Below are 51,289 nucleotides of genomic sequence, written 5' to 3'. Positions count from 1 at the left end.
TTGGGTAATATAACGAAATTGAAAACAAGCTAATGAGCAGTAAATGAACCATTAAGCAATATTAAGAAATAAAAAGTAAGTAGTGTACAATGTATATACATAATAGCCGAAATAGCAGTAAATTCATGGGTTGTAGCCCGCTTCAGCTTTCTTGCATTTTGACAGTAAAGTGTCACGCAGTCGGCTACTATTCTAATACTCAACGTTGGCAGCAAGCAAAAGAAAGAACCAAGCATCATAAAGTAGAATAATATGAAAGAAAATTTTATCACAAAAATTGATATAAAAGAATCAAGAAACCTTAAAGATTATAATGTTGAACTATCAACTGAGAATAGGAAACATCTGATTCTTACTGGAAAAAATGGCAGTGGAAAGACAAGCTTGTTGCTGGATTTGAATCAATTTCTTTCAAATATTGATAACGGAAACTTTCAACACATTCAAAACCAGAAGAATAATATTCAGAATTATGAAAGAAGTCTACAAAGGCCTAATATATCTCAGCAAGATAAAGTTAATTTAGAAAGAGGTTTACAGGATACAAAGAATTGGTTTAAACGATTTGGAGGTACTAGTATAGATTTTTCTAACTCAGAACATATTATTTTTGATAAGTGTCAAAAAGGAGATTTTCTTCTCGCATTCTTCGATTCTAAAAGGCAGACTAACTTGCAAGTTCCAACTGGGATAAAGAAGATAAACTTGAAAAAGAAGTACAGTATTCAAGAAAAAGCTAACACCAATTTCATTCAATATATTGTAAACTTAAAAGCTGACAGGTCTTTTGCTCGTGATGATAATGAAATGGATGTAGTCAATAAAATTGATGATTGGTTTGAACAATTCAGAAAAAGATTACAAGAAATATTTGATGTAGATTCTTTGGAATTAAAATTTGATAGAAGAGCATATAATTTTGAGATTATAATTAATGGATATAAACCATTTAATTTTAACACTTTATCAGATGGTTATTCTGCAATAATAAGTATTGTTACAGAGTTACTCCTAAGAATGGAGTCTCATAATGTGAAGTCATATGATTTAGAAGGTATCGTGTTAATTGATGAGATTGAAACTCATCTCCACGTTGATTTGCAAAAAAAAGTACTACCATTTCTAACTGACTTTTTTCCAAAAATTCAGTTTATTATTTCAACTCATTCGCCGTTTGTATTAAACTCAATTGAAAATACGATAATTTTTGACCTAGAAAAAAAGATTGTTACGACTGACCTTTCGGGTTATTCATATGACACTTTGATAGAAAGTTATTTTGATTCAAACAAATATTCAAATGAGTTAATAAGTAAAGTAAATGAATTCGAGAACCTTTTAAATAAAAAGGAGAAGTCAGAAGAAGAAATTCAACGCTATGCATTTCTAAAGTCATACCTAAATGAAATACCAAAATTTATTTCTGATGAATTAGCTGTAAAGCTTCAGCAACTTAAATTGAAATCTATTAAAGGCAATAAATAATGGTATACTTAGAGAAATCACAGCCAGCTCCAGATTGCCTTGAGATAGAGAAAGAAAAAGCAAATGGGAGTTATAATTGTAATGGTGTATTGGAACGTTTAAAAAATGATTTTAAAAATAAATGTTATGTTTGCGAATCGAAAGAACCTCATACAATTAATACAGAGCATTTTTTACCACATAAAGGTGATAAGGACTTAAAGTTTTCATGGGATAATCTCTTCTACTGTTGTGGACATTGTAATAATACAAAACTGGCCAAAGAAAAATATGATGACATATTAAATTGTACTGTCGAACAAGATGCAGTTGACTCTAAAATCAAGTATCAAATTAACCCTTTTCCAAAAGAGAAAGTTGTTGTTGTACCAAATGAAAATACTGAAAGAGTATTAAATACTGTAGACTTATTATTAAGTGTGTATAATGGTACAACTGAACTTAAAACAATTGAATCTGCAAATATTAGAAATAAGTTACTTAAAGAGATTCGTGAATTTCAAAATCTATTGTTCGAGTTCTTCGATGACAGTTATGAACCTGATGAGAAAGCTGTAATAAAAAATGCCATCATCAGAAAACTTCGACCTTCAACACCATATACAGCTTTTAAAATATGGATAATAAGAGATAATCAAGCACTAATGGATGAATTTGGAGAACATATATAAATGCCAGCTGCCAATCGAGTAGCCAGCCCCACTAGCAAACGCTAGCAGGGAGAAGCTCTCACACCACGACTTTTTACTTTATAAAAAGTACGTACGCGATCTTCGCTCCTTCCTATCATTTAAAAAGTCCACTGGACTTTCCAAACGATGGAACATATACGGCGGTTCTCTACATTAAGGGGAGCAGCGAATTGTTGTAATAAAACAAATACTTAGTCATTAGTCGAAACATATAAGATAAACTAACACCTTTCCTCAATTCTCTTTTGCAGGAGAGGAAGCACAAGTCATAAAAAAGATACTATTCTATATTGGAGATAATTGCCTTAATATAGCCACCTTTGAGGTGATGTAGTTTAGGAGTGTTAATTCACAATAATTTTTTGAGAAACAAACTCATCATCAAAAGATACCCTTAACAAATAAATACCTCTTTGAAAAGCTGAGGTATTTATTTGAATCTGCCCTTTTGCCTGACTGTGCGCCGAGGTATAAACCAACTGGCCACTAATACTATACAAATCCGTTTTTAACTGTTTCAATACTTTCTGAGGTTGAATAACAATATGGTCTTCGTTTGGATCTGTGATAATAAGTACATCAGCCTTCTCTCCTGCTTTTTTGATATTAACAGAAGTAGGAAAATCACTTTCATCCAGACTACGATTATAGATGGTTACATTATCAAAATACCCTCTGAAATAAGGATCGTTGGAATAAAATGATTTACCCAGATAAGCTAACAGGTTACTTCCTAAATCACTTATTGATCTTGTAAAATCGTTCTGATCAACCAATACATCATTGATATATAACTTAGTTGTGGCACCTGCTTTAATAAGCTTAACATTCATCCATTGATTGTAGAAACTACCGTTAGTAATTACATCCTGTTCTTTACTATACGATTCTGTGGTAGTAGCAAAACGTACTTCCGATGAACGAATACGTAAAAATCCATACTTGTAATTATCCTGTCCAATACCCAATACAAAATGATAGTTTTCGGTAGAATAAGGTTTAACATCCATTGATATGGTTATGCTGTCCATTGCATCCAACAAACCTTGTGGCATTGCCATATAGGTATTGCTCGACCCATCGAGATAAAGCACTTTTCCTTTTTCGGCATCATCAACCACTGTAGCATTCCCAAATAAGGTTGCATCATTGACATTATCAGAATCATCTTCAATGGATGATCCACTTGTATAACTATCGAAGGTATATTGTGCAATGGGTCCTTCTTCTGCAGTTGGATATTCGGCCTGTACGCCCCATTTTTCCATCAAATCATCATATTCAGTTTGTGTTATAGGAATTACAGTACCGTGCTTGGCTCCTGTTGGCATCAGGTAAGTACCATCATCAGCCAGCTCCAAACTATTATCTGCACTTATATCAGACGATAAAAACGGGATATAACCTCGTCGGCTACCGGTATATTCATCAATTAATACACACCATTTTTCTTCATCTATAAATTTAAACATGGTAGCACCTTCGTACCCTCCGGTATAACTCTCCATTTCATCGTTTGGAATGCGAACAAAAGAATTACCCAAACCGGTGGTATTATTATAATCCAATAAAGCGTCACTCACATATAACGACACCGAAAGCACTTCCTCATTTTTAACAAGTAAATAATATTGACCTTTGGTTTTTAAGATAGATGCATCAATATTACTATTTGATGATTCGAAGAATATCTGAGGTTCGGTGAAATGGATAAAATCTCTGGTTTTAGATAGCCAGATACGTTGTTTGGAGTAATTATCATCGGCTATCAAACTCGACCAATAAACCAAGTGCTCACCAGTTACTTCATCATAAATACTTTCAGGCGCCCATGCATTACCCGCATCTATTGAGCTGGCAACATCAACCATACGCTGCTCTGTCCAGTTTACCAAGTCATCCGATTCCCATACCATCAGAGCCGTACTGCCCTGTGTGGCCATCAGCCCCCAATTGTTATTGTACTTGCTATCGTAAATATTTAAATCGGTAGCTATCAAATAAAAATGATCACCTTCAGGAGAGCGAATAATATATGGATCGCGCACTCCTTCATCGCCTAAAACAGATACCAACACCGGGTTATTCTCATTTAAATCGCGCCAGGTAATGCCATCATCACTAATAGCAAAATGAATTTGCTGAACTTCATTCTTACCCGCCACCGAACTAAAATAAGCATATAAATAACCAACATAATTATTGGATTCCGGATTGGCCAAAACAGTCAATTCAAAATCCTTTGTATCTGTTTCGGAGCCATCTGTTGCAGTAACCGTTAAAGTTATTATTTCATTATTATTGGTACGTTGTACAAATCCGGGTGGAGTTGTAATTTCATTATTATATCCATCCTGATGATCAGCATTTATAATAGCAGAATTACTTGACGACCAGCTGAAGGATACATTTCCATCGTCACTCGATTCTGACAAGTACAAATGACTTTTTACAGTGGTTGGCAATATCAGGTTATCTAAAGCTGTTTGAACATTGGTTTGCCCAAATGAGATGGTACTTATCCAACAAAGAAGAATTAAGATAGGTAGAGATTTTTTTCGATTCATAAAAACTAGATTTAATGACCTAAAGATACCTATTAACAAATTGACTAATATGCTCATTTTTCGGCAAAGAATAAGAAGAATTAAAACATCGCTACGGTATAGCGCAAAAAATATTATAAATTGAAAACTAGTTTAAACAACATAAATAAAAATTATAACCGGAGGTACCTGTTTTATGAAGAGTGAACTAATTAAATCCTTAAAACTAAAAATGCAGCCAGTTGCAATATTACTTACTAATAACAAGCCCGATGATGGTCTTCATTTTAAAGAAGGAAGCAGAACCGGTTGTGTGGCTTCGATGTTAGTGACAGCAAGTAAGAAAAATCGTCAGGCTTATTTCGATCGGAACTCATTTGGTTGTCCAGGCGGCGGAACTGGTTTGGGTTTCGGTGACTGTTATGGTAGATTTCCAATTGACAGTCTGCTATCCACAGGAAATAAGGAGATGGCAAAACAAATGGGACGTGAAGGATCCTTTATGGAACACGGAGAACGTTTTTACAAAACTCCGGAACTGGCCAAAAAATGGGTCGATTCGCTTCCAATGAGAGATGTATCTGAGAAATATATTGTATTTAAACCCTGGGAACAACTTACTGAGAATGATACCCCCGAATTAATTGTCTTTTTTACCAATGCCGATCAATTATCAGCTTTGGTTGTAATGGCGGACTATAATCGAGGAACCAATCAAAGTATAACCGCCCCTTTTGGAGCTGCCTGTCAATCGATATTATTTGGATATGCTGAAGCCAAGAAAGAAAGTCCCAAGGCTGTTTTAGGCTTTTTTGATATTTCACAGCGTCATGCGGTAGATAAAGATATTCTAACGCTAACAGTTCCTTTCAGCTTGTTTAAAGAGATGGAAGCCGGAGTTGAAAGTAGTTTTCTAAGATTACATGCCTGGAAAAAATTAGAAGATCGACAGTAATGAATCAATCATACCATAACCAAACAATGCCTGATAAATCAGAGGAAATTTAGCCTTATAAAACTTGTCATTTCAATTTTTTATATCAAGCTTGCAAGCCCAATTAATACTAAAAAACAGTTAATACAATCATGTCAAGAAAACTATTGATAGTAATATGCTTTTGCATACCAATACTATCCTTTTCACAAAAAACAGATAATACGGAAAACAACCTGGAAGAACCTTTATTCAAACCTTTTATCGAAAGGTATATACTTGATGAAATAAAGAGTTTACGTGAAGAAAACCAACGCTTAAAAGCGCAGGTAACCGAACAAATTGCGGAGGCCAAGCTCGAATCATCAGACAGAGCCATACAATACACAACCAGCACCATTAATAACATTTTCTATATTATTACTGCTGCTGCTTCTTTACTGGTTCTGTTAGGCTGGCGATCGCTCAACGATATTAAAAAGAGCATTAAAATTGATACTGCTAAGAAAATACAAACCTTAACGGGTGATTACGAAAGCAGATTACAACAGATTGAGAAGAAAATGATGGAGCGTTCAAAAATTATTATTGAAACGCAGCAAGAAATAACAAATACCAATTCGATCCACTCATTATGGATGAGGGCTGGTCTGGAAAAAAGTGAGGAAGAAAAAATTTCTATTTATGATGAGATATTAGAGATTAAACCAAACGATATTGAAGCCATGACTTATAAGGCTGATGCTTTACTGGAAATTGGTGAGGTAAGATGGGCATTGAATTTAACCAATACAGCTATTGAGCACGATAATGAATATTCACTCGCCTATTGGCAAAGAGCATGTGCTTACTCGCAGCTTGATAAACAAGTAGATGCCATTAAGGATATAGAAAAAGCACTTGAATTATCTGAAACACTTAAGGATGAAATTCAGCATGAAAAACATTTTGACAACCTCAGAAATAACAAGCATTTTAAATCTTTAATTAAAGAATAAAACGTAGAGACAAAAAGCATTCTCTCTAATAGAATATAAATGCATTGTAACGTATTATTATTCTCAATAATTAACTAGCTCATTATTATTAATGGGCTTTTTGTTTTAAATTTAATTCTTCTATACCGTAGTAATAGTTTTTGGGTAATTTAAATACTTTATTTTGAAACCGATAAAACTAGTTATAATCATAGAGTCTGTAACTGATCATACCATTATCGGTTTAGCATGCTATTGCTCCTGTCGGGTTAATTTCAAGTATTCTCTTAGAAATAAAGAATTCCACTTTAAACATAAAAACGATCTCACCAATATCATTCAAAAATCCCTTTTTCAGTTTAAAAAAGTTATACTCTCAGCATCAAAACGAAACTTGATGGTAGGCCAGGAAATCAACTGTGTTTTTATCGAAGATTTTAATTTTCTGGAAGATTCTGCCTACAATTCTTTTATACGTTTAGACAGACGAAAAGAAGATTTAATTATTTCTACCAGTAACAGCGAAACTAAAAAAATACACAAGGTTTATACCGACGGTTCGTATGCTTCCCAAACAATGACATCGGGCTATGGAGGCATAATTGAAAGTACTGATGGAAGTAAAGAAATATTTTGCGAATCCTTTTTAGGAGGAGGAAGTAACAAAATGGAATTATTGGCAGTATTAGATGGTTTAAAACGTTTACAAACGATAGATAAAATACAAGTTATCACCGATAGCCGTTATGTGATTAGAGGAATGATTCAATGGATGCATTTTTGGAAGCATAATAATTGGCAAACAGCCTACGGTACAAAAGTTAAATTTGCTGATTACTGGCAACAAATAGATGAAATAAGCAATGGAAAGCTAATTGAATTCAATTGGATAAAAGGTCATTCGGGACACACAGAACAGGATTTATGTCATCGGCTGGCCAAAAATTCGGCTAAATTAATGTAGTTATTCTTAATGTATATATTACACATACTCTAACACTTACCTTCTTTTTTATTCAAATCCAACACTCTAGGATGTTCATAATATATTTTTAACCCTTTTATTCATTTCGTGCGTAACCTAATAACGTTAGCAGCGTATCACACTACTTATTTTATATTTCTATAGGGGAGTTTATTTTTTAAGTATGAAGGGGAAAAATTATTTAGTATTACTAATGCTAACTGTAGGTGTATTTTGTGCAAAGGCGCAAGAAACTCCAAAAAAAGAAAAGTTTGATTGGTTAAACATTTCAGGTTTCATAAGCCATTCGGTTAAATATGATTCCAGACAAACGGTTAACGCACGAGAAGGAGAATTTCTGTTGTATCCTAAACCGGTTGTGAAAGATGAATTGGGAAATGACGTGAATGCATTTGGCAAGTTGCAAATGTTCAACTTACATTCGAGAATGCGTTTTTCGATGACTGGGTTTAAATTCAATGGTTTTCAAACCAGCGGAGTATTAGAATTTGACTTTTTTGGCACAACAGATGCCAATAGTTCTACGGCAAGGCTTAGACATGCTTTTATTCAGCTAAAAAACGACAAAATTGGATTTCTTTTAGGACAGGCCTGGCATCCAACTTTTATTACCAGTTGTTTCCCTGGGATTATAGCATGGGGAGCAGCTGTACCTATTCAACCCTTTAGCAGGGCACCACAATTTCGATTTACTTATACACCTTCATCAAAAGTTGAGTTGTCTCTTTCAGCTTTGAGCCAGCGCGATTTCTCTGACAGGGGTCCCAACGGTGCTTCGGGTGAGTATTTGCGAAATGCGGGCATTCCGGAGTTTCAGGCAAGACTTATAACCTCTTTCGAAAATGGGATAATGGCCGGTGTTGTTGGTGGTTACAAAACCATTGCTCCACGCCTTAAAACGGATACTGGTCTTGCTCACAAAGAAACAGCATCATCCTATAATATCGGTGGATTTGCCAAATACAGCAATAATCGATTCTTGTTTAAGTGTTACGGAACTTATGGTGAAAACTTAACCAACCTACTTTTAATTGGAGGTTATGGTGTTAAAAGTATAGATCCTGAAACTGATTACCGCACTTATGAAAACTCTGAAACACTGGCTTTATGGAGTGAAGTAGAATACAAAATAAATGAATGGTCAGCAGGATTCTTTGTTGGTCATGTTGCAGCACCTGATCATGAGAATAAACCCGATGTTTACTACGGCTTTGCTAATGACCTCACATCTTTAACCAGATGGTCGCCTCGCATAGCTTATAGTAAGAATAAATTAAAATTGGGGGTTGAATTAGCCACCACTACTGTTAATTATGCTGACATGCAACAAAACGATCAATTCATTGCCAGCCATAATATTACCAATTACCGTTATTTATTTACCACCATCTATAAATTCTAAGCATCATGATAAAGCTTAATATAACCAATAAGATTGTATTGCTTGCAATAAGTGCTGCATTATTCTTAGGACTGATAATTTCGAGCATTTTTGTTTATGTCATAAACCGCGATCAGAAACGTGAACTATCACAGTTGGAAGAATTACTTAGAAGCGATTACGACAATAAAATAAAGGAGCATTCTCAAATTATTTTGTCGATGCTTAATCAAATAGAGAAGGTAGGCAATGAATTTGGCCTATCTAAAGATTCAACTGAGAAATTTGCCGCCAACATCATACGTGAAGCGAAGTACGGAGAAGTTGGATATTTCTGGGCTGATAAATCAAATGGGCAAAACGTTTTTATTAAAGGTTCCGGAACAGAAGGTACTGACCGTTGGGATATTAAAGATGCCAAGGGTAATATGCTGGTTCAGGATATTATTAATGCCGCTATAGAGGGTGACGGATTCTCGGAATATTGGTGGCCTAAAGCCAATTCTGACGAACCTTTACCCAAGAGAAGTTATAGTGCTCATTTTAAACCGTATGATTGGGTGATTGGTACAGGTAACTACACTGATGAAATTGATAATGAAATATTATTACACACAGAGGAAAGTAATAAGGCCATGAGGGATACACTCATTCTATTGCTCATTATTTTTACTGTGGTTACAGCTTTAATTATAACAACCAGCATTATTATTGGAAGACGTGTTTCAATGCCAATTGTTAGTCTGGTATCGGATGTTGAAGAAGTAGGAAAAGGAAACATTGATAAGATTATAAAAACCAAGGCCAAAGATGAAATTGGCCAATTGGTATCTGCATTAAACTCTATGTTAGCAAACCTGCGAAATGTGGTTGAAGCAATCATTAATGGTTCGGATGAAATAAGTAATGCAAGTTATCAATTAAGCAGCGCTTCTGAACAACTATCACAAGGGGCCAGCGAACAGGCCAGTTCCATCGAAGAGGTTTCGTCAACGATGGAAGAAATGTCTTCAAACATTGAACAAAACAGCGAAAATGCTAATGTAACAGATAAAGTTTCTTCTGAAGCCAGTATAAGTATTACTGAAGTAGCTAAGCAAGCTCAAAAGGTGGAAGAAACAAATAAAAAAATTGCTGAAAAAATCACCGTCATCAACGATATTGCTTTTCAAACCAATATACTAGCATTAAATGCTGCTGTTGAAGCTGCACGAGCAGGAGAACATGGACGTGGATTTGCGGTTGTAGCAGCCGAAGTGCGCAAACTGGCGGAAAACAGTAAAGTAGCTGCTGACGAAATTGTTGGTTTGGCACAAGCCGGACTGGAACTAACAGAAAAGGCAGGTATTGTTATGCTGGATACTATTCCTAAAATTGAAAACACTTCAAAACTGACTCAGGAAATTGCTGCTGCCAGTATGGAGCAAACCAATGGAGCTGCTCAGGTGAATAGTGCTATCCAACAACTTAACAGCATTACTCAGCAAAATGCATCATCAAGTGAAGAGTTAGCTTCCAATGCAGAGAGCTTATCAGAACAGGCGCAACATCTTATAAAAGTGGTTTCTTTCTTTAATATCGGTCACAAAAAAGCACAGAAGAAGGACATAAAACCAACTGCTCCTAAAGATGAACCAAAAAATACTGAAGTAGAGAAGAAAACAACTACTTCTGATGATAATGTAATCAAGCTTGATTTAAATAAAGATGATGATTATCAGACCTTCTAATAGATTTAATAACTAAATAGTAAGCACAAAAATAAGAGGATGGCATATGTCATCCTTTTTTTGTCCCATAATATTGGGTCAATTCGGTCTGACGGAATATAATTTTATTAACAACCACCCCAAAAATCCTCATTATAAACTTGTTTAATAGAAGTATTGAATCAAACAATTAAGGATATATAAAGCTTTTACCTGACTAAACAAGGGAATCATACCATCATAACATGATTTGATTTTAACAAATACAACATCAAAAAACAGGTAATATAACAGAGTGATTATATAAAATTTTATAAATTGTTATTTTTTAAAACAATTACTATTAACCCCTAACCTAATACAAATAATTTGATGTATCAGAACTTCGCCATCCTATGCATAATTATCCTAATTTATAGTTTAATAGCCGGAAAAGTTGAAAAAAAACCTATTAGTAGTGCCATGTTTTTTTTGTTTGTGGGACTTGTTCTGGGACCATTTACAATTGATTTTTTCAGCATTAAGTTCAATGAAGAAGTATACAAAACACTCGCCGAATGTGCTTTAGCCTTAGTCCTTTTCACAGATGCTTCTAAAGCCAATCTAAAAACTTTAAAAGGTCAGATAGCCATTCCGTACCATCTATTATTAATTGGTTTACCCATTACCATTATTTTTGGAGTTCTGATTGGTAAATTAGTTTTTCCGGCAATGAGTTGGATTGAACTGGGGATTCTTTCAACCATTTTAGCTCCTACAGATGCTGCTCTGGGTGAACCTGTTGTAAACCATAAAAGTGTTCCGGCCAAAGTCAGAGAAGGAATAAATGTGGAAAGCGGACTAAATGATGGTATATGTGTTCCTATCTTACTGCTGTTGATGAGTATTTACAAATTTGACGCTAATGAGCATGTAACTTTTGGGTTTGCATTTGGATTGTTTATTAAAGAAATTGGAATTGGAGTTTTGGTGGGTGCCACTTTAGCTTATTTGGGATCTTTGGTGATAAAACATGGATTAACCAAGCAGTGGATTGAGTCTGCTTGGAAGCCATCAATTGTTATAGTAATGGCTTTAACTTGTTTTTCATTGGCACAAACATTAGATGGTAGTGGTTTTATTGCCACCTTTGTTGGCGGTCTTATCTTTAACCGGGCGTTAAAAAATCACAAATCCACAATGCTAACAGGTGCTCTTGGTGTTGGTAAAATATTAAATGCTGTAGTCTGGATTGTTTTTGGAAGCGTCATCACGGCTGAAATCCTACCATTATTAACCTTACCCATCATTTTATACTCTATCCTTAGTCTTACCGTCATCAGAATTCTACCGGTATTGCTTTGTTTATTGAATAACAAAATATCGGGATATAGTAAATTATTTATCGCATGGTTTGGGCCAAGAGGATTAGCCAGTATTGTTTTTGCAGCTATGGTTTTTGAAGGTGATCTGGCTTATGGCAACACCATTGTACTTACTGCATGTTGTACCATTTTAATAAGTGTTTTTGTACATGGTATTTCAGCAGAACCAATGACAAAATTTTTCACATCAAAAACGAAGAAATAAAAAAGAAGGACGGTAATTACCGTCCTTCCTCTAATATTATTTCATTAATCCGCTTCTCTTTAACAATGGTTCTATTGAGGGCTCTTTACCTTTAAAATTTTTATATAAAGTCATCGGATGTTGAGTTCCGCCTTTTTCCAGAATTTCTTTTCTGAATTTCTCAGCAGTTGCCTTATCATAGATTCCATTTTCCAGGAATGAATCAAAAGCATCGGCATCCAGCACTTCCGCCCATTTATATCCATAATATCCGGCAGCATATCCCCCATCAAAAATATGTGAAAAACCGGTTGAAAATGCCGTTCCATCCACTTCAGGAAATAACTCAGTAACCTGCATGGCCTCTTTTTCAAACTCCACTACATCACCATCAAATGGTTCTTTTAACGAATGCCAGGCCATATCATTTAGTCCAAAACTTAGCTGACGAACTGTTGCATATCCACTTTGGTAATTATCGCTATCAATAATCTTTTGAATCAATTCCTGAGGAATTACCTCACCCGTTTGATAGTGTTTTCCCACTTCTGCTAACCACTCTTTTTGAGTAGCCCAATTTTCCATAATCTGAGAAGGAAGCTCAACAAAATCACGATACACATTGGTTCCTGATAAGCTTTGGTATTTTACATTACTCAACATTCCATGCAAAGCATGTCCGAACTCGTGTAAAAAGGTTTTTACTTCATTAAATGTCAGTAACGACGGTGTATCACCAGTTGGACGAGTAAAATTACATACGATTGATATCTGTGGTCTTACATTTTGATACTGATCACGGAAAGAAGTCATCCAGGCTCCCCCTTGTTTAGTCGGACGAGGAAAGTAATCAACGTAAAAAACACTTAGAAAAGTATCGTCTGCATCATAAACTTCAAACACCTTAACCTCGTTATGATATTTTGAAATCTCTTTTGTTTCCTCAAAACGAAGTCCATACAATCGTGAAGCCAAACTTAAAACACCTTCTTCTACTTTCTCTAATCTGAAATATGGACGGGTAGCTTCATCATCCAAACCATATTTCTCTGCTTTTAATTTCTCAGCATAAAAAGGGTAATCCCAACGCTCCAAAGGATCTTCCAATCCATTTTTGTGAGCAAATTCTTCAACTGCTTTCACATCCTCATTACCTATTTCATAAGAAGCATCCAATAAATCCTGTAAAAAGGTATTTACTTTATCAGGATGCAAGGCCATGTGCTCTTCCAACACATAATGAGCATGAGTTTCAAATCCCAAAAGATGTGCTTTAGCTACACGCAAGGAAACTAATTTCTTAATAATTTCCTTATTATCATGTTCATTATTGTTATGCCCTCGGGTTGAGTAGGCCATAAACATTTGCTTGCGTAAATCACGTCGCGATGAGTACTTCATAAAAGGCACATAACTTGGGAAATGCAAGGTAAAAACCCAACCTTCTTTCTCTTGCGATTGCGCCACTTCACGAGCAGCCGAACGCGATCCTTCCGGCAATCCTTCCAGTTCATCTTCATTAGTTAAATGAAGTTGAAAACCATTTGTTTCAGCCAAAAGATTCTCACCAAACTCAAGGCTCAACCGCGATAACTCACTAGTTATTTTACGATATTCTTCCCGCTTTTCTCCTTTAAGTAAAGCACCTTTACGTACAAAAGCTTTATAGGTATCGTCCAATAATTTTTCTTCTTCTACGGTATATTTTGTGGTAGATTTATTGTCGTACACCGTCTTCACTTTCGAAAACAAAGATTCATTCAACCAAATATCATTCGAGTATTCGGTAAGCAATGGAGATACCTCACGCGCAATAGACTGAATCTTTTCATTGGTTTCGGCATGATTGAGGTTAAAAAACAAACTACTCACAGTTCCTAGTTGTCGTCCGGCTTCTTCCATTGCTTCAATAGTATTGGCAAAGCTTGGTTCGTCGGTATTATCAACAATGGCTTTAAAATGTTTACGTCCTTCCTCCATTAATTCTTTAAAAGCGGGCAAATAATGCTCTTCTTTAATCAAATCAAATGGTGGTGTATTATGTTTTGTTTCAAATGTCTTTAATAAAGGATTTATCATGATCTATAATTTTATCTATTTCTAATGAAGTCACAAAAATAATCAAGTAAGAAGTCATTTTATTACTTTTAAACAACAAACCTTTTTAACAATCGTTCGTTAAAAAGCGTAAAGTATATTTAATTTTTAAATACTTTTGAGTTAAACAACTATTAATCAAAAACAACAAACTATCGAAATGCTAAATCATCTTTTTAGAAGTACCATTGTTTTAGCCATGCTTATTTTCCCATTTTTTGGGAATGCCCAAACTAATGAAGTAAAAAAACATCTGAATGAAAAAGAAATTAAAAAACTGACATCGTCTGAAAAACTTATAAAGAAGGGCAATTCTGTTATTAATGAAGTAAAACAACTGGAAGAAGAAGTTGAAGCGCTTAAAAATGCGGAAGGAAGAATTAAAACCCGTAAGATTAATAAGCGAAACCAAAAAATTGCAGAAACAAAAATGAAAGCCGCCATTTTCTTCGAAGATGGATATGGTAAACATATTAACACTCTGGACAAAAGAATAAAAGCTTTAGAAAAAGAAGGTAATTCTGAGGCAGCACAAACTCGTAGTGATGTTCATTCTCTTGAGAAAAAAGCTAAAAAGCAATACAATAAAGCAGAGCGACTTACATCACCTGCTGATATGATTGCGATGCTTGAACTGGCACAAGAAAATCAAAGCAAGGCAATTGCTTTACAAGAGAAATTCCTCCTGTCAGTATTAGAAAGTAATTCCACAAAGGAAGAAGTTACAGAAACTACTGAACCAGAGGAAGAGGTTATTGCCGTTATTGACTCTACAACCACTATCGAACCTCAGCCAGAACCGGTTGTTGAAGAGATTGAAACCACTCAGGTACCTGTTACAACTATTGAACCAGAAGTAACTTCAACGGCAACCATTGCAACAGGTGCAGCAGTTGCTACGGTAGCCGCCATGCCCGAAGAAACAGAAGAAACACCTGAAGAAGAATCGGTTATTACTGTAAATGAAGAAACTGCAGTGGAAGAACCCGAATCTGTTATGGATGTGTTTCTATCAATTCAATTTTTAGCTGATAAACAAAAAGCCTCAGAGTCTCAATTAAAGCAAGCTTACAGCGGTAGCCTTGAGATAATTGAGAAAACCGGAAACGGTTGGTACAGATACTCGCTTGGTAAGTTTACCGATGTAACTAAAGCACGAAAAACTATGCAGGAAGAAAATATTAAAGGCTTTATTGTAGCTTATAATAAAGATGAACGCATCTCTGTTAAAGAAGCTTTGGAACTAATCAGTAATCAATAATAATCAATACACACATCAATTAAAGCAAAACAACATGAAGAAAAATCTGATATATGTAGCAACTGCCTTTTTATTGATTACAACATCAATAAATGCTCAGAAAAACCTTCCAATAGATCTTTTAAAAGGAGGTATGCATGATGCCAACCTGATAGGAAAAGAATACTTACGACCTTATGGTGAAATGTTAGGCGTTAACTTAAACAGTGGTTGGTACAACTCAGCGAAGGTGCATAAACTGGCTGGATTTGATATTACCATATCAGGTACTTACACCACTGCCCCAAGCTCCAAAGAAAGTTTTGATGTTTCTAAATTATCTTTGGAACAATTGCAAGCCATGAATGGACAAACCATTGCCCCTACAATGGCTGGAGATAAAGCCAGAGAAATTGCCTTTGCACACCAAGATGTTCCCCAACAAGAATTAGTTACTTTAAATGGTTCCGGCATGAATACCTTTGTCAGTCCAATGGTATCCGGAGCTGTAGGCTTACCTTTCCATACCGAAATTATGGGACGTTTTATGCCTAGGGTTGAATATGGTGATTATGGTAAAGCATACATGTGGGGATTAGGATTAAAACATTCGTTAAAAGATTATATACCGTTTATCAAACGCATACCTGTTTTACAGGTTTCAGCCCTTGCTGCATACACTCATTTTGAATCAAAATTGGGCATTAGTGGTAGTGTTGGTAGTGGTAATCTCGAGACATCAGCCGATGCATATACGGGCCGATTGTTGATTGGAGCTAATTTACCTGTAGTTGCTTTTTATTCAGGCATTGGATACGGAAACACCAAAAGTACATTTGATGTGGTAGGTGATTTTAATGTTGGTCCGACAAATGAACCTGAAACAAATCCAATTTCACTTGACTATTCCACAGGAAATTTCGATTTTAACGTAGGAATGAGAATTCGCCTGGCGATATTTTCAATACATGCTGATTATACTGTTGGTGATTACTCGGCAATTACAGCCGGTGTAGGTATCAATTTCAGATAAACAAAGACCTCAGAGAGCAGTCTTTATGGCTGCTCTTTTCTCTCACTCCTGAACATTTTCAGGAAATGCACAAAACACCCCATTATTTAAAATCCAAACTACCGTGAATCATAATCATTTTCATAGATTATTGATTGCTGTTTTATTGTTAGGACTGATGAGTTCATCATATGCTCAGTTGTCTAATGATAGCCTTGACCTTGTATTTTCTTCATCCGAAATAAATAAATTGTCAAAAGGCGATAAACAGATTAACAAAGGAATTGCATTATATCCCCAAATAAACACCCTTCTTTCTACCTATCAGGGCTCACAAAGCTCTACGCCCAGAACCCATTTAGATGATGACAAAATTCAATCCTCTCTAAGATCCTGCAGACCCTATTACACAGGAGTTTTCCTAAAAACAAATGTTTACCTCAAACGTTTACAACGACTAAAAAAAGAACTCCAATTCACCAATGATATTGACAAGCTACTTGCTCAGACAGAACAGGAGGTAAAAAAGTCTAAAAAAGAAATGCGGCAATCCAGAAATAGTAGACATCTGCAAGATGCTATGATGCACAGTGCCAACGCCATTAATATCCATCGACAAATCCAGACTTCTTTATATACTGATATACTTGAACTTCTCAACCGCACACCCGAAGAAGAGGTAGAAGAAACCTTACCACCTGTTGAAACAGTAGAAGTTATTCCAACGGATACAGTTCCTGCTATAGAAGAAATTGTTGAAGAAAAACCTGAAGAAGTTATTGTTCCGGTTGTTGAGGTTACTGAGCCTGTAAAACAACCAGAAGTATATTTCTCCATCCAGATAATAGCCGATAAAGCTCCGGTTGTTGAAACGCGCTTAAAACAGGTTTATAATGGTAGTAGATCCATTATTATGAACGAAGGAGACGGTTGGTACAGATACTCGGTTGGTAAGTTCAATAGTTATGATCAAGCTAATTCAATAATGAAATCTGAAGGTATTAAAGGGTTTGTTGTTGCTTATTCTAATGGAAAAAGAATAACAACAGCACAGGCCAAAACCATACTTAATAGTAAATAATGAAAAAACTCTTAACATACAGTTGTATTATTTTACTTGGGGTTACCGGGCTGAAAGTAAAAGCCCAAACACAAGTAGTTGATTTTTTAAACTACGGTGTTGATAATGCTCAGGTATTATCCAACTTATATCTACAACCTTATGCCGGCATGATTAACTCAACCCTGATTGGTGGTTGGAATATGTCACCTCGTGTATTACGTCCCGGTAGATTTACACTACATTTCTTCTACAACCAAAGTTTCTCAAATGGAAACAAACTTTATGACTTAAACAATTTAATCGAAACGAATCAGCTTACGGGTGTTACATTGCTAAATGCCAACAATTATAATGCACCTACTGCCGTGTATAATTACCCATCTATTCAAGACCGTCCGGAGTTAATTTATAATGAAGCAACTACAATGGTACCTAATGGCAAAGAAATAAAAACATTAGGGTTACCCCTGATATCAGCCAGTGTTGGAGTATCAGCAAATACTGATGTCAGTATCAGAATAGCGCCTCCTTTGAATAATACAAATATTGGAGACACTTTTATGTGGGGTGTTGGATTAAAACACAGTCTAATTCCTTATTTCAGATGTTTGCAAAAACATCCGTTTTTAGAAGCTTCTTTAATGGCTACCTATTCACAAATCAATACCAGTTCTGATATTAGTTTTAACAGCCAAACGAATCAAACACTTGAAATGGATGGAACTAACATTTCAGGTCGATTTCTGATGGGAGCTCATTTTACCATTGTTGATATATATGGTAGTATTGGATATAGTAAACGAACCATCGATTCATCATTTAAAGGAACGTATACCGATATACCCGGAGAAACATCAGCTGTGACAGATCCTTTTATAAATGAATATGATTTTTCTAATATGGAATATGAATTTGGTGCACAGGTGAGAATTTATTTTCTCAACCTGCAAACCTCTTATACATTTAGTAATTTTGGAATGGTTTCATTGGGCGCGGGTGTATCTTTTTAGATCACTTCTATTTTTTTAATGATTGCCCAAATTTCTCCTCAAAAACTACCTCTTCTATATTCTTACGTATTTTATACGGCGGTTTATTTTCAATAGGATAACCAATAGGAAGCAAAGCTATTGGTTCAATACCTTCAGGAAGTTGTAATAAATTTTTTACCAGTTCCGGGTCGAAATGGCAAACCCAACATGTTCCTAGTCCTAATTCTGTTGCTCTTAGGGTCATGTGATCAATAGCAATAGCCGCATCAATATCGCAATGATCTTTGCCATCAAAAGATCGCTTCCACGATTGACTATGATCACCACAAATAACAATAACCTGAGGAACTTTTTTGAACCACTCTCTGCTATATGCTTCTTTTAATTGAGTCAGGTTCTCCTCTTCCGAAACAACAATAAACTTCCAGGGCTGTTTATTAGCAGCCGAAGGAGCTAATCTACCGGCCTCCAATACTTCTATTAACAGAGCCTTTGAAACTTTTGAAGATTTGTATTCACGAATCGAATAGCGTTCACGGAGTATCTGATTAAAATGCATATCTTAGTTTTTTCAATTTGTGGTTAATGGATTACTTTTAGCATCATTACAAAATTAAATGTTCAACGAAAACTTGCAAATTTTAGCCAAAACAAATGTTTTTCATCTTATCAAAAATTTTATCCTTTCTGATATATCCGTTTAATTGGAGTTTACTTTTATTTATCACAGCACATTTCATTAAACGCAAAAGATTAAGAAAATCACTACGAATTATTGCTTTGGTTAATTTGGTATTTTTCTCAAACACGGCCATTTATCAGTCTGTGACTTCTGGTTGGGAGCAACTCTATTCAACTCCTCAGCTAACAAACAATCAATCGTATAACATTGTGGTGCTTGGTGGATATTCATCTTTGAATGAAGAGAATGGACAAATTTGTTTTAACCAGGCAGCAGATAGAATCTTACAGGCTTTACCCTTGTTTTATCAGAACGATAGCAACCAGTTAATTTTATCGGGAGGAAGTGCAAATATATATTTTGATGAAACACCTGAGTCTGATTACCTGTTGAAGTATCTTCAATCGATTCAAATTCCTGAAGAAAGGATTTTAGTAGAATCTAAGTCTCGTAACACTTACGAAAATGCACTTTACACTTCTGAACTATTAAATAAACAGAATCAACAAAAATCAGTTGTACTGGTTACATCTGCATTTCACATGTTCAGAGCAAAGGCCTGTTTTGAGAAGCAAAAAATTAATATCATCCCCTACCCAACGCAACCCATACGAAGCTTAACACCCTTAAAACCTACCGATTATTTTTTACCATCATTAAGAACATTGGATAGCTGGTCGATATTAATAAAAGAATGGATGGGAATTGGTGTATACAAGTTAAGGTCGTATATCTAAATACCAACACCAAAGCCTACACTAAATACCGGATCCCAGGCATTATATGGCGAATTCTTATCCTGCAGTACGTCAAAAAGCACTCTGAATGAAACAAAACTTCTTTCACTGATTCGCTGCCTGTAACCTCCTCCAACATATAAAAAGGGAACAAAATTCCTCTCTTTATCGAGTTGAAAGTTATACCTTTCCATACTTAAACCAGCAAATTCAGCATGTGCAAAAACGGTTGGCAATAAATTATATTGAGTAAAAATTCTTCCTCCATATTGATTATATGTTCTTGAAGGACTTACTCTCTTATCTTTTGTATATTGATATTCGATACCTAATCCTGCATAAACCTTTTCATTAAGGCGAGCTCCCAACATTGGACTGATCATTATATTAGTATAATTACCAAATGTAAGTCCAACATGACCTCCAGTATATAGCTTATCTTTAAATGATTGTTCCTCTTGCGAATACAACGAAAAAACAATGCTTAAACTAATTAACAACACACTTAACTTCTTCATATATTTAAGGTTAAAGATTTAACTAATGCATCCTACTTAAAACCATTTCTCATATAATCGATATATTCCTTAGCTTTTTGACTTCTTTTCTGTTCCTTAATTTCAAATACAAACCAATAAATTAATGATATTATTATAAATTCCCATCTGGTTTTTGGAACACTATTTCGAAGACAATACACTTTTTATAAGCGAAGGAAACTACTTGATTATTTGGCATATCTTTTGATATCTTTATGTAAAAATAAAACCAAATTATCATGAAAGCAATTGTTACCCTATTGATCGTTGGAATTATTGGCTTTATTCAGCCTCAAAATTCTTATTCTCAGAAGAAAAAAAACAGAAAAGAAAAACAACAGATAGAGTTTGCTGAAACACTCAAATTAGTTGAGAGCGGAAGTTTTATTTTTGTGCCTGATCGTGCTTTCCCGCAAGGAGGACGCTCAATCGATTTAACAACCAATTACGGATTCCTTAAGGTAACAGATGAAAAGGCAGAATCAGATATGCCTTATTTTGGAAGAGCCTTTCAAGCCAGCTATGGATCAGGTGAAGGAGGAATGAAATTTAAAGGCGAAATGCTGGAACAAAAGATGGAGATTAACGAAAAGAAAAAGTCAATCGAATACACTTTTGAAGTAAGAGATAAGGATTATTATAAGATAAGAATGACCATTAGCTACGGAGGTTCAACATCTGTTGGTATAACCAGTAATAACCGCAGTTTTATCAACTACAATGGAAAAATTAGTGTACCTGAAGAAGAAAACGAGGAATAATATATTCATTTATTTGTTTAAGCTCATTGTTTCGGCAATGAGCTTTTTTTGTTTTGATGCAACCCTTCCCATTTATTGCTGTCATTAAAACAAAAATAATAACACAACTATACAGCAATGAAAAGACAAGTACTCTCCATTTTTTTAGCAAGCTTATATGCAATTAGCTTTGCTCAAACAGATAGTCTTCAGCAAAAAGACTTTCAGTTTTCATTTCTCTATCCGTTAGGAACAGACGGACATAACTCAATTAAAAATAGCTATAATGTTTCGCTGAACCTGTTTATGGGCCAAACCGGTGCAACCGAGAGTTTTGAAGCAGGTAGTTTTCTGAATATCAATAAATACTATACAAACGGAGCCCAGTTATCTGGTTTTATAAATATTACCGGAACAAAAAATCTTCAAAATGATTATACTTCAAAAGGTTTTCAGGGTGCGGGATTTGTTAACGTTAATAACACATCGGTTGACGGAGCCCAGATTGCCGGATTTGTAAATACAGCAAACAAAACCTTAACAGGTGCTCAAATAGGCGGTTTTATCAACTATACTACTCAAAGTATGAATGGCGTTCAGGTAGCAGGGTTTGTAAATGTTGATGCCAAAGGTAGCTCAAGAGCACAGGTTGCAGGTTTTGTTAACCACACACCACATAATAATGGAGCACAAATAGCAGGATTTATCAATAATACGAGCGTCACTAAAAAAGGCGCACAAATTGCCGGCTTTGTCAATACTTCAGCCCAAACCGATACAGCGACACAAGTAGCCGGTTTTATTAATGTGGCAGCCAAAGGAAATACCAATGCCCAAATAGCTGGATTTATCAATGTGGCTGATAAAGTTGAAGGTCTGCAATTAGCAGGTTTTATTAATGTGTGTGATTCAATTGACGGCGTGCCCATTGCATTGATTAGTATTGTTCGAAAAAACGGATTCAGAGCCTTTGAAGTATCAGCCTCAGACTGGAGCATTGCTCAGGCAAGCTTTAAATTAGGCGTTCAGCATTTTTATTCGGTATACATACTTTCTAAACTACCGGATGAATCTTCTCGCTGGGCTATTGGTGCAGGATTTGGACATCAGAGCAACTTAAAAAATAATTGGAAGGTAAATCTGGAAGCCACTGTTCATCAGGAGTTATGGATTGATGATGACCGAGCTGATAAATTCTTGTATATGGATAGAACCAACCTTGTGAATCAGTTAAAATTCGGAATCGGTATTCCGATTGGGACTTTTGCGACTCTTAATATTGCACCAACTTTTAACGTGGGTGTAGCTAAACGTACATCAGAACCATTGGGAGATAACCTGCAACCTCATTGGAATTCAACCTTATCATCTCATAATGTTGGAAATAAAAGACTCAGCACCTGGTTTGGATTCAGTACAGGTATTCAGTTTTAATAATTTAAAAGGGAGCAAATTGTTCCCTTTTTATATTTCTATTGTTCCTTCAAGATACAAACAAGCCTGCCCCCCAATAATTACTCTATCGCCCTGAGAAATACACTTTACAACTCCTCCTCTTTTTGATAATTGTAATGCATCTAAATTTTTCTTCTCCAGCACTCCTGACCAATAAGGAGTTAATGAGGTATGAGCCGAACCGGTTACCGGATCTTCATCAATACCAATCTGTGGCGCAAAAAAACGAGAAACAAAATCAACACTATCCCCTTTTGAAGTCACGATAACTCCACGTGCATTAACCTTAGCCAGCTTTTGTAAATCAGGCATTGCCTCTTCCACCTGTTTTTGAAGACTGTAAACCAATACGTAATCTGTTTTCCCCTTCAAAACAGAATCCGGCCTTAATGGAAAAGCAGCTTTTAACTCATCGGTAATCTCAGCCGTTTGAATATCATCAGCCGGAAAATCCATCCATAACCAATCATCCTCTTTTTGAACCGTTAAGATTCCGCTGTAAAGAGTATCAAACAACACTTTTTCTTTTTGATACCCCAATTTATCGAATAAAATAAAAGCACTTGCCAAAGTTGCATGCCCGCACAATTCCACTTCGGCAGCAGGCGTAAACCAACGAATAAAAAACTGATCTTCGTTTACTTTTGTTACAAAAGCCGTTTCTGCCAGATTATTCTCTGTGGCAATCTTCTGCATTATATTATCTTCAGGATATTCATCCACAAAGCAGACACCTGCCGGATTACCTTTAAATAGTTCATTGGTAAAAGCATCAACCTGATAAAAGGGAATTCTCATAGCATTGTTTTTAATCTTTTGAAGATAAAAAAAATCCGGGACTAGCCCGGATTATTAAACCACACAAAAACAATTATCTATTTAGATAATAACACTATGTCAAAATCAGTATTTAATTTAGCCAAACCATTTTTCACTTTAACCTGAGCACCAGAATAAGAATCAGTTAATACTTCTCCATCATTATAAACACCCGCTACAGGTACTTCTTTCTTTCCTTTTGGCAAATCAAGCCCAACAATTACCTTATCAGAATAATCACCTTTAGTATATTCTCTTTTAAAATAATAAGGGGATGACTTAAGTATTGTATGAACACCCGCTCCAATTGATGGATGCTCAGCCCGAAATTTTCCTAATTTTTGGTAATGATGTAGAATATCTTTTACTGGTACTCCATTAACTGATGTGTTGTCTTTAAGATCATCCCAATTCATTAATGAGCGAAGATTAGCATCTCCTACTGCTCCGTCAACAATCAAACTTCGTGCTGATTCATCACCATAATATACTTGTGAAGACCCCGGACAAAGTATCAGTTTGGTTCCCGCCTCAATGACTTTGGTTCTATCTTTATCGAAAGGATAACCATCATCATGCGAAGTAGTGTAATTCAATACACTTTGGCCCGCTAATGGCCCATTTAATTTATTGCTGTAATACGAAAACAGTTCTTCGTATGGCTTATTGGCATCACCTTTAAAATCGAAATTAATCAGACTTTTCATTCCATAATTGAAATAATCAACCTGCTTATCTCCAAAATTATATATGCGATCGCCGGAAATACCATAACCATAGACCTCGCCTACCATAAAAAAGTCATTGTCATCCAATGCTTTATTCGGATTCGCTTCTTTCCATTCAGCAAAAGCTTTGACTGCTTCCTTCCATAAATCTCCCCAAACACCTTCTTCGGTATGTTTGGTTGTGTCCAAACGATAACCGTCAATTCCGTATTTTCTGATAAAGTCGGTTAACCATTTGATAATATAATACCGTGGTGTTCTTGGGTATCCGGTAGTAGAAAAGAAAGCATCTAATTCGCTAACTTCTTTTTCCAATCGCCCTTCGGCTTCCCATTTTTCCAATAATTGCTTTGGTAATTCAACTTCCTGATCTGTTCCGGTTAAAACATCCGGCAGATTCTCAACCAAAGTACATGAGACTGTTGATTCATAATCGGCATATTTACACTGTGGTTTTTGACGTACCCATCCTTCGGGCCACACCGGATCCAGTTCAGTCACAGGCCCTGTATGATTGATGACAACATCCATTAGAATACGAATGCCTTTTGCATGGGCAGCTTCAACCAATTTGGCGAATTCTTCTTCTGTTCCGAAATTGGGCTCAATGGCTGTCCAATCCTTTGCCCAATAACCATGGTAGGCATAGGTTAAGCCGGTTCCTTCATCAACTGCCCCATGAATTTGCTCCACAACAGGACTAAACCATAAAGCTGTGATTCCCAAATCAGAAAAATAGCCCTCGTTGATTTTTTGTGTGATTCCCTTAAAATCACCACCTTCAAATCCTCTTAACGAGCCACTTTCTCCGGTTCGGTTATAATTGATATCATTATCAGCATTTCCGTTTTTAAAACGATCGGTCAATAAAAAGTAAACATTCGCGTTTTCCCAAACAAAGGGTACTTCGGGTTTTTGTGATGCTTTTTCAGGACTTTGACAACTGATCAAAAACAAGCTTAAAAGCAATCCCGAAACAAAAAGATTCTTCATTATTAACGATTGATTAGTTAGCTAAATAGTGCGTTATTTTAGGTAAGATTACAATGCAACAATTGTCTTTATCCAACTAAATATTAACGAACTTATATTCAAAGTAAAGATAACTGATTGATGAATAAGAGTCTAAAAATACCTTTCTTCAAAAAAACTAATAACCAACCTTAAATACTAATATACTATCACTTACACAAATCCAACCTCACCGAAAATAATTAAGAAGAGCCTTCCGAAACGGTTTGCGGAAAATCATTATTTCATCATAAAATCATTAAACCAGCTTCTTTTAATTGTTTGCAGGTATAACTATTAAGGAAAATATCGAATCTACCCAATTGATTTTCTTCAAAGGAGCTTCTTAAATCAGCTGTTTTAAAAACAGATTCAGAGCTAAAAACTAACTGAGGAAGCCAATTCAAAAGCCACTCAGCTAAATTCTTTTTGATATGGATTGTGAACGTTTCAGTTTTTGTATAGATGATTAACTCTGCCATTTCAACCAACTTCTTCCCTTTCTTTTTCTGATAGAATGAACAAGTAGGAAGTACTCCCATCCAAATCCAGCGTGCTGTTTCTTTAATAGCAGTTGCTTCCTTCAAAAACAATTGAAGATAATTAGGAGGAAGAAGTGTTTTAGGTGTTTTAAATTCGAACCATTCATCTACCGGCCAATCAAAGCCCACCCCATGCATATAGTTATACAAAGCCTTTTTTAATCCTTCGCCAAATATTTCGTGCGGTGCACCTTTGGGATCGGCATGAAACAAGTCGTTATTGGCAAAACTTCCATTCTGCCCACCTGTAATTTGAATCTGGTATTTATCGGGATGCAAACCCACATCGCTATGAGCTGTCATGGCAAACTGATGCCAGAAAGCCGATGTCAGCAAATCAAGTTCAAACAACTGACGAACTACTTCCAGCGAATCAATTGTTTCTTGTGCTGTTTGAGTTGGGAAACCATACATCAAATAGGCATGAACCATGATACCGGCTTGTTTAAAGTGAGATGTTACTTTTGTAACCTGAGCAATATCAACACCTTTATTAATCAGCTTCAAGATACGATCAGAAGCCACTTCTAAACCACCGGAAACCGCTATACATCCACTCATTTTTAATAACATACACAAATCGGCCGTGAAACTTTTTTCAAAGCGAATATTGGTCCACCAGGTTACTTTTAGCTTTCTTCTCAGCAGTTCTAAAGCCACTTCTCTGAGTAACATTGGCGGTGCTGCTTCATCAACAAAATGGAAACCATTCAAGCCCGTTTGCTTCATCATTTGCTCCATTCGGTCAACAATATCTGCTGCTTTATTGGGCTCGTATCGTCCGATATAATCCAACGATCCATCGCAAAAAGTGCATTTACCCCAGTAACAACCATGAGCCAATGTGAGTTTAAGCCAACGTCCATCGCTCCACAAACGAAACATGGGGTTGGCCACTTCTACCACCGAAATATATTTATCCAAAGGCAAACCTCTATAATCGGGCGTTCCTACTTCTTTTTGAAGAACATCGTTTTGCTTCTCATTTTTGATGTAAACAACTTCATTGTTTTGCAATACAAATGTGCGTAACAATCCTTGCAACTCTAACTTTCCATCCAAATGCTCGCACAATAGTTGCAGTGGACGTTCTCCATCATCGAGTGTAATAAAATCGACAAACTCAAAAACACGAGGATCTGATACCGATCGAAGTTCGGTATTTACAAATCCTCCACCCCAATTGATTTTAATAGTTGGATGATGTTGTTTTAACCATTGCCCTATGCGCAAAGCACCAAAGAGGTTACCTGGGAAAGGAATGGATATGGAAACCAAATCAAATTCGGCCTGACTTAATTGTTGCCCGAACAACTCCAACATCATTTTATCAATCAAAGATAGAGGTGAATTCAATGCTTCGTATAAATCATCAAAAGTAGTGGCCGATCTTCCTAAACGCTCGGCATATCTCGAAAAACCAAAATGAGGGTCTACTACTTCGGTAATAAAATCACCCAAATCCTCTAAGAACAGAGTACATAAATGCTTGGCCTGATCGATCAATCCCATGGATCCAAACAGCCAATCCAGATCATCAACCTGGGCAAAGCGACTTCCTTGTGGCAGAAAATCGGTATTACAAATAAGGTAAGACTGCTCCGTGGTTGGATGCTGTAAAAAGGCAATCACCTCATCAATCACCGATATATATGCATTTTTCAAAGCCCATAAACGCAGGGCATCTTCTGATGCTTCGTCTATTTCAACATGATCAAAAATGCGTTGCAAACCTTCCTTCGAAAACATTTCGTTTATCAGCTCAATACCCAAATCGCACTGGCGACTATCAACACCAATGGTATTTAAATATCCCTTTAGGTAAGCCGTAGCCGGATAAGGTGTATTCAATTGAGTTAAAGGAGGCGTTACAAGAAGTATTTTTGACATATTGATTTACTGTTTTTTGATATTTAGAAGCATAATGCCAAGACACGATAGCACGGCCAGCGATGCTCCAATAATTTCCAAGGCACTGAAGGTTTCGTTAAATACCAATACTCCGATTATAACATTTACCACAGGAATCAACATATGAAAAGGCGACCCTGTAGCTATGGAAACATGGCGATAACCTTCGGTATTTAATAACTGAGCCATGGCTGAAAATACTCCAATAATAATTAGCACATAACTCCCATTTACAGGACCTGTAATTTCAGGCATATTGGCAGGGATAAGAAAGATCCAAAATCCTACAATGCTCTGAGCAAAAAAGATAGCATATGAATTATCGGTACCATGTAGTTTTTTCACTATTAATATTGAAATGGCATTGGTGATGGCACTGCACATGGCTAGTACATCGTAGAAACCAAGACTCCAGCCTTCATCGGAGCCAGAGAATTTTAACGAAACCAGGACTATACCTACAAATGCACCTAAAATAAGTATCCATTTTGGAACACTTACCTTTTCTTTTAGCACAATGGCGCTTAACAATGTGGCAAATACCGGATACGAATAGGAATAAACCGATCCTTTGCCCATGCCTATTTTTACAATGGCAAAATAAAATAAGGTAACAGATACTGCTCCGGAGATTCCTCTTAATAATAACAAAGGACTTCGTACAAATTTCAGATCTATTCGTTTAAAAAGCGCCAATATTCCAAGAATCCCAACTCCTACTGAAAAACGTACGAATACAGTAACAAAAGTACTTACATGCGACATCGATTTTACCAGTGTAGCCATTATAGCAAAAGCCACTACTGACAATAACATTAACATGATACCATATGATGTACCTTCTTTTTTCATGTTATTGTGTTCGGTTTATCATCAAAACAAACTAAGCTGATCAGCTTGTTCTTTTATATCTACTCCAGGTTCAAGTGTAAATACTTCTGACGGGGCATAACGCGAAGTTGCATAAATCTGATATCGATCGCTCACCGTCTGAAAGGTTTTTAAAGCTAATTCGGGTCGATTATTATCAGCCGAAATATGCGATAACAGAATGGTTTGAAGAGGACTGTTCTTCAATTTATCAACCGCTTTTAAAGCCTGATCATTACTTAAATGCCCATTATCGGATTTTACCCTGCTTTTCAGATGAGCCGGATACGGACCTTCAAGCAACATCTGCTCATCGTAATTGCTTTCCAGAAAAACAGCATGACACTGTTGCAAGTGCTCTTTAACATTACTGCAAGCCGTTCCAATATCAGTCATCACCCCAATGCTTCGTCCGTTTAGCTCCACCCGGAAACTACAAGGATCAACTGCATCGTGCTTTTTGGCAAACGAATGAACTTTGATTGAACCAACCTCAATGGTATCGCCGGGTTCAAACACTCTTACTTTTGAAGGTTGATGATGAATACGGGTTCTACCCTGTGTCGTTTTAGTCAAGTACGCATCTATCTGATGAAGATCGGCCAACACACGCAAACCTCTGATATGATCAGAATGCTCGTGTGTAATTAATACGGCTTTTACTTTTTCAATCTTCAATCCCACCTCTTTCATGCGTTTCAGCACCTGCTTACGACTGATGCCGGCATCAATCAATACCGCCTCTTCTTCATTTCCCACATAGTAGCAGTTACCATTGCTACCCGATGCCAACGCACAATATTCAATCATTCTTAATCAGTTCATTAGTTTTTAGGCAGTAGTCAGTAGTTCATTTACAGCTTGCCTAAAACAATTTTACACTTCTTTTTTTAATACATAACAAGCTAATCTTACTTTTTAGCTATGTATGCGAATCAACAGTTGAACCCACTTTTGGGTTCGTTTATAATACGATCATTTTCCACGGGTTCCACCCGTGGCTATTCATATTAAATCCCTTCAGGATTTGAAAATGTCCGAAGGACATTAATAATAATAGCCTCGTGCGGAGCGCGGGGTGTCTATTTGACTAATGATACAACCCCGAAAGTGGGTTGAACTTTGCTATAAAACAAATTGAACTATTGATTCGCATTATGTATAAAAAATCGATCTTTCTCTTCTCCTTTGGCAAACTTACTGTATAAAGATGAGGCTTCATCCAATGCAGCTTCTATTTTTGCCTGATCATCAAAACCAATGATAATCATTAGAAATTGCCTGGTATTTTCTGTTACCATGGTGCGCACCGAATCGCTGGTGGGTGTACCAAAAGCACCTTTCTCATCTCTGAAAACAGGCAAATTCTCTATATTTAATTCACCACGACCAATACCCTCGTATGGTTCGCCTTCCATCCCTTTACCCAATACCACAGCACCTTCAACCGTATTGTAATCGTATCCACAAATGGAATAACCGGTTTTTACTGATATCAAATTAAGAATATCAACCACATTATTGATATGATACAATCCCTTACCATTAGCCACTCGTCTCAATAGCGATTCTGCTGACGGACGATAACGGTTGGGATCTTTTCCCAATGCTTTATAAGCTTTTTTATTGGCTTTAACCGTTGCCATTTCACGTATCGATTCGGGCGTTAATACAGGCTCAAGCGTTTTTAATTCATCATCCATTAAAGTAAGCAGCTCTTCATTGCTTTGTTCCACTTCAACCGAAATTAAAAAACCGCCCAGAATCAACTCTGGTAACGTTTCACTCACAGTTTTTTCAATGCTTATGGTCATATTCAGGTAAATTGGTTTTGATTTACAAAGAAAGGAAATTATTGTCGAATTGCATTCTTAGTTCGAAAGTCCGTAGCACGAAGTCCGGAGAAAGCTTTTAGCTAATAGCTTCAGCCCACTGGATATTTTTTGTTGAATTGCAAATTTGTTGAACTGTTGAGTTGAAACACAATTAAACAACTCAACAGCCATCGGTGATAAGCCATCAGCTATTTCCTTGCCTACTATGCATATTTTCCACACTTTTGCAGCTCAAAACAAAAACCATTATGATACCGGAAACAATCAAGGCTGTTTTTTTTGATATGGATGGGGTACTTTACGACTCAATGCCCAACCACGAATATACCTGGCGCGAAAGTATGAAGACGGTTGAAATTGATTTTCCTGCAGAAGAAGCGTATATGAATGAGGGACGTCCGGGATTTTCAACTATCAAATATGCTTTTGATAAATTTCTGAATCGCCCTGCCACAGAGCAAGATATAGACAAGGTTTACGGCGAAAAAACGCGCCTGATGAAAGAATGCCCCGAAGCTCCTATCCTGCCAGGCATGCAAGAACTGATTGCTCATTTAAAAGCTAAAGGTGTAAATGTATTTGTAGTTACCGGATCGAAACAGCCCACTTTGGTTGATAAGCTAGATGCACATTTTGGAGTAGCCAAAGAAAATATTATATCGGGTCGTGATGTAAAACAAGGTAAACCTCATCCTGAACCATATTTGATTGCTTTAGAGAAATCGGGTTTAGAAAAAGAACAATGTATAGTGGTTGAAAATGCTCCGCTGGGAGTTGAATCAGCCAAAGCCGCCGGAATCTATACCATTGCCGTTAACACCGGTAAATTAAAAGACCAGGTATTGTTGGATGCAGGTGCCGATCAGCTTTTTGCCAACACACAGCTTTTGTCTGATGAATTGATGAAATAAAAACCTCTAATGACTGCAATATACAAACGCATAATGCAGTCATTTCAAAGATTACAATATAGGTTTGCAAATTACTCCACTTTTTTGCCGGATGAGCTTTATACGTTTACATATTGCTCCACTTTTTTGTCGAACAAGCTTTATATGTTTGCTTATTGCTCCACTTTTTTAAAAGATGGCATTTTAGGTTTGCAAATTACTCCACCTATTTATAAGATGAGCTTTATACGTTTGTATAATGCTCAATTTTTTAAAAAGACGACTTTTTAGGTTTAAATATTACCTGACTTTTTTTGCTGGATAAGGCTTAAAGGTTAGCAAGGTAGTCTCAATATCGTATACGTTAAATGGATAATTTGAAGCTTAGATATTAATTAACTTCGTCTCTTTCTCTCCACTACCTGCCCCAAATAATAGGCTCCTAATATGGGAATCAAAATAAAACCCAAATACTTCTCAAGTATTCCGGTATTAACTAATACTGTTAAAATTACGGCTGATATAAGTACAAAAAGCAAGTCGTAGTAGATCTTTTTCATTATTGGGGTTGGTATTTATTTATGCAATTTATTCTGGTTTTACACCTCTAATAGTTTGTAAGTTTTAAGGCAGAAGGCAGTAGATTATTTATAATCCAAATGAAAAATTAATCACAAATACTATCTATATATTTTATGAGCTTCCTCTTGAGAGTGAGTTCTTCCCTCTTCAAAATCCTCTAAACCTCTATTAATCGAATCCAGTTCATCTTTCTTTAAAGCGTCCCACCAATCATCTGATTTTGAATAATCATCCTTGATCTTAGAAAGCTTCTCTATAATTGAGGTATCATTCAGCATAGATATCCACTCAATTAAACTCAGTTTTTCGGTTTGAATATTCATAACTAAATCATTTGGTTTGGTACAAAAATAGTTGTCATAAAATTGTATAACCACTATGAATTAACATTAATAACCGATTAAATATATATTCAACCTCGCTGAGGTTGATTGGTCATTTACATTTCACTTATCTATAAATATTTATCTCCGCTGGAGATAATAAAACAACTTCAGGGAAGTTGAATATTTATAGAAATAATAAGTCTACCCTATTAATAACAATCCCAGCGGGATTGCATATCACATAGGCGTTTCTATGTTTTTCTACATTTTTAATCGGTCAGTAATGATAAATTAATAATTCTCATCATCTGGCAAATCATCTAACCGTCTAAAGTCTATTCATCTACCAATCTAGTATCTACACTGCAAACACCCAATAATTAAACACATAACCAACAATCACAATTCCTGTTGCTACTACTCCCACAAAAACGGCAATCAATTGCCACTTCAGTACTTTTTTCAAAATCACTATTTCGGGAAGTGAGAGACCAATAACCGACATCATAAAAGCCAGAGCAGTACCTAACGAAACTCCTTTTTCGATTAAAACACTAACAATGGGAATGATACCTGCAGCATTGGAATAAAGCGGCACTCCAACCACAATTGCCAGAAGAACCGAATACCAGTTATCAGCTCCTAATGCACGCGCCAAAAAATCATCGGGCACATAGCCATGCGCTCCGGCACCAATGGCAATACCTGCTATCACATAAATCCATATCTTGCCTACAATCTCTTTTACTGAGTCAAGACCAGCTTTTATTCGATCGTTAAAAGTCAATTGAGGAAGTTCCATGGCTTGTTGGTTCGATTTCACCTCAAACACCCAATCAGCCACATATTTCTGGAGTTTTAATTTCTCAAGGATATAACCAGCAGTAATGGCAACGATTAAACCTGTAGAAACATATATTAAAGCCACCTTCCAGCCAAACAAGCCCACCAACATTACCAACGCCACTTCGTTAATCATGGGTGCCGCAATCAAAAATGAAAAGGTTACTCCAACGGGTATTCCAGCTTCAACAAAACCTAAGAAAAGAGGAATGGCCGAACACGAACAAAATGGCGTTACAATCCCTAATACCGATGCCATAACATTACCCACAAAAAGAGGTTTACCTTCTAATGCCTTTTGGGTTTTCTCAGCCGAAAAATACGATCTTACAATCCCCACCAGAAAAATAATCAGAACCAGTAACAGTAGAACTTTGGGCACTTCGAAAATAAAGAAACGCAACGATTCAGTCAGATGTGCACCCGCTTCCATCCCAATCAGGTCATCAATAATAAAATCAGAAATGGGTACCAAATACATGTAAACGATCACCCAGGCAACAAGAGCACCTAATAGTGCTATAATTCTTTTTGTATTCATCTTAAATCCAGACTGCAATTGTATAATATATTCCTATCCCAACAAAGGTTACCGCCACTACCCGACGAAACCACACTTCAAAAGTTTTAATTTTATTGTATAGAGTACCAACTCCCGAAACCGTGTAAGCCAACAACCAGGCAAAAATCACTACAGGAATTCCGGTGGCAATGGCAAAAACAGGTGGCAATAACATCCCTGCCGAACTTTCAATCGTTAAAGGAATTAGCATCCCAAAAAACAAAACGCCGCTGTATGGGCAGAAAGTAAGAGCAAACAATACTCCCAGCAAAAAAGCATCAGTATAACTATGCTTTTGCTTATTCTGAAACCTTGAAGTCAATCCATTCGCACCCCAAAGTTTAAGGTTAATCACACCCAGCATTACCAACCCAATGATAATAAGTGCCGGTCCCAAAATCTTTTCGCCATATTGCTGAAAAACACCTGCAATCTTGATTTGATCGGCACCAAAAACCAAAATAGCAGCCAACAACGAATAGGAAAAAACACGACCTAAAGTATAAACCAGTCCATTGATAAAAACCTTGTTTCGGTTTTCAATATCCTTACTGATAAAGCCAATGGCTGTAATATTACTTGCCAGAGGACAAGGGCTTATGGCTGTCATCAAACCTAGTAGCAAAGCTGACCAAACTGGAGCCGAACTATTACTATATAATCCACTTAGAAATTCTTCCATGTTATTAGTTTGTTAGTTATTTAGGCAGAAGGCAGTAGTTACTATTGCATAAACTTATCGATTTAACAATAACAACCACTACCTTCACATACACAACCAATTACAACAGTGGATCGATTTTTTCTTTGATCAGTGCTTTCAGTTTATCCGGATTACTGCGAGCATTCATAAAAGCTTCGCTGGTAAGATTTATTTTAGCATCACCAGCAACAATCAGTAACGTCTGTCCCGAAACGCCTAAATCCTTGCCAACTGCTTTACCAGCCTCTTCATCCAAGTTACAGCTTTCGAAACTTACTTTTTCAGCATAATTATCAGCGATGGCTTGTTTGGTAACTTCCTCAACAGCATTACAGGTAGCACATCGGCGGTTAAAATGAAAATAATATACTTCTACTTGACCTGCCTTAGCCACACTTTCTGTTGTATTGCCTTTAGAGCTTCCCGATGAACAACTCACACTTAGTAATAGAAAGGTAAGTGCAGTTGCCAATAAAGTTATATTTTTCATTATTTGCCTTGTTGAGTTAGAATTCCTTTCATCAAATTAATATCAGGTAATTGGCCTGACAAAACCACTTTCCCATCCACTACCAAACCTGGCGTTTGCATAATGCCATACGACATTATTTTTTGAATGTCCTCTACTTTTTCTACGGTAGCCTCTAACTGAAGCTCTTCAACAGCTTGTTTGGTAACGGCTTCTAGTGTCTTACACTTTTTACAACCAGTTCCTAAAACTTTAATTTCCATAGTATTTTTAATTAAGTGTTTAGTTTGTTCGCAGTTCGCAAAACAACGAACTAATATTTCAAAAAATTTTTCCTACAACTTTAAGAACTCACGAAACAGATTCTGAGCTTCTTCCCAATTTTCTTTATTGACGCAATATTTAATCTTAGGAGCTTCTATTTCACCCTGAATTAATCCTGCATCTTTCAGTTCTTTCAAATGCTGCGAAAGAGTTGATTTTGCAATGGGTAATTCCTCGGTTAGATCTCCACTGTAGCAGCAACTTTGTTTCGACAACAATTCAAGAATATACATTCGGATAGGATGCCCCATTGCCTTAGCATAGCGAGCTATCTTTTTTTGCTTCACAGTCAAAACTTCCTTGTACATAGTTGTTCGTTAATTACCGAACAAAGGTAAGGATTGATTTTAAAATGTAGTTTGTTTTATTGATTTTTTTCTTGAAATGATACTTCACTTATAAATGAAGAAGCCGACCGCAATTGCAGGCCGACTTCAGAAGGAGTATTATAATGATGCTTTTAATTCATATGAGCTATAGCTTCTTCGGTAGCCTGTTTTCCAGCTCTAAGGGCTTTTAAATTAACTTCCACTATCTTCTCTCCTTTGCGGTTAAATATTTTCCGAATCCCCTCCTCCAGAGCATCATAAGCAATATCAATAAAAGGGGAAGCAGCACCCAGCATTACAATATTAGAAGCTCGTCGATTACCTACTTCTCCGGCTATTTTATCGGCATCGATAGCAATATGATTGGGCTGATTTTGAATTTCTGCTATCACCTTATCCATATCCGGATACTCTGGAATATTTACAAAAGGAGTTGTATTGGTCACAAGCCATCCTTTCTTTGATAAAAATGGAAGATATCGTAACGATTCCATTGGTTCTACAGACAAAATAATATCCGCTTTGCCCTTAGGAATTAGGTCCGATGCAATAGGTTGTGAACTCAAGCGCAAATGCGATTGCACATCACCACCTCTCTGGCTCATACCATGCACTTCGGCTTGTTTGAGGTAAAGGTTATTATCCACAGCAGCCATACCAATTGTTGCGGCTATCGATAATATCCCTTGTCCGCCTACTCCTGCTAAAACTATATCTGATTTCATGTTTTAATTATCAATGGTTAGTTGTTAATGATTAATTATAAGTCCGAAGTGGCAAGTCCGGTGTACGTTTCCTTCGGACTATCTACTAAGGACTTCGGACTCTTATAATCCAAGCTCTTTCACCTTATGCACCAAACTCTTATTTCTTAAGGTTTGAATACACTGACGACGTGGAATAATTACTGAAACTCCATTATAATCGAGCTCTTCGCGCATTATCTCAACCATTTCATCCAGATTGGCAGCAGTTGGCTTAAAAACTCTGATATGCTCAGGTTCCACACCAATTCCTTTTATAATATTTTCGAGATGACCTAAAGCCTGAGAATCCTGACCACCTGTCATTCCGGTAGTGAAATTATCAGATATAATAACAGTAATGGGTGTTTTCTCACTAACAGCATCCAGCAATCCGGTCATGCCGGAGTGCGTAAATGTTGAATCACCAATCACCGCTACCGAAGGATGCAAACCGGCATCGGCAGCACCTTTGGCCATGGTAATGGATGCTCCCATATCTACACATGAATTGATGGCATTATATGGAGGCAAAGCACCTAACGTATAACAACCAATGTCGGCAAAAACCCTTCCCGGACCATATTCTTCCAATGCGATATTTAAAGCTCTGTATGCATCAATATGTCCACAACCTTTGCACATAGCCGGAGGTCGGGATTTTACCATATCAGGAACAGGCGCTCCTTCTTCAACAGGTAAATTAAATGCTGCTGCAACAATATTTGGGTTGAGTTCACCATCGCGGGGTAATGTACCATCAAGGCGACCATGAATAGGAGTTCCAGCTTCCTGATACCCTTTCAGCAATTCTTCAATCACCGGATATCCATCTTCCAGTACTAATATTTCATCACACTCCTCTATCAGATGATTAATATCACGACGAGGCATTGGATATTGCGATAACTTTAAGACAGGATGATTCAAATCTCTATCCTGAAAATTCTCCATCAAATAATTATAAGCAATACCGCATGCTACAATCCCCAATGATTTATCATGACCATCCATCAACCAATTATAAGGCGATTCGGTTGATACCATCTCTAAATCTGGGCGTGTCGAAAGAAGGTGTTTATAGTTTCGGCGGGCAAAAGCAGGTAATAAAACAAACTGAGTGGGATCTTTAGGCAAAGAGCTTTTATTTTCATCCAACATTGGCTTACGAATCACTCCCGCCCTTGAATGCGCCAGACGTGTTGTTATTCGAATCATTACCGGTAAAGCATACTTCTCCGACAATTCAAAGGCATTATAAGCCATATCGTATGCTTCCTGTTGATTGTGCGGTTCCAGAATCGATATCATAGCAAACTTACCATACACCCGACTATCCTGCTCATTCTGGCTCGAGTGCATCGACGGATCATCCGCCACCACCACCACCAAACCTCCATTAACACCTGTGATAGCAGCATTAATAAAAGCATCAGCTGCCACATTCAATCCCACATGTTTCATACATGTCATGGCTCGTTTACCCGCATAACTCATACCCAAAGCAGTTTCCATGGCCGTTTTTTCATTGGCCGACCATTGGCTATGAATATTTCGTTCGCGGGCAATCTTTGAACCTTGAATATATTCAGTAATTTCGGTTGAAGGCGTACCCGGATATGCGTAAACACCCGATAATCCGGCATCAATCGCACCCTGAGCAATCGCCTCGTCTCCTAATAACAGTAACTTTTGCATTGCGTTGATTTTAGTTTTAATTTATTACCTGATGTAATCCGCTTACTAAGTAATAAAGTTACAACATCAATCACTATGATAAAAATCAACGCTTACAATTTAAAACCAGTTTAAGAATAAATTGTTACCACCAATTTCCGACGTCCTCCATGGTTTCTGAATTCGCAAAGATAGATACCTTGCCAGGTTCCTAAATTCAATCGATGATTGGTAATTGGAATAGTAATAGTAGCTCCCATCAACGAGCTTTTAATGTGAGCCGGCATATCATCTTCACCTTCCAGAACATGCGTATATTCAGGATCTCCTTCGGGCACCAACCCATCAATCACTGTTTCAAAATCATCACGAACTGAATAATCTGCATTTTCATTAAGCGTTAAACCTGCTGATGTGTGCTTAATCAAGATATTCATCATTCCTTTTTCAGGCAGAGAAGGCAATTGCTTTAAAATATCGCTTGTTACCAAATGATAACCACGTTTGTATTCCCTCATTTCAATTTCATACTGATCTATCATGACATAAAGGTTTTATATAGGTTACAATTTATAATCATTTTATTTAATTTACCTTATTAGGAGGCACTTCTCCATTGAAAAAGGCCTTTATATTTTCAGCTACCAATGTCGACATTTCTTTTCGCGTTTCGTGAGTTGCTGTTCCCAAATGAGGCATTAACACCACATTATCCAAAGCCAATAATTCATCCGGCACATTAGGTTCATCTTCATACACATCCAAACCGGCACCAGCAATTATGCCCATCTGTAAAGCTTTAATTAATGCAGATTGGTCAACCACCGGACCCCGTGCTGTATTTATTAAAAACACAGAGGGCTTCATTTGTTTCAATTCATTCTCTCCAATCATATTTTTTGTTTCCGGTGTTAAAGGCATATTTAAAGAGATAACATCGGAAGTTTTTAATAAATTCTGAAGCGATAAATAGGTAGCATTTAATTCGGATTCAGTCTGTTCATCAATCTTATTTCGATTATGATACACAACGTTCATACCCGAAGCAACTGCCCGTCTTGCCAAGGCTTTTCCTATTGCTCCCATGCCAATAATTCCAATTGTTTTCCCCACCAAAGTTGTACTCAGGTTTCGCATCACGCCCCAGGTTACCTTCTTCTCACGCAGCTTCCGATCCATCTCAGCCATTCTTCGGGCAACGGAAATCATTAATCCCAATGCCAGTTCGGCGGTTGGTTCTGTTACCGGATCAGGACTATTGGTAACAACAATCCCTTTAGAAGCAGCATGCTGCATATCAATATTATCATATCCGGCACCAAAATTGGCAATCATCTTTAAGTTTTCAGCTGCATCAATTACTTCATTATCCAGTTTATGTCCATAAACGGTAATTATAGCTTCACAATCCACCACTTTTTCCAGCAATTCTTCTTTACTGAATTTTTCATTTTCTGGATATATTAAGGTCCAATCAAGCAGCACCTTTTGAATTTCTTGTTTAGGTACCGCCAGCATCACAAGTACTTTTTTCTTCATTGCCTTCATTTATTTTGAATAAACTAAAGGTAATAAGTATTCATTAAAAGATAACAGTTGAAAGCAACCCACTTTTTGATTTTGATACCGGTTGAATTAAGAAAGTCTAAAAACTAATCATTTACACTTGCAAATTTCGAATAATGGCTGTAATTTTCTTTTCCTTTCTCAAATAGAACGATTATGGCGGTTATGCATTCGAGATATGATGTGCCTGAAGAAAGGAACTCTCATGAAGTTCTTCCAAACAAACTGGGCATAACCGATCTTAAATCCATTTATAAGGTAGAATTCGAAGGCTTCCTGAAAGCTCAATATATTCTATTGGAGCAGTTGCATACCAGAACTAAATTCGATACAAAATACATACAAAACATTCATCATCTTGCTTTGGCAGATGTGTATGATTTTGCAGGACAATTAAGACATGTAAATATGACCAAGGGAGGATTTCTGTTTCCTACAGCTAAGTTTCTTCCTTCTATATTGCACCAATTTGAAGAAAAAGTACTATTGAATCTTCCTCATATTTATTCCGATAAAGAAGAGTTGATTTATGATATTGCCAAAGTACATGCTGAACTACTGTTCATTCATCCCTTTCGCGAAGCAAACGGCAGAGTGGCAAGAGTTTTAGCCAATCTAATGGCTGTTAAACAAGGATATGATTTTCTGGGATTTTATAAGATTACTCAAAGGCAATTTCAGCAATATATTTTTGCAGTTCAATCGGCTGCAGAAGAAAATTACGAACCCATGTTCAAACTTATCAAATCTATTTTTTGATATTAAGGCCCTTTAATTTATAGACAGAAGCCAAAAATTAAATTTTCCATCATACTATATAGCTGCTATCTTTATTAGGTTATTCTTCAAAAAACACAATTAGCAATAACAAAGCTCCCAACCTATATAAACTTCTTATTTTTTTATATCTGATTTTATTTTATTCTGTTTAAGCTCCTCCTTAACATTAGATATCATTTCATCTAATTCTTCCGGACTAAAATCTATTCCTTCAATTTGAAATGAAGACACAACAGAATCAACTGTTTTATTGAATCTTACATCTTCCTCGTTTAATTCAGGGTGGTTATCCATCACACGCTTCTTCATATACATAAAGTTACAAAAAAACACCCTATTTTCCTTGCATCAAGCAATACTTTTTACCTTTCAACGTTGCTTTTTTTATATGGATTAACTTCCTATTTTTACACCAATGGAAAAACGTCTATTTTTATTACTTATAGTTCTTCAACTATTTGTCAGCCATCATATAATTGCCCAGCAAAATAGAATTGAAATAAAAGGAACAGTTGTTGACTCTTTAGGCTCTCCCGTGGCATTTGCTAATATTGTTATTACCAAAACAAGTGAAGGAACCGTAAGTGATGAAGACGGGAAATTTGCATTTAATACTCAAACTCAACCTCCTTTTGTTTTAAAATGCACCTCAATAGGTTTTATTGAGAAAACTATAGAAATAAATAACCTTGACGCACTTAATAACCTTAAAATCACTCTTGAATCAAAAACCGAGGAAATTGGTCAGGTTGAGGTAGAAGGAAATATTAAAGATCAGTCCTTTACCAAGATAGATCCCAAACTAATCGACCAATTACCCGATGCTGCAGGCGGTGGAATTGAAGGATTAGTAAAAAACCAAATGGGTGTTTCGTCCAATAACGAGTTGAGTTCGCAATACCGGGTGCGTGGCGGTAACTACGACGAAAATCTGGTATATGTAAATGATATTGAGATATATCGCCCTTTCCTTATAAGATCAGGGCAACAGGAAGGATTGAGCTTTGTGAATCCAAAGCTAATATCATCATTAAAATTCTCTCCGGGTGGATTCGAAGCTCAGTACGGCGATAAGATGTCGTCGGTGCTGGATGTGCAATATAAGCAACCCAAAGAACTACAAGGAAGCTTGTCTGCAAGTTTACTGGGTGCTTCCGGTCACATCGAAGGAAGTTCAAAAGACAATAAACTGAGTGCTATTGCAGGTGTTCGCTATAAAACTAACAAATATCTATTAGGAACACTGGATGTAACGGGTGATTACAATCCTACTTTTTTTGATGCCCAAACCTTTCTAACTTACCGGTTAACAGATAAGTTAAAACTGGAAGCTTTAGGGTATTATTCATACAATGCCTACGATTTTATTCCAGTTGACAGAAACACTGTTTTTGGAACCATTAACGAAGCTAAAAACCTGAGAGTTTATTTTGAAGGTCAGGAACACGATATATTTCAGACCGGATTAGGAGCCTTTTCTTTTAAGTACAACCCTGATGCATATAATCAGATTAAGATTACTGCTATGGGTTACCGCACCTACGAAGAAGAAACATATGATATAATGGGGCAATACTGGCTGCAGGATTTGGAAGGATTAGACGGTTCTTCACCTTCAATATCCGATCCGGTTACAAATGTTGGGGTGGGAACCAATATTGAACATGCCCGAAACGACCTTTTGGGAATAATACAAAATGTGGCTGTACAAGGTAAACATCAATTGGATAATCATTTACTATCGTGGGAAGCTAAATATCAGAATGAGCGATTCAAAGATCGTATCAACGAGTGGGAAATGCGCGATTCAGCTGGTTATTCCATTCCTGTTACTGATACTGAGCTGATATTACAATACTCATTAAATGCCAACCTGCATACCAACACCAACAGGGTTACCGGATATTTGCAGGATGAATTTACACTGGAAACCAACAGCGGTATTTTCATTATCAATGCCGGAGTAAGAGCCAGCTTTTGGGACTTCAACAATGAATTTCTACTCAGCCCCCGTTTGAATGCTTTGTATCATCCTTCTGAAAATCCTAAAACACGATACCGTTTTGCCACCGGAATATATTACCAATCGCCTTTTTATCGAGAAATAAGAACTCCGGAAGGTGAACTGAACTATGATATCAAATCGCAAAAATCAGTTCAATTTGTGGCCGGATATGATAAAATATTCGATATAAAAGAACGTAAATTTACTTTTACTACTGAAGCTTATTATAAGCACCTTACAGATATAAATCCTTACCAGATTGATAACGTACGGATACGATATGCAGGTGAGAATAATGCCAAAGGTTATGCCACCGGTATCGATTTTAAAATTAATGGTGAGTTTGTAAAGGGAATTGAATCATGGGCTAACCTATCCATTATGAAAACGGAAGAGGATATTCTGGATGATTCATATATCACCACAGATAAAAATGGAGTTGAGCATGTTGTTTACCCGGGTTACATCCCTCGCCCATCAGACCAAAGAGTTAATTTCTCATTGTTCTTTCAGGACTATCTACCCAACAATCCAACTTTTACTGTAAATCTGAATTTACTATTTGGAACTGGTTTACCATTTGGGCCTCCACAATCAGAGAGATATAAGGCAACCCATCGTATGCCCAGCTACCGACGTGTTGATATTGGTTTCTCAAAGGATTTGATGAATATTTATCACAAGATAACAAGAAGTAAAGCCATTAAAAATGCATTCTTAAGTCTGGAAGTATTCAACTTGTTTAATATCAACAACACCATTTCGTATACTTGGGTGAATGATGTTCATAATCGACAGTATGCGGTTCCTAATTATTTGACATCAAGAAGGATTAATGTAAAGTTGGCAGTAGAGTTTTAGAAGATTGTTTAACTGTTGAGTCGTACATTTGTTAAACTGTAAATTTTCAATTAAACAACTCCACAAATTAACAATTCAACATTATTACAGACAGCCCTCCGGGCTTTAATCCCATCTTAAACATTCATAGCACTTACGTACTATGCTGTTACAGACGTCCCTGCCGGGACTTCAATTATAGTAAGCAATAACTACATAGTCAATTTGCAATAGTCACCTTGTCTGAATCAAGAAATTACTTCGATCTTCGGTCTCCTGTCTTCAGACTAGTTTAGAAATACAAATCCCTCTCTCCTTTTTTGATTCTGTCTAAGCGGTCAACTAGTTTATCTTTAAACTGCTCATCTTCATATGATGCAAGGTTATCCTGAATGAGTTGATATCCTTTTTCTTTAGTTGCTGCCGGGGCATAATCTTCCAGGTATTCGGCCAGAGTAAGCATGGCATTTGGCTGACAAAAACGCTTGATAAACCCTGGCACTGAGAATTCCATAAAATGCTCACCCGTACGGTTTAAACGATAACAAGCGGTGCAAAAAGATGGAATATACCCTTTTCCAACCAAATCGTCCATTATCTCATTCAACGATCGGTTATCTCCAATTTCAAATTGCTCCAAATCAAGATCCTGTTGCTCTTTATGGCTGGTATACCCCTTCATCTCAATATTGGTACCTCCATCTATCTGAGATACTCCAAACTCCATAATCTCATCACGGATATAACCCGGTTCTCGAGCAGTTAGAATCAAACCTGTATAAGGAACAGCCAGGCGCAAAATAGCTACCAAACGAGTGAAATCTTCATCACTGACATCGTATTTCTTATCCACCTCAAAACCAGAAGCTGATTTAATACGTGGGAAAGAGATTGTGTGCGGACCAACATTATATACAGCCTCAAAATGATTAACGTGTCGCAACAAACTCAATACCTCAAAACGCCAGTCGTACAAGCCCAATAAAGCACCGATACCCACATCGTCAATTCCAGCTTCCTGTGCACGATCCAATCCGGCGATTCGCCAGTCGTAGTGCTTTTTAGTTCCTGATTTATGTACCTTTTCATAGGTCTCGCGATGATAAGTCTCCTGAAATATCTGATAGGTTCCAATACCAGCCTCTTTTACGGTTTTGAATCCTTCAATATCCAATGGTGCAGCATTGATATTCACCCTGCGAATTTCACCGTTTTTATTCTTTACGCCATATACAGTTTTTACCGTATCAGCAATAAATTCAGCATTGTATTTCGGATGCTCACCATAAACTAAAATCAATCTTTTATGACCATGATCTTCCAATGCAACCACCTGATCAATCAAATCCTCATTGGTCAGCGTCATGCGCTCCTGATTTTTATTGGAAGTTCGAAATCCACAATAGGTACAATCGTTGATACATAAATTTCCAATATACAAAGGCGCAAACAACACAATACGCTTCCCATACACACGCTCTTTTAATTCACGCGCCGCCGCTTTAATACGATCCACCATTTCAGGCGCTCTGGCATTAACCAAAATGGCCGTCTCTTCCAATGTTAGCCTGTTTTTATCTAACGATCGTTGTATAACCCTTTCGACCTGCTCAATGGTTGGATTTTCATTTTGTTTAATAAAGCTCCAAATCTCATCGCTATCAATGAAATTCTCCATTGCTCTATCAGGAATAGCATATTGTTGCGGATGGTATATAATGGACATGGCGTTGTTTTTTATAGATCAGTTATTCGCCCTTGTTAGCTCTACAAAATTAGGATTATTCTACTAATTCAGGCAACATACTACTTAATTAATAAGGATAAATTTCTTCAATAATTTATACATAAAACAGGAGATTTATCACATCTTTGAACAAACCGCTCCAACAAACCTTATTTCAAAACAAGAGATATTTAATATGATAGACAGATCAATTTCTGAGTTACAAAACTGGTTTTCGAATCATCAACAGATTATGATTGCCCTTTCCGGAGGTGTTGACTCCAGTCTGGTCGCCTACATGGCTCGTTTATTTAAAGACAAAAAAGATGTACTGGCCGTTATTTCGGATTCATCCAGTTTAAAACGAAAAGACCTTCAGGAAGCTATTGAATTCTGTGAGTCGTATGATATCTCTTACCATATTCTTAAATCCGACCCAATAGTGGATAACAATTATGCATCTAACCCTGACAATCGTTGTTATTTCTGCAAAACCTTCCTGTACGAAGCCATGATAAAACTCAGAAATGAGGAATACCCTGAATTTACAATGGTTAATGGTAACAATGCCGATGATAAAGGTGATTATCGTCCGGGTTTGGAAGCTGCCAAAGAAAACAATGCCCTTAGTCCGTTGATGGATTGCAATATCAATAAAGAAACCATCAGAGCAATCGCCCGTCATTACAACCTAAAAATATGGAATAAACCTGCCTCACCTTGCTTGAGCAGCCGTTTTCCTTACGGAACAGCCATTACCATTAACAAACTAAATATGGTGGAAGTTGGTGAAAACCTATTGAACTCATATGGCTTTGCTGATTGCCGGGTTCGATATTATAAAGGAGTTGCCAAACTGGAAGTTCAACCTGAAGAAATGGAAAAATTGATAGCCTTATCAAATAAACTCAAAACAAGTTTTATGGAGTGGGGCTTTACTGATATTGAAATAGACAAAGAAGGTTTGATATCAGGCAAACTAAACCGGGCTTTGGGTTTTAAAGTGGTAAGGGAGTAATTTTATTGTACACTAATTGCAATCATTACCCCATAACATAAGTTTACCCATTGCATTGAGTGTAATCAAATGAGGTAAATATTTGTAGGAGGATTACACCTTTTGATATTGTCTTTTTTATACTTTTCCGTAAGATTTTAATCAAAGTTAAAAATGATGCGCATCTCGTCCTCATGAGATACGCATCTCGTGGGGTATTAGATGCGCATCTGGTATACCTTTAGATATGCATCTCGCGACCTTTAGATGCGTATCTAATTTGAATTTGCTCTTTTATGTCAATTTTATCTTCTTTTTCGGATATACCGTGCTGAAATACCAGTAACATAAATAATCGTAACCCATACATAGAGTCAACCAGTTCTTTTATCCTTGTATTACCAAACTCTAACCTACCTTAACCAAATTCTAGTTTACCTCCAATATAATTCAGTAAAATAGACAGCTTGGTAAGTGATAATTCTAATTATTCATTAATATTGTTACTTATGAAAAACCTAATTCTAAAAACAAGCTTACTTGTTTATTTTCTATCTCTGTTTGTTTGCATACAGGCACAAAATGCTAAACTTCCTCCCTTAAGATTAAAAAAAGGAGATACATTCTCTTATAAATGCAAATACATGAATTTAGATGATGCTAATAATGAGCAAATCTATTGGTTCACCTTTCATGTTAAAGACTTAAAGCAAGAAGTGTATTCAATGGAAATTCAAATAGATCGTCACAAAACAAACAATACATCTAAAAATTTTGACACTCAATATGGTTATTATAATGAGTTTGAATCCCCTTTATTGCGTATTCCTGTTTCATTTCAGATAACTAAAAACAGAAAAATTTCTAACCTACATCTTCCGGAAGATATTGTTCAAAAGCGAAGCAATGATTTTGCAGCAGAAGATTTGCTGAAAAAAATGCAATTGTTAATGTATTATCAGCAGCATGAAATTAAATTACAAAAGTTGATTGAAAATGTTTTTACCTGCTGGAATGTACCAGATGTAAAAACAAGCAATCTGTCCTATCTAAACACCTCACATAAAAACCAATACAAATTAAACTATCAATTTATAGCAGACAGCATTTTGCTTTCTAAAAAAACTGAGGAAACCCCATACGGAAGTCATTTAGAAAAAGAAGATATAAAAGGGACATTAACCTTGATTCATAAAACAGGCCTGCCTTCAGAAACATCATACCGTCTTTCGTCAACATACAAAGTAGTTTCCGATTCATATAAATTGGATCAGGCTGTTACAATACAACCTTATGCACCCCATAAAACTGTTACGCTAATAGCAAATGTTTCTGATGATTATAAAGGGAACGAATTGAATGCTTATCTGATTAATAACTATTTTATTGAGCGAGACATTTTTAAATGGAGAATTGACCTAAAAAAGGGAAAAACCTATTCAACCACTCAAGACTTGTCGCGCCCCATAGCCCTTAATATGGTTCTAAAAGACGGCCCTGTTAGTAATTCATCTTTTTGTAATCTATTGTTAGAACCGGGAGATAGCATTAGCATAAACATCAATAACGATAGTATCTATTTTACAGGAAAAGGTGCATTAAAAAACAAACTGAAGAATTACCTAATAAAACACGACCTCAACATCAGTAAGGAATGGGATGAACATAAAACAAAACAATTATGTGAGGTAAAAACCAACGAACAACTTGCCTATATTGATAAATTTGAAGGGCAAATTAGCGAATGGGCACATCAACATTTAGAAGCAGATATATATTATGGTAACCTAAATCATCTAATACATTATTACTACTACCACAATCAAGGCAATGTAAACCCTGCCTCTTTTGAAATTTTATTTAATGATGTAGATTTAACAATACACTCTTGTATCACTTCTTTTTACAATCGAACAGTTGTTAAAGATTATATATATAGAAAAGCCTTGATTATGAAAGGGTATTATCAAAACAGAACCCTACATGAACAAGAGAAATTCTATCTGGCTGAGATGCTACTATCAAGAGAAGCTAAATATCTGGCTCAAACCGATATTGTTTGGCAAGCCCTTAAAAGCAACGATACCCAAATTGGTAATCACCTTTTTCAGGAATATAAAAAGCAATATTGGCAATCGGAGTTTTATACCCTTTTAAATGATTTATATGCTAACCGGGTTAATTTGGGGGCCAACCAAAAATTGCCAGAAGTAACTTTTACTACAATCGATGGAAAGCATTTATCAACCAATGATCTAAAAGGAAAATATATACAATTACTATTCATAAATATTGAATATGAAGACGAGCAGAAAACCCTGGAAGCTTATCAAAAGCTAAAAGCTGAGATGGATGATAAGCAATTTGAGCTAATTACTGTATTTGTAACACCCGATGAAGAAAAGATTAAAGAATACATTAAAGAACACCAACCCAAAGGTATTTTAGTTTCTAATCCCGATTGGAGCATTGATGAACTAAACCAATTTAAGATGGAATATGGCTTACCTTATTTCCTAGTTAATCCAGATGGTATTATAATATTTAGTGGAGCCATTGATGATAGTGGTCTGGATCACTTCTTAAATGAAGTAAAGAAAATCATTCAACAAACCGACTTCTCAGCCTACGAAGCATCTATTTCTAAAAGAACACTGTATAGTGTTCTTTTGGTGGCTTTGTTGGTTTTTGCAATTATTGTAGTTGCTAGCATTGCAATTACGCGTAATATCAAACGTAAAGAAGCTATGCAAAGACAAAAGCTGGAATGGCAAATAAGTGCTGTGCGTTCGCAATTGAATCCTCACTTTTTATTTAATGCTATGAACTCCATCCAGTTCTTGGTGAATCATAACGAAAACAAGAAGGCCAACTTATTTTTATCCAGCTTTGCTAAGTTAATGCGTAAGGTATTGTATCAGGCCGAGGAAGAATTTACTTCACTGGAGAATGAACTGGATACCATTCAAAAATATCTGGAGCTCGAACACCTTCGACATAAATTCACCTTCCATATTGAGATTGATCCGGCTATTGACCTTTATAATACCGAAATTCCTGTGATGCTGATTCAGCCCTTTGTCGAAAATGCAATTTTGCATGGCATTGCCGAATTAAAAGAATTGGGAAGAATCGATGTTTCCATTACTAAGATCAATCAAAATCAATTAAGGATTTGTATTAGCGATAATGGAGTCGGCTTATCTGATAAAGTCAATCAATCATCAACTCAATCAAACGGAAAAGGAATGTATTTAACACAAAAAAGAATGGATTTGATAATGCAGAAATACCGGAAGGAAATTACTTTTGAAGTGAATGACCGCAAGCAACAGGATTCATCAACCAACGGTACATTGGTGAATATAAACATCGAAACTGAAGCATAAGAATGAAAACCATACGAGCCCTTATTATCGACGACGAAGAAAACAACATTGCTAATCTGCAAGACTTACTGCAGAACTACTGCCCCGAAGTAGAAATATGCGATACGGCACAAAGTGCGGCCGATGGTATTGCTAAAATTAAAGCTACGCAACCCGATTTAGTATTTCTTGATGTTCAGATGCCCGGAGGAACCGGATTCGATATGCTAGAAGCCCTCTCTCCCATTACCTTTCAGGTTATTTTTGTAACCGCCTTTGATCAATATGCCATACGTGCCATCCGCTTTTGTGCGATCGACTATTTAATGAAGCCGGTTGACATCCTTGACCTTCAACAAGCCGTGCAACGAGCTATCCGAAACCTACAGGAATCAACATCCAAACAAGCCCCCCAGCAATTGATCGAAAACCGCCAACAAGAAGCGGAAAAACTTAAAATAGGGTTACCTACCGCCGAACGTATTCTGTTTGTTGAATTGCACGAAATAGTGCGATGTGTTGGTGAAAGCAATTACACCCATGTTCATCTTACTGACGGAAAAAGCATTTTAATCTCAAAAACCTTAAAAGAGTTTGACGAGTTATTATGTGATAAAGGATTTGTGCGAACTCATCAATCGCATCTGGTTAACTTGAAATACATTCGCTCGTTTGAGAAAAATGACGGGGGTTACCTCAAAATGAATAACGGCACTTCCGTTCCTGTCTCTCGCCAGCGAAAAAGTACTGTGATGGATTTATTTAACAGGATACTCAATTAGTATCTTTATCATTATTCGCAACTAACTGAGAAAATAACCCATTATTCTCTGACTTTAACCAAACAATCTGTAGCGCTGCATCCAGAAAGTCAATATGTTTAATTACCCAATACTTTATTGAAAAGAAAACCGATTGCTTTTTAATACAATCCTTTAACAGCAGCGGTAGAAAGTTGTTTCACAGTTAAATGACAACATATATTTCACTCAATACTTGCCACTTATTTTATCGAGCAATAAACTAAGATGAGATATCAAGTTTGAAATGATAATGAAGCCATTAAGAAACAATCTTAATGAAGTTAATATGAGTAAATATTTTATTGGAATTGTATTTAGTTTAATAAACACTAGAAGTTCATAATAAAATCAACAAGACCTTTTTTTAAAGAAAGGCAAGACGTCAAAATAAAATTATTTTCCTAATGAAATTAGCTTCAAAAATTAAGTTAGTTACTTCTATTGGTTTTCTTCTTTTATTAATGAGCAACTGTGGAATACTTGAAAAAAGTAATACCAAACAAGTTGAAAATAACAAATTAAAAATCATTAATAGAATAAAATTACCAAATATTGGAAGCACAACTTTTAATTTAGCAGATTATAATGCGGTTAGTGATGGCCTAACAGATTGTAAGCCTATTATTGACTCTTTAATAAAAGTATTAAGTTCCCGAGCTGGAGGCAAACTCATTATTCCTAAAGGAGTTTTCTTTTGTAAAGGCCCTATTAAAATGGAAAGTCATATTAATCTTCATCTAGAGGACGGAGCAACCTTACTTTTTAGTCAAAATTCAAAAGACTATCTGCCACTACAATTAGTTCGTTGGGAAGGAGTTGAAGTTTATAATTATTCTCCCTATATCTATGCCAAAGATAAAATTGATATTGCTATTACAGGAAAAGGAACGTTAAATGGAAATGCCGAAGGTGGAATTGCTACATGGAGGCCCTTACAAAAAGAAGCACAAAACACACTCAGAAAAATGGGTAAAGAACAAATTCCTGTACAAGAGCGAGAATTTGGTGAAGGGCACTATTTAAGACCTTCTTTTATTCAGTTTTTTAATTGCCAAAACATACTAATTAGCGATATAACAATTGAAAATGTGCCATTTTGGGTTGTTCACCCAACATATTGTAAAAACATAACAATCAGAAATATAAACATAAACAGTTCAAAAATAAACAATGACGGAATTGACATGGATTCATGCGAAGATGCTCTTATAGAGAACTGTGTATTT

45 protein-coding genes (1 of these 45 running past the window's edge) are annotated in these 51,289 nt (G+C 36.3%); 22 read left to right on the top strand and 23 right to left on the bottom strand.

Annotated elements, in window-relative coordinates; translation table 11 throughout:
- Positions 1–252: 252 nt before the first annotated feature.
- Together KEM10_RS18160 and KEM10_RS18155 are read left to right on the top strand one after the other, a co-directional pair.
- Positions 253–1,485: an AAA family ATPase gene (locus tag KEM10_RS18160; RefSeq protein WP_212217637.1), complete on the top strand. Its 1,233-nt coding sequence runs from the start codon at positions 253–255 to the stop codon at positions 1,483–1,485.
- Positions 1,485–2,156, top strand: coding sequence for an HNH endonuclease (locus tag KEM10_RS18155; RefSeq protein ID WP_212217635.1), 672 nt, complete (start codon positions 1,485–1,487; stop codon positions 2,154–2,156). The genes KEM10_RS18160 and KEM10_RS18155 overlap by 1 nt, the downstream gene beginning before the upstream one ends.
- A gap of 365 nt (positions 2,157–2,521) precedes the next feature.
- Here KEM10_RS18155 and KEM10_RS18150 read toward each other — a convergent pair whose 3' ends face one another.
- Entirely contained in the window at positions 2,522–4,744 is a 2,223-nt protein-coding gene (locus tag KEM10_RS18150; protein WP_212217633.1) for a LamG-like jellyroll fold domain-containing protein, read from the bottom strand.
- A gap of 175 nt (positions 4,745–4,919) precedes the next feature.
- Here KEM10_RS18150 and KEM10_RS18145 point away from each other — a divergent pair, with 175 nt between their 5' ends.
- The 6 genes from KEM10_RS18145 to KEM10_RS18120 all read left to right on the top strand — a co-directional run bounded on the left by KEM10_RS18145 (position 4,920) and on the right by KEM10_RS18120 (position 12,278).
- Complete coding sequence (locus tag KEM10_RS18145; protein ID WP_212217631.1) at positions 4,920–5,678, top strand: DUF169 domain-containing protein; 759 nt, start codon at positions 4,920–4,922, stop codon at positions 5,676–5,678.
- A gap of 131 nt (positions 5,679–5,809) precedes the next feature.
- Positions 5,810–6,655 carry a tetratricopeptide repeat protein gene (locus KEM10_RS18140; protein WP_212217629.1) on the top strand — a complete coding sequence of 282 codons (846 nt, stop codon included), beginning with the start codon at positions 5,810–5,812 and terminating at the stop codon, positions 6,653–6,655.
- 376 nt (positions 6,656–7,031) lie between these two features.
- Positions 7,032–7,598 carry a ribonuclease H family protein gene (locus KEM10_RS18135; protein ID WP_212217627.1) on the top strand — a complete coding sequence of 189 codons (567 nt, stop codon included), beginning with the start codon at positions 7,032–7,034 and terminating at the stop codon, positions 7,596–7,598.
- Between the two features lie 184 nt (positions 7,599–7,782).
- Positions 7,783–9,021 (top strand): hypothetical protein, encoded by a 1,239-nt coding sequence (locus KEM10_RS18130; protein ID WP_212217625.1) that lies wholly within the window; start codon positions 7,783–7,785, stop codon positions 9,019–9,021.
- 5 nt (positions 9,022–9,026) lie between these two features.
- Positions 9,027–10,730 (top strand): methyl-accepting chemotaxis protein, encoded by a 1,704-nt coding sequence (locus tag KEM10_RS18125; RefSeq protein WP_212217623.1) that lies wholly within the window; start codon positions 9,027–9,029, stop codon positions 10,728–10,730.
- 351 nt (positions 10,731–11,081) lie between these two features.
- Complete coding sequence (locus tag KEM10_RS18120) at positions 11,082–12,278, top strand: cation:proton antiporter (protein WP_212217620.1); 1,197 nt, start codon at positions 11,082–11,084, stop codon at positions 12,276–12,278.
- 36 nt (positions 12,279–12,314) lie between these two features.
- Here KEM10_RS18120 and KEM10_RS18115 read toward each other — a convergent pair whose 3' ends face one another.
- Positions 12,315–14,336 carry a M3 family metallopeptidase gene (locus KEM10_RS18115; protein WP_212217618.1) on the bottom strand — a complete coding sequence of 674 codons (2,022 nt, stop codon included), beginning with the start codon at positions 14,334–14,336 and terminating at the stop codon, positions 12,315–12,317.
- Positions 14,337–14,514: 178 nt separating this feature from the next.
- Between KEM10_RS18115 and KEM10_RS18110 the strand changes: the two genes are divergently transcribed.
- The 4 genes from KEM10_RS18110 (at position 14,515) to KEM10_RS18095 (ending at position 18,679) form a co-directional block, all read left to right on the top strand.
- Positions 14,515–15,615 (top strand): SPOR domain-containing protein, encoded by a 1,101-nt coding sequence (locus tag KEM10_RS18110; RefSeq protein WP_212217615.1) that lies wholly within the window; start codon positions 14,515–14,517, stop codon positions 15,613–15,615.
- Between the two features lie 34 nt (positions 15,616–15,649).
- A complete protein-coding gene (locus tag KEM10_RS18105; protein WP_212217613.1) occupies positions 15,650–16,627 on the top strand; it encodes a DUF6588 family protein in 978 nt (325 codons plus the stop codon).
- 103 nt (positions 16,628–16,730) lie between these two features.
- Positions 16,731–17,687: an SPOR domain-containing protein gene (locus KEM10_RS18100; protein WP_212217610.1), complete on the top strand. Its 957-nt coding sequence runs from the start codon at positions 16,731–16,733 to the stop codon at positions 17,685–17,687.
- Complete coding sequence (locus KEM10_RS18095) at positions 17,687–18,679, top strand: DUF6588 family protein (protein WP_212217608.1); 993 nt, start codon at positions 17,687–17,689, stop codon at positions 18,677–18,679. The genes KEM10_RS18100 and KEM10_RS18095 overlap by 1 nt, the downstream gene beginning before the upstream one ends.
- Before the next feature lie 7 nt (positions 18,680–18,686).
- On the opposite strand, the gene KEM10_RS18090 is transcribed toward KEM10_RS18095, so the two are convergent.
- Entirely contained in the window at positions 18,687–19,220 is a 534-nt protein-coding gene (locus KEM10_RS18090; RefSeq protein WP_212217606.1) for a nitroreductase family protein, read from the bottom strand.
- A gap of 95 nt (positions 19,221–19,315) precedes the next feature.
- Here KEM10_RS18090 and KEM10_RS18085 point away from each other — a divergent pair, with 95 nt between their 5' ends.
- Positions 19,316–20,080 carry a YdcF family protein gene (locus tag KEM10_RS18085; RefSeq protein WP_212217604.1) on the top strand — a complete coding sequence of 255 codons (765 nt, stop codon included), beginning with the start codon at positions 19,316–19,318 and terminating at the stop codon, positions 20,078–20,080.
- On the opposite strand, the gene KEM10_RS18080 is transcribed toward KEM10_RS18085, so the two are convergent.
- Positions 20,077–20,598, bottom strand: coding sequence for a hypothetical protein (locus tag KEM10_RS18080; RefSeq protein WP_212217602.1), 522 nt, complete (start codon positions 20,596–20,598; stop codon positions 20,077–20,079). The genes KEM10_RS18085 and KEM10_RS18080 overlap by 4 nt on opposite strands.
- A 260-nt stretch (positions 20,599–20,858) precedes the next feature.
- Between KEM10_RS18080 and KEM10_RS18075 the strand changes: the two genes are divergently transcribed.
- Together KEM10_RS18075 and KEM10_RS18070 are read left to right on the top strand one after the other, a co-directional pair.
- On the top strand, positions 20,859–21,380 hold the full coding sequence (locus tag KEM10_RS18075) for a DUF4251 domain-containing protein (RefSeq protein ID WP_212217600.1): 522 nt from the start codon (positions 20,859–20,861) through the stop codon (positions 21,378–21,380).
- A 117-nt stretch (positions 21,381–21,497) separates the two neighbouring features.
- Positions 21,498–22,793 (top strand): hypothetical protein, encoded by a 1,296-nt coding sequence (locus tag KEM10_RS18070; RefSeq protein ID WP_212217598.1) that lies wholly within the window; start codon positions 21,498–21,500, stop codon positions 22,791–22,793.
- Between the two features lie 30 nt (positions 22,794–22,823).
- Here KEM10_RS18070 and KEM10_RS18065 read toward each other — a convergent pair whose 3' ends face one another.
- From KEM10_RS18065 to KEM10_RS18040, 6 genes are all read right to left on the bottom strand, one after another.
- Positions 22,824–23,612: a PhzF family phenazine biosynthesis protein gene (locus tag KEM10_RS18065; protein ID WP_212217595.1), complete on the bottom strand. Its 789-nt coding sequence runs from the start codon at positions 23,610–23,612 to the stop codon at positions 22,824–22,826.
- A gap of 77 nt (positions 23,613–23,689) precedes the next feature.
- Complete coding sequence (locus KEM10_RS18060; RefSeq protein WP_212217592.1) at positions 23,690–25,354, bottom strand: alpha-amylase family glycosyl hydrolase; 1,665 nt, start codon at positions 25,352–25,354, stop codon at positions 23,690–23,692.
- 266 nt (positions 25,355–25,620) lie between these two features.
- On the bottom strand, positions 25,621–27,804 hold the full coding sequence (locus KEM10_RS18055) for a B12-binding domain-containing radical SAM protein (RefSeq protein WP_212217589.1): 2,184 nt from the start codon (positions 27,802–27,804) through the stop codon (positions 25,621–25,623).
- A 6-nt stretch (positions 27,805–27,810) separates the two neighbouring features.
- On the bottom strand, positions 27,811–28,677 hold the full coding sequence (locus KEM10_RS18050) for a DMT family transporter (protein ID WP_212217586.1): 867 nt from the start codon (positions 28,675–28,677) through the stop codon (positions 27,811–27,813).
- A gap of 21 nt (positions 28,678–28,698) precedes the next feature.
- Complete coding sequence (locus KEM10_RS18045) at positions 28,699–29,505, bottom strand: MBL fold metallo-hydrolase (RefSeq protein WP_212217583.1); 807 nt, start codon at positions 29,503–29,505, stop codon at positions 28,699–28,701.
- A 332-nt stretch (positions 29,506–29,837) separates the two neighbouring features.
- Positions 29,838–30,509, bottom strand: coding sequence for a B3/B4 domain-containing protein (locus KEM10_RS18040; RefSeq protein WP_212217581.1), 672 nt, complete (start codon positions 30,507–30,509; stop codon positions 29,838–29,840).
- A 269-nt stretch (positions 30,510–30,778) separates the two neighbouring features.
- On the opposite strand from KEM10_RS18040, the gene KEM10_RS18035 reads away from it, so the two are divergent.
- Positions 30,779–31,441: an HAD family hydrolase gene (locus KEM10_RS18035; RefSeq protein ID WP_212217579.1), complete on the top strand. Its 663-nt coding sequence runs from the start codon at positions 30,779–30,781 to the stop codon at positions 31,439–31,441.
- Positions 31,442–31,815: 374 nt separating this feature from the next.
- Here KEM10_RS18035 and KEM10_RS18030 read toward each other — a convergent pair whose 3' ends face one another.
- The 11 genes from KEM10_RS18030 to KEM10_RS17980 form a co-directional block, all read right to left on the bottom strand.
- Complete coding sequence (locus KEM10_RS18030; protein ID WP_212217577.1) at positions 31,816–31,980, bottom strand: hypothetical protein; 165 nt, start codon at positions 31,978–31,980, stop codon at positions 31,816–31,818.
- A 120-nt stretch (positions 31,981–32,100) separates the two neighbouring features.
- Positions 32,101–32,325, bottom strand: a complete 225-nt coding sequence (locus tag KEM10_RS18025) for a hypothetical protein (protein WP_212217575.1) — start codon at positions 32,323–32,325, stop codon at positions 32,101–32,103.
- A 361-nt stretch (positions 32,326–32,686) separates the two neighbouring features.
- On the bottom strand, positions 32,687–33,712 hold the full coding sequence (locus KEM10_RS18020) for a permease (RefSeq protein WP_212217573.1): 1,026 nt from the start codon (positions 33,710–33,712) through the stop codon (positions 32,687–32,689).
- A gap of 1 nt (position 33,713) precedes the next feature.
- On the bottom strand, positions 33,714–34,415 hold the full coding sequence (locus KEM10_RS18015; protein WP_212217571.1) for an aromatic aminobenezylarsenical efflux permease ArsG family transporter: 702 nt from the start codon (positions 34,413–34,415) through the stop codon (positions 33,714–33,716).
- Between the two features lie 100 nt (positions 34,416–34,515).
- A complete protein-coding gene (locus KEM10_RS18010; RefSeq protein WP_212217569.1) occupies positions 34,516–34,926 on the bottom strand; it encodes a nitrophenyl compound nitroreductase subunit ArsF family protein in 411 nt (136 codons plus the stop codon).
- A complete protein-coding gene (locus tag KEM10_RS18005; protein WP_212217567.1) occupies positions 34,926–35,168 on the bottom strand; it encodes a thioredoxin family protein in 243 nt (80 codons plus the stop codon). The genes KEM10_RS18010 and KEM10_RS18005 overlap by 1 nt, the downstream gene beginning before the upstream one ends.
- Positions 35,169–35,240: 72 nt before the next feature.
- Complete coding sequence (locus tag KEM10_RS18000) at positions 35,241–35,537, bottom strand: ArsR/SmtB family transcription factor (RefSeq protein WP_212217564.1); 297 nt, start codon at positions 35,535–35,537, stop codon at positions 35,241–35,243.
- 152 nt (positions 35,538–35,689) lie between these two features.
- On the bottom strand, positions 35,690–36,283 hold the full coding sequence (locus KEM10_RS17995; protein ID WP_212217562.1) for an indolepyruvate oxidoreductase subunit beta: 594 nt from the start codon (positions 36,281–36,283) through the stop codon (positions 35,690–35,692).
- Positions 36,284–36,385: 102 nt separating this feature from the next.
- Positions 36,386–37,999 carry a thiamine pyrophosphate-dependent enzyme gene (locus KEM10_RS17990; protein WP_212217560.1) on the bottom strand — a complete coding sequence of 538 codons (1,614 nt, stop codon included), beginning with the start codon at positions 37,997–37,999 and terminating at the stop codon, positions 36,386–36,388.
- 110 nt (positions 38,000–38,109) lie between these two features.
- A complete protein-coding gene (locus tag KEM10_RS17985; protein WP_212217558.1) occupies positions 38,110–38,520 on the bottom strand; it encodes a secondary thiamine-phosphate synthase enzyme YjbQ in 411 nt (136 codons plus the stop codon).
- Between the two features lie 43 nt (positions 38,521–38,563).
- Complete coding sequence (locus KEM10_RS17980; protein WP_212217556.1) at positions 38,564–39,517, bottom strand: NAD(P)-dependent oxidoreductase; 954 nt, start codon at positions 39,515–39,517, stop codon at positions 38,564–38,566.
- Between the two features lie 183 nt (positions 39,518–39,700).
- Here KEM10_RS17980 and KEM10_RS17975 point away from each other — a divergent pair, with 183 nt between their 5' ends.
- Positions 39,701–40,303 carry a Fic/DOC family protein gene (locus tag KEM10_RS17975; RefSeq protein ID WP_212217554.1) on the top strand — a complete coding sequence of 201 codons (603 nt, stop codon included), beginning with the start codon at positions 39,701–39,703 and terminating at the stop codon, positions 40,301–40,303.
- A 135-nt stretch (positions 40,304–40,438) separates the two neighbouring features.
- Here the strand turns inward: KEM10_RS17975 and KEM10_RS17970 are convergent, their stop codons facing one another.
- Positions 40,439–40,633 (bottom strand): hypothetical protein, encoded by a 195-nt coding sequence (locus KEM10_RS17970; RefSeq protein WP_212217551.1) that lies wholly within the window; start codon positions 40,631–40,633, stop codon positions 40,439–40,441.
- Between the two features lie 106 nt (positions 40,634–40,739).
- Between KEM10_RS17970 and KEM10_RS17965 the strand changes: the two genes are divergently transcribed.
- On the top strand, positions 40,740–43,190 hold the full coding sequence (locus KEM10_RS17965; protein WP_212217549.1) for a TonB-dependent receptor: 2,451 nt from the start codon (positions 40,740–40,742) through the stop codon (positions 43,188–43,190).
- Between the two features lie 271 nt (positions 43,191–43,461).
- Here the strand turns inward: KEM10_RS17965 and hydG are convergent, their stop codons facing one another.
- Positions 43,462–44,895: a [FeFe] hydrogenase H-cluster radical SAM maturase HydG gene (gene hydG, locus KEM10_RS17960; RefSeq protein WP_212217547.1), complete on the bottom strand. Its 1,434-nt coding sequence runs from the start codon at positions 44,893–44,895 to the stop codon at positions 43,462–43,464.
- A 196-nt stretch (positions 44,896–45,091) separates the two neighbouring features.
- Here hydG and larE point away from each other — a divergent pair, with 196 nt between their 5' ends.
- The 4 genes from larE to KEM10_RS17940 form a co-directional block, all read left to right on the top strand.
- Entirely contained in the window at positions 45,092–45,913 is an 822-nt protein-coding gene (gene larE, locus KEM10_RS17955) for an ATP-dependent sacrificial sulfur transferase LarE (RefSeq protein ID WP_212217545.1), read from the top strand.
- Positions 45,914–46,401: 488 nt separating this feature from the next.
- Positions 46,402–49,281 (top strand): histidine kinase, encoded by a 2,880-nt coding sequence (locus KEM10_RS17950; protein WP_212217543.1) that lies wholly within the window; start codon positions 46,402–46,404, stop codon positions 49,279–49,281.
- Between the two features lie 2 nt (positions 49,282–49,283).
- The gene (locus tag KEM10_RS17945; RefSeq protein ID WP_212217541.1) at positions 49,284–50,042 is read left to right on the top strand and encodes a LytR/AlgR family response regulator transcription factor; all 759 of its coding nucleotides are present in this window, start codon (positions 49,284–49,286) and stop codon (positions 50,040–50,042) included.
- Between the two features lie 425 nt (positions 50,043–50,467).
- Positions 50,468–51,289, top strand: the 5' portion of a protein-coding gene (locus KEM10_RS17940; RefSeq protein WP_212217539.1) for a glycoside hydrolase family 28 protein. Its footprint extends 570 nt past the window's final position; only the first 822 of its 1,392 coding nucleotides appear in the window; its start codon is at positions 50,468–50,470; its stop codon lies beyond the right edge, outside the window.

Source organism: Carboxylicivirga linearis, from assembly GCF_018271995.1.
Lineage (GTDB): Bacteria > Bacteroidota > Bacteroidia > Bacteroidales > Marinilabiliaceae > Carboxylicivirga > Carboxylicivirga linearis.
The sequence above is the reverse complement of the archived record's forward strand: the minus strand, read 5'-3'. Positions and strand labels throughout refer to the sequence as shown.

Bases quoted from the DNA above. Each gene is read 5' to 3' on its own strand.
- KEM10_RS18115 (WP_212217618.1), bottom strand. From the start codon at position 14,336: ATGATAAATCCTTTATTAAAGACATTTGAAACAAAACATAATACACCA.
- KEM10_RS18090 (WP_212217606.1), bottom strand. From the start codon at position 19,220: ATGCATTTTAATCAGATACTCCGTGAACGCTATTCGATTCGTGAATAC.
- KEM10_RS17995 (WP_212217562.1), bottom strand. From the start codon at position 36,283: ATGAAATCAGATATAGTTTTAGCAGGAGTAGGCGGACAAGGGATATTA.
- KEM10_RS18105 (WP_212217613.1), top strand. From the start codon at position 15,650: ATGAAGAAAAATCTGATATATGTAGCAACTGCCTTTTTATTGATTACA.
- KEM10_RS18140 (WP_212217629.1), top strand. From the start codon at position 5,810: ATGTCAAGAAAACTATTGATAGTAATATGCTTTTGCATACCAATACTA.
- KEM10_RS18070 (WP_212217598.1), top strand. From the start codon at position 21,498: ATGAAAAGACAAGTACTCTCCATTTTTTTAGCAAGCTTATATGCAATT.
- KEM10_RS18145 (WP_212217631.1), top strand. From the start codon at position 4,920: ATGAAGAGTGAACTAATTAAATCCTTAAAACTAAAAATGCAGCCAGTT.
- KEM10_RS18120 (WP_212217620.1), top strand. From the start codon at position 11,082: ATGTATCAGAACTTCGCCATCCTATGCATAATTATCCTAATTTATAGT.
- KEM10_RS18060 (WP_212217592.1), bottom strand. From the start codon at position 25,354: ATGAAGAATCTTTTTGTTTCGGGATTGCTTTTAAGCTTGTTTTTGATC.
- KEM10_RS17975 (WP_212217554.1), top strand. From the start codon at position 39,701: ATGGCGGTTATGCATTCGAGATATGATGTGCCTGAAGAAAGGAACTCT.
- KEM10_RS18130 (WP_212217625.1), top strand. From the start codon at position 7,783: ATGAAGGGGAAAAATTATTTAGTATTACTAATGCTAACTGTAGGTGTA.
- KEM10_RS17980 (WP_212217556.1), bottom strand. From the start codon at position 39,517: ATGAAGAAAAAAGTACTTGTGATGCTGGCGGTACCTAAACAAGAAATT.
- KEM10_RS18085 (WP_212217604.1), top strand. From the start codon at position 19,316: ATGTTTTTCATCTTATCAAAAATTTTATCCTTTCTGATATATCCGTTT.
- KEM10_RS18050 (WP_212217586.1), bottom strand. From the start codon at position 28,677: ATGAAAAAAGAAGGTACATCATATGGTATCATGTTAATGTTATTGTCA.
- KEM10_RS18045 (WP_212217583.1), bottom strand. From the start codon at position 29,505: ATGATTGAATATTGTGCGTTGGCATCGGGTAGCAATGGTAACTGCTAC.
- KEM10_RS17970 (WP_212217551.1), bottom strand. From the start codon at position 40,633: ATGAAGAAGCGTGTGATGGATAACCACCCTGAATTAAACGAGGAAGAT.
- KEM10_RS18010 (WP_212217569.1), bottom strand. From the start codon at position 34,926: ATGAAAAATATAACTTTATTGGCAACTGCACTTACCTTTCTATTACTA.
- KEM10_RS18030 (WP_212217577.1), bottom strand. From the start codon at position 31,980: ATGAAAAAGATCTACTACGACTTGCTTTTTGTACTTATATCAGCCGTA.
- KEM10_RS18065 (WP_212217595.1), bottom strand. From the start codon at position 23,612: ATGAGAATTCCCTTTTATCAGGTTGATGCTTTTACCAATGAACTATTT.
- KEM10_RS18125 (WP_212217623.1), top strand. From the start codon at position 9,027: ATGATAAAGCTTAATATAACCAATAAGATTGTATTGCTTGCAATAAGT.
- KEM10_RS18040 (WP_212217581.1), bottom strand. From the start codon at position 30,509: ATGACCATAAGCATTGAAAAAACTGTGAGTGAAACGTTACCAGAGTTG.
- KEM10_RS18075 (WP_212217600.1), top strand. From the start codon at position 20,859: ATGAAAGCAATTGTTACCCTATTGATCGTTGGAATTATTGGCTTTATT.
- KEM10_RS17950 (WP_212217543.1), top strand. From the start codon at position 46,402: ATGAAAAACCTAATTCTAAAAACAAGCTTACTTGTTTATTTTCTATCT.
- larE (WP_212217545.1), top strand. From the start codon at position 45,092: ATGATAGACAGATCAATTTCTGAGTTACAAAACTGGTTTTCGAATCAT.
- KEM10_RS18005 (WP_212217567.1), bottom strand. From the start codon at position 35,168: ATGGAAATTAAAGTTTTAGGAACTGGTTGTAAAAAGTGTAAGACACTA.
- KEM10_RS18095 (WP_212217608.1), top strand. From the start codon at position 17,687: ATGAAAAAACTCTTAACATACAGTTGTATTATTTTACTTGGGGTTACC.
- KEM10_RS17990 (WP_212217560.1), bottom strand. From the start codon at position 37,999: ATGCAAAAGTTACTGTTATTAGGAGACGAGGCGATTGCTCAGGGTGCG.
- KEM10_RS17945 (WP_212217541.1), top strand. From the start codon at position 49,284: ATGAAAACCATACGAGCCCTTATTATCGACGACGAAGAAAACAACATT.
- KEM10_RS18160 (WP_212217637.1), top strand. From the start codon at position 253: ATGAAAGAAAATTTTATCACAAAAATTGATATAAAAGAATCAAGAAAC.
- KEM10_RS18110 (WP_212217615.1), top strand. From the start codon at position 14,515: ATGCTAAATCATCTTTTTAGAAGTACCATTGTTTTAGCCATGCTTATT.
- KEM10_RS17985 (WP_212217558.1), bottom strand. From the start codon at position 38,520: ATGATAGATCAGTATGAAATTGAAATGAGGGAATACAAACGTGGTTAT.
- KEM10_RS18155 (WP_212217635.1), top strand. From the start codon at position 1,485: ATGGTATACTTAGAGAAATCACAGCCAGCTCCAGATTGCCTTGAGATA.
- KEM10_RS18025 (WP_212217575.1), bottom strand. From the start codon at position 32,325: ATGAATATTCAAACCGAAAAACTGAGTTTAATTGAGTGGATATCTATG.
- hydG (WP_212217547.1), bottom strand. From the start codon at position 44,895: ATGTCCATTATATACCATCCGCAACAATATGCTATTCCTGATAGAGCA.
- KEM10_RS18035 (WP_212217579.1), top strand. From the start codon at position 30,779: ATGATACCGGAAACAATCAAGGCTGTTTTTTTTGATATGGATGGGGTA.
- KEM10_RS17965 (WP_212217549.1), top strand. From the start codon at position 40,740: ATGGAAAAACGTCTATTTTTATTACTTATAGTTCTTCAACTATTTGTC.
- KEM10_RS18000 (WP_212217564.1), bottom strand. From the start codon at position 35,537: ATGTACAAGGAAGTTTTGACTGTGAAGCAAAAAAAGATAGCTCGCTAT.
- KEM10_RS18080 (WP_212217602.1), bottom strand. From the start codon at position 20,598: ATGAAGAAGTTAAGTGTGTTGTTAATTAGTTTAAGCATTGTTTTTTCG.
- KEM10_RS18055 (WP_212217589.1), bottom strand. From the start codon at position 27,804: ATGTCAAAAATACTTCTTGTAACGCCTCCTTTAACTCAATTGAATACA.
- KEM10_RS18150 (WP_212217633.1), bottom strand. From the start codon at position 4,744: ATGAATCGAAAAAAATCTCTACCTATCTTAATTCTTCTTTGTTGGATA.
- KEM10_RS18020 (WP_212217573.1), bottom strand. From the start codon at position 33,712: ATGAATACAAAAAGAATTATAGCACTATTAGGTGCTCTTGTTGCCTGG.
- KEM10_RS18015 (WP_212217571.1), bottom strand. From the start codon at position 34,415: ATGGAAGAATTTCTAAGTGGATTATATAGTAATAGTTCGGCTCCAGTT.
- KEM10_RS18135 (WP_212217627.1), top strand. From the start codon at position 7,032: ATGGTAGGCCAGGAAATCAACTGTGTTTTTATCGAAGATTTTAATTTT.